The sequence below is a fragment of the Erwinia sp. AnSW2-5 genome (genome assembly GCF_045107195.1).
GTDB lineage: Bacteria > Pseudomonadota > Gammaproteobacteria > Enterobacterales > Enterobacteriaceae > Erwinia.
Map to the genome: position 1 here is coordinate 1 of NZ_JBJGXA010000024.1, position 54,933 is coordinate 54,933.

A 54,933-nucleotide genomic window follows, 5' to 3' on the forward strand; every position below is an offset into this window, starting at 1 on the left:
GAATCCCTGAATCCCTGAATCCCTGAATCCCTGAATCCCTGAATCCCTGAATCCCTGAATCCTGTGATAGGTGCACGTGATCATACTGGTACGAAGGGGGGAACGGAATTCACCTATCAAAGGGAAAAGAAAAAAGTGGCGGGGGAGGGCGAAGCAGAGGAGAGATAAACCAGCCAGCACTGCACCCTGTCAGCTGACGGGAAGCAATGTCCGACTGGTTCAGTCAGCGGATTATTCGCACAGCTCGTTCCAGTAACTGAAGCGGACATGCCGTTTCAGTGTGAAAAAAAAGGCCGACTGCATGCTGTCCTCCTGGGTTAACGGTGGGCACTGTCCCGACGTGGGCGAACCGCCACATCGGTAATCTGCGTATCCTCAGTGGCATTCACCACCAGTCGAACTGCGGCGGCGACGGATTCTGGGGTGCTGTAGGCGAGCGGGTCGATGGCCGCGACGTCTCCTGCGCGTTCGCGACTGAGGCGATTCATCGGGGTATCGGTTGGGCCAGGAGAGACGGTGGACACCCGCACGCCGTGTTCACTTTCTTCCGTGCGCAGCGCATGGGCCAGCGCATTCAGGGCAAATTTACTGGCGGAATAGACCGCATGCCCGGCAAGCGCCAACGTGCCTGAACCGGAATTGATAAAGATAACCTGGCCCTGCTGCTGGCGCAGGGCAGGCAATGCCAGGCGGGTCAGTTCAGCGGGTGCAAACAGATTAATGGCGAACTGCTTCTGCCAGAGTGCAGGGGTGGCCTGTTCAACGGTGAGCCGTTCGGAAATCGCGGCCGAATGCACCAGAACATCCAGCGCGGGCAAACGAGAAACAAATTTTTGTACTGCATCATTATCCAGCAGATCCAGACTGACTGCTTCCACATGTTCATACTGTTCCAGCTCGGCCAGCGCAGGGGCCGAACGGCCAACGGCATAGACCAGATGGCTCTCCGCCAGTTCCCGGACAATCGCCAGTCCGATACCGCTGGTGCCGCCGGTGACGACAGCAACAGGACGCTGAAGGGGTTGATTCACAGGATTCTCCTCTTGATGGAATCCTCCGACGTTACCACCCACGCAAAAGACAGACGAACGACATATTCTGCTTAGTATTACCAGCGGGCGGCATTACTGCTCACGGGACTGAATGCGGAAAAGCCGCCAGCAGGGCATCAATCGCGTGTCGCAGCCGTTGTGGCATCGCCGGCGTTTTCAGCCATACGGCATAGATCGGCAGGCTGGTGCCACGGCTCTCCGGCAGGATCTCAAGCAGCTGCCCTCCGCGAATATCGTCATTCACCAGCCAGTGCGGCAACTGGGCAATACCCTGGCCTGCTTTACAGGCGGCATAAACGGCACTCATGGTACTGAGGCGCAATCGATCGTCAGGCAGCCAGTGCAGCAGTTCATCTTGCTGATTTTTCAGTAACCACGGCTGAGAACGTCCCTGCTCCAGTAGCGCCAGGTGCGGATAAGCGCGGAGGTTGTCCAGGTGACTTATCAACGGAGCCTGTCCCACCAGGGCTGGAGAGGCGCACAGCAGCAACGGCTGTGAACCCAGATGACGCGCCGTCAGGTCGGCATGCTGCCCCGGATTACCAATACGGATCGCCAGATCCACGCCGTCGGCAGCGAGGTCAATGCGTTGGGTGGAGAACTGCATATCGAGTGCCAGTGAACTCCAGCGCTGTGTCAGCGGCAGCAACACCGGTAGCACCCATTTCTCACCAAACAGGGGAGGGGCACTCACCCGCAGCCGCCCGGTCGGTTCACGGGCATGTTGTGCCACGCGGTTTTCTGCCGCATCCAGACTGCTCAGAATGTGCAGACAGTCCTCATAGAAACGCTGACCTTCGCTGGTGAGGGAGAGTGAACGCGTGGTGCGCTGAAACAGTTTGACCTGCAAACGGGATTCCAGCCGGGCGACGGCCTTACCAACGGTAGAACGTGACTGGCCAAGCTGTTCAGCCGCCAGACTGAAACCGCCCGCCCTCGCTGCCTGTACGAAGGCTCGGATACTGTTAAGTCTGTCGCTGTTGATCATACGCACACCATACTGGCGATAATAATTCGCCAGTATGGCGAAAAAATCGCGTAAATGAAGATATTAAATCGTGTCACGCTAAGGGCATTCTGATTTGAGGCATCTTCTGCTATGGCAAACCCGTCACAGTTGTTCCGCTTACAGGCCGGTATCTGCCTGGCCAGTTTTCTCGGGTGTATTGATTTCACCATCGTCAACACCGCACTGCCTGCGCTGCAGCGGCAGTTTTCTGTGGGCGTCGATGCGGTCCAGTGGGCGATGACCCTGTTTGTCATGGCGCTCTGTTGCTGCATGGTTCTCACCGCACGCCTTGCAGAGCATTTCGGGCAGCGGCAGGTACTGTATGCCGGCATGATCGGGTTTGGCCTGGCGTCGCTGGGTGCCGGGCTGTCACCCGATCTGGCAATACTCAATCTCTTTCGTCTGTTGCAGGGGGCAGGCTGTGCCGTGCTGTATACCGCGACAGCCGCGATCCTGGTGGAGGTGATGCCGGTATCGCAGCGGGGCAGGGCGCTGGGGCTGCTGTTTGCGGCCAACGGAGTGGGCCTCGCGCTAGGGCCGGTCGCGGGAGGAGTGTTGGTCTCTCAGTTTGGCTGGCGTTCCATTTTTCTGCTGAATGTGCCCTTTATTCTGCTCAGCTTTGCGCTTTGCGTGGGCAATATTCCGGGTCATTCCGCACGTCGTCACCTGCGTCTGGATTATCCCGGCTGGTTGCTGATGGTGAGTGGACTAGTGCCGTTGTTGCTCTGGGCAAGTTATGTCGCGCGCTGGGGCTGGCTGAGTCTGCCATCACTGATTACGCTGGGCATCGCCATCCTGTTACTGGCCGCCTTTGTGCGGGTAGAACAGCGCACGCAACAGCCGCTGATCGATTTCAACGTGCTGCGGGAGAAGGCATTCCGCCGGGCTTGTGGATTATCCGTATTGCTGGCGATGTTTTACTGTGTGGCATTTATGCTGATGCCGTTCAGGCTGATTGAGCTTTATGCGTTAAGCGACGCGCAGCTTGGTCTGATGCTGTTGCCGGTTACGCTGGTGATGGCGCTGGTGTCTCCGCTGGCAGGCAGGCTGGGCGATCGCCTTGGCCCCTGGCCGGTTATGGCAACCGGATTCACGCTGCTGGCGGCATCGGCACTGTTGCAGAGCACTTTCAGCAGCACGCTGTCGGTGTATTGGGTGATAGCGGCTTTTGTTCTGATGGGCATGGGATGGGGCGCGATCCTCGGGCCTTCTGTTGCCGCTGCGCTGGGTGCATTACCGCTGTCACAGCACGGACAGGGGATAGGGATTTCATGGACGCTGCATAACCTGGGCGGGGCGGTGGGTCTGGCGGTGGCGACGCGTCTTTATCAGGCGGGCGGGGCGGTTCTGGGCTATCAATGGGTCATGTGGTTGCTGGCAGTGCTGTCTGGAGTGGGGATGGTCACGGCGGCGATCTCAATACGCCGCGCCAGCCCTGTATCCGCTGGCGCGGGGGAGAGTTAACCCGTGACGGTTTTTGCCGCAAAACGCTTACGCAGTTTTTGCAGCTTGGGTGGGATAACCGCCAGGCAGTAACGATTCTCCTGGCCTTCTCCTGCCCAGTAATCCTGGTGATAGTCTTCGGCCGGATACCAGGTGGCATCGGCTTCGATGGTCGTTACGACCGGGTCGGTGTGCTCGGCCTGAGCACGTGCAATGGCCGCTTTGGCTTCTTCTGTCTGGCTGGCGCTGTTAGGAAAAATCGCCGAACGGTACTGGGTGCCGATATCATTGCCCTGACGGTTCAGCTGGGTCGGATCGTGCGTGGCGAAGCTGATGTCCAGCAGATCGCCGTAGCTCACTTTTTCCGGGTCAAAAGCAATGCGGATGGCTTCCGCATGTCCGGTATCGCCGTTGCAGACCTGTTTATAGGTCGGGTTTTCGGTATGACCGCCGATGTAACCGCTCTCCAGTGACTCCACGCCGTTAATCTGTTTAAACACCGCTTCGGTACACCAGAAGCAGCCTCCGGCGAGGGTTGCGTATTCTGTCGCCATCTGTCACTCCTTCAGGAATATTCCTGCTGTTGGGCCGTTGATATAAGGATCACCTTAGCGTGTTACCCCGCAAGGTCAATGCGTTTTTCGATCAGGCCGCGCAGTCGCTGATATCGCGATCAACCCTGCTCATCCTGCAAGGGTAAAAACAGGATGTTATGAAAAAGATACCGTTCATAACATTTTTCTTTAGTTTATTTTGGAATGTCCTATAACCGTTGGTTATTGGCTGGCGGCGTTCTAAGCGAAGAAAATAACACTAACTTATAACGTATTGATTTATGTCAATACCTTATTAAAAAAGGTGTCTTTTGAACATGTCGCTTACCCCGCTGCTGGCGCAGACCATTTTCAGCCTCCATCCTGGCGAACCTGAACGTCGCAATGCCCGTGACGGGGTAACGGATTATTTCGCCTGTCTGTTTCCTGTACTGCATGGCAGCGTTATCGACGGCGGGCTGGATGCGATATTCCGCGTTTATCCGGCGGAGCATTCCGTCGAGAATCTTGCCTTACAGCTCGGCTATATGAGCCACTCGCTGGATTTCGATGATTATCATGCGAACTTTCGCGGCCATCCCACCACGGTCGTGCTCTCCACGCTGCTGGCACTGAGTAAAGAGAGAGGATCGGTCAGCGCAGAGGGGTTTATCGATGCCTATATTGTCGGTGTGGAGCTGGCTGGCCGCCTGGGAAAAGCCATCGGCACGCGACACTATTCCGCAGGATTCCACAGCACCGCCACCCTGGGCACGATTGCCGCTGCGGGAGCGGCCTGTCGTCTGCTGGCGCTCAGTCAGGCAGAAACGCAGGTTGCCCTCGGTCTGGCGGCAACGCAGGCATCGGGGCTGCGCAGCCAGTTCGGTTCAGCCGCCAAACCCCTGCATGCCGGGCTGGCCGCACGCAGTGCCGTTAACAGTGTACTGCTGGCGCAGGCCGGATTTCGTGCGCAGAGCAACGGTGTGCTGGAAAGCTTCCTGCAGGCGCTGGGCTTTGGTGTGGAACAGCCCGCTGCATTGCTCAGCGGCTGGGGCCAGCCGTGGCGCATCGTGGAACCGGGCCTGGAGTTTAAACGCTATCCGACCTGCGGCGGTACTCACAGCGCAGCAGAGGCGGCGTTTGTCCTGCGCGAACAGCGGCTTGCTGCCGGGCATGACGTCAGTACGGACGACATCGAACGAATTGAGGTCAGCTTCCCGCCAGGCGCGGATACGGCACCCAATATAATTGCACCGAAAAACGGCGTGGAGGCGCGCTTCAGTCTTGAGTACGTCATTGCCGATGCCTTGATTAACGGCAGCGTAGCGCTGGAAAACTACAGCGAAGCCCCGGTAAAACCTGCCATTGCGGCGTTAGCTGCGCGGGTGACCCGCCAGCCCGACCTGACGGCTCCGGCCGATGAGCTGGACCCGGATCGGCGTTTTCATCGCGTCACGCTGTGGCTGCGCGATGGCAGTACCCTGAGCCACTGCGTCACCCGTCGCGCCACTGCCGCCGCTTATACCGATGTGCAGGCCAAATTACATCACAGTCTTGCCGCACTGCCTGCGCCGCAGGCGCAGAGCATCCTTCACGATGCCCGCCTGCCGGATGCTGCCGCATTACACCGTCTTATTTTTCTGATTAGCCAATAACGAAAAGGATCTCCCATGTCTGTGCAAAAAACGTCGTCACGTCAGTTGCGCCTTGGTCTGTTTGTTCAGGCGCTGGGCCACCATGTAGGCGGCTGGCGTGCGGAAGGGGCCAAAGGGTCACCCACTGACGTTGACTGGTTTACCTGGATTGCCAAAAAGGGTGAAGAGGGTAAGTTTGATATGTTCTTCGTCGGCGATGCGCTGGCCACCAGCGTTCACCGCCTGCCGTCCACCATGTCCCGTCTGGAACCGCTGACGCTGCTCTCCGCGCTGGCCGTGCAGACGCAGCACATTGGCCTGGCCGCGACGGCGTCCACCACCTTCGACCAGCCGTTCCATCTGGCGCGCGCGCTCTCCTCGGTGGATCACATCAGCCAGGGTCGCGGCGCGTGGAACGTGGTGACCTCGTTCTCTGTTGATGCCGCGCGCAACTTCAGCCGCGCAGATCTGCCCTCCCATGCGGAACGTTATGACATGGCGCGCGAATTCCTCGATGTCACCTTCAAGCTGTGGAACGGCTGGGAAGAGGGGGCCATCGTGCGTGAAAAAGAGAGCGGCCGTTACTCTGACGAAGCGAAAATCCATGCCGCCAACCACAACGGAAAATACTTCCAGGTGCAGGGACCGCTGAATATTGCCCGTTCGCCGCAGGGACGCCCGGTGATCATTGAGGCCGGTTCTTCTCCGGCAGGCCAGAAGCTGGCAGCGGAAACCGCCGAAGTGGTGTTCACTGCCGCCGCCTCGCTGGAAGAGGGCCAGGCTTTTTACCGCAGCCAGAAACAGTTCGTGCGTGAAGCCGGACGCCATCCTGACCATCTGCTGATCCTGCCGGGCGTAATGCCGATTGTTGGCCGTACCCGCGCAGAAGCGCAGGAAACCTGGAACCAGCTGAATGAGCTGGTGGACATTGATAACGGTATTGAGCAGCTGTCGGCACGCTTTGGTGTGGATATGACCGCTTACCCGCTGGACGGTCCGGTACCGGAAATTGGCGGCACGGAAGGTGGCCAGAGCCGCGTGAAGCTGCTGACCGAGCTGGCCGCACGCGAAAACCTGACTCTGCGCCAGCTGGCGGCCGTGGCAGCAGGCTCCCGCGGTCACCGTGTGATTGTCGGAACGGCGCAGGATATCGCCGATGATTTCCAGCTGTGGCTGGAGCAGGAAGGGGCCGATGGCTTCAACATTATGCCTGCCGTGCTGCCAAACCAGCTGGAACTGTTTGTTGAGCTGGTGGTGCCAGAGTTACAGCGCCGTGGCCTGTTCCGTACCGAATACCAGTACCGCACCCTGCGTGAAAACCTGGGGCTGCCGCCGTTTGATGAAAATTTTGCCGCCGTCCCCGCGCTGGCGACTGAGAAGGAATAACTGATGAAACTCTCTGCTCTGACTGCTGCTCTGCTGGCTCTGGTGCCACTCACTTCTGCACTGGCAGCTGACCAGGACGTGGCGTTTAGCGCCAGCGTCAAACCGAAGGCTGACGCAACGTTACATGCCCAACTGCCGGAAGATATCCTGAAAAAAGGCTATATCGTGGCGGGCACCAACCCGAACACGCCGCCAACCACCTTCTATCAGGCGGATAACAAAACCCTCGCGGGACGTGAAATTGATATCGTCAGTGCGGTGGCCGATCGTCTGGGGATCGCCGTGCACTGGCGTGATACCGGTGGATTCGACAATATCATTCCGGGTCTGAAATCCGGCCGTTACGATCTGGCCGCCTCGAATATTGATGCCAACAAAAAGCGCCTGCAGCAGGTGGATTTTGTCGGTTATTACAATGCATCGAAGCTGGCGCTGATCTCGCGTAAAGATGCTGAACTGGGGCCATTTAACACCTTCGCTGAACTGTGCGGTAAAACCGTTGGCGCAGGGGCGGGCACTTCTCAGATCACCCGCCTGCAAACCGCCAGCGATGCCTGCATCGCCGATAAAAAACCGGCCATCACTATTCCTGTCTTCCCGGATCGTCCGGCAGGTGTTCAGGCTGTGATGAGTGGCCGTGTACCGATGTTCTTCGGGCCGTATGAAGGCCTGCGCTATCAGGCCAGCCAGGTGAAAGCCCTGGCGCTGGCGGGTGAGATCACCATCGAAGACACCATTGTATCGATGGCGCTGCCGAAAGGCTCACCGCTTGAGAAACCGATTCAGGCGGCGCTGAACTCGCTGATCAACGATGGCACCTATCAGCAGATCCTCGATAAGTGGGAAATCGGCTTTGGTGCGGTGAAAACCGCCGGTCTGAATGAAGAGATCGCGAAATGAGTCAGCGGCCTGACGACCCCGGCGCCGGGCTGCGTATTGTCGGGCATCGTCACTACGGGCGCTGGTTCAGCGCCCTGATCGTGCTGCTGCTGGTGGCGCTGATGGGATCGTCGGTGGTCAGCAACCCGCGTTTTGAATGGGACGTGGTGGCGCAGAACCTGACGGAAGCCTCTATCCTCAATGGCGTGATGATGACCCTCAAGCTGACGGTGATCTCCGTGCTGTTCGGGTTTGCCGGCGGCACGCTGCTGGCGCTGATGCGTCTGTCGGCCAACCCGGTGCTGGTGGGTGTCAGCTGGGCGTATACCTGGTTTTTCCGCGCGGTACCGATGCTGGTGCAGCTGTTTCTCTGGTACAACATTGCCGCGCTGTATCCGAAGCTGACGCTCTCCCTGCCGTATCTGGGCACGCTGTGGAGCGCCAGCACCAACGAAGTCATCAGCCCGTTCAGTGCGGCGGTGATTGCGCTGGTGATGCACCAGTCTGCTTATGCCGCTGAAATCATCCGCGCCGGGATCCAGAGTGTGAATCCGGGCCAGCTGGAAGCCGCTAAAGCGCTGGGCTACCGTCCTGGCCAGATTTTTCGCCAGACCGTGCTGCCGCAGGCGATGCGCACCATTTTGCCGCCGGCCGGTAATGAGGTGATCGGTCAGTTGAAAACCACCGCTGTCGTATCGGTGATTGCGCTGCAGGATGTGCTCTATTCGGCACAGATTATCTATCAGCGCACCTATGAAGTGATCCCGTTGCTGCTGGTGGCGACCGCCTGGTATCTGCTGATGACCTCGGTGCTGTCGGTGGGGCAGCATTATGTCGAAGTGTGGTTCAGCCGGGGGAATGCGCCGGTGAAAAAACGCTGGTTCCGCAAAGCCGTTGAACAACAGGAGGCGCAGTCATGAGTGAACCGATCCGCCTGCGCGGCATTCACAAACAGTTCTCCGGCAAAACGGTGCTGCGGGATATCAATATGGATATTGCCGCCGGATCGGTGACGGTGATCCTCGGGCCGTCCGGCTCGGGTAAATCCACGCTGCTGCGCTGCATTAACCATCTTGAGAAGCTGGATGCCGGCACCATTCACGTCGGCGAGTCGCTGGTGGGCTACCGTCGCAGGGGGCAGCATCTGGTGGAATTACCGGAAAAGCGCGTGGCCGTGCAGCGCCAGCGCATTGGGATGGTGTTCCAGCAGTTCAACCTGTTTCCACACCGCACCGTGCTGCAAAATATCAGCGATGCCCCGTTGCGTATCCGCCGCGAGAAACGGTCTGTGGTGGAAGCGCGTGCGCTGAAACTGCTGGAGCAGGTCGGGCTGGCGCACCGCGCTCAGGCCTGGCCACGCGAGTTATCTGGTGGTCAGCAGCAGCGTGTGGCGATTGCCCGCGCGCTGGCGATGGAGCCGGAAGTGATGCTGTTTGATGAACCCACCTCAGCACTGGACCCGGAGCTGGTGGGCGAAGTGCTGCAGGTGATGAAACAGCTGGCCCATTCCGGTATCACGATGGTGGTGGTGACCCACGAAATCGGCTTTGCCCGCGAGGTGGCCGACAATATCGTGTTTATGGATAACGGCCAGGTGGTGGAAAGCGGTAATGCCTGCACGTTGCTGGACAACCCGCAGCATCCGCGCCTGCGCGAGTTTCTGGCCAGCGTGCTTTAATGTCATTCTGCCTCCTCCCGGAGGCAGAGGTTTTTCCTGTGCCACCTAGCTTAACAACCCCGCCGCGACATTCACGGACAACCCCAGAATCGCCAGATTAAACACAAACGAGATCACCGACTGAAGCAGGGCAATCTGGCGCATGTCGGTGGTGCCTGTTGCCACATCGGCGGTTTGCGAAGCGACGGCCACGGTGAAAGAGAAATAGAGAAAATCCCAGTATCCCGGTTCGTCGGGCTTTTCCGGGAAGATCATCGGCGTGACGTCCGGCGTGCGATGCAGATAGTGGTGATGGGCGTAATGCATCGCAAAGGCGGTGGGAAGCAGCGCCCAGGAGAGGATCAGCGTGCTTGCCGTCAGCAGCAGATGGAGAATGCGCGGTGTTCCACTGAGATCTTTCAGCGACGTCAGTTCCATCAGAATAGCCAGAATGCTGATCAGACAGGCGAACGTCACCAGACTCAGCACCAGCGTGGCACTTTCATCCTGGGTTCTGGCGATATGGGGAATATCTTTCGCCGCAGTGCGCAGCATGCGATACCACAGAAAAAACAGATACAGCAGGGCCAGCACGTTCCAGCCGATCAGCAACCGTTGCAGGATGCCCAGTGACGTCGGCAGGGCGAAGAAACACAGCAGTCCGGCGACAATGGATATCAGCAACCGGAGGCGGACATGGAGGTAATGACGCAGGGAAAGACGCATGGTTTCAGCTGTTTTTCACAAGAGAAGGGTAACCTTAACTGTAACTGATAACGTCCTTGCGAGCCGTTCTTATCCGAACAAGAATCAGGTCCTGAACAGCGAGGCTTTCGACCAGACCGGCTTCCGTGACAACGAGGAAGGCAGAGGAACAGGAACCCTGGTCGGTTTTATCTGAGGAGATCCGGATAATCATCGGCTGGGGATTAACACGTCTCTCAACGTAATAGCCCTCATATTCCATTTGGTTATAAACAATGTCTTTTCAGTCGTTTCCAATAATTCCCGGTCTGATTAATATCGTTTGGCAATTAGTGCTACCAATAATGTACGCATAATAATCAGTTTAATTAATCAGCGTTTTTCGCTGGTACGACGGCAGAAAACAGGCATCAGATGATAGTTTTGCGCAACGTTTCAAAAATATTTAACGCCAAATCAGGCCCGGTGACCGCCGTTGATGATGTCAGCCTGCAGGTTGAGCAGGGGCAAATTTACGGCATTATCGGCTACAGCGGGGCAGGAAAAAGTACCCTGATCCGTCTGCTGAATGGACTGGAAAAACCGACTTCCGGCAGCGTGATCATCGCCGGACAGGATATCGCGCAGGCCAGTGGTGAAGCCCTGCGCCAGGCACGCCTGAAAATCAGCATGGTGTTCCAGCACTTCAATCTGCTGTGGTCGCGCACCGTCAGTGAAAATATCGCCTTCTCCCTGCAAATTGCCGGCGCGCCAAAAGCGGTGATCCAGCGCCGGGTGCAGGAACTGATCGCGCTGGTGGGCCTGACCGGTAAAGAGCAGGTCTATCCTGCGCAGCTCAGCGGCGGGCAGAAACAGCGTGTCGGGATCGCACGTGCGCTGGCGAACAGCCCGGATGTGCTGCTGTGCGATGAAGCCACTTCGGCGCTCGATCCGCAAACCACCGACTCCATTCTCGATCTGCTGCTGGATATCAATCGTCAGCTGAAACTGACCATCGTGCTGATCACCCATGAGATGCATGTGGTGCGTAAAATCTGTCACCACGTGGCGGTGATGGAAGACGGTAAAATCGTTGAAGAGGGCGAAGTCCTGTCAGTGTTTACTCACCCGCAGCAGCCGATTACCCGCATGTTTGTTAAGCAGACATCGGAGTACAGCAGCGCAGACACCCCGTTTAATCCTGAGCTGATTAATGCCGATGAGGGCGCGGTGGTCAGGCTGACGTTTGTCGGTAAAAGCACCCAGCAGCCGATAGTCGGTGAGCTGACGCTGAAGTACGCCTTACCCTTCAATATCCTGCATGGAAAAATGACCCAGACCACCAACGGCACCTTTGGCGAGCTCTGGTTGCAGGTGCCTGCGACGCCTGCCCAGCTGTCGAACATTCTCGACGATTTACATGCTTATGCCATTACTACCGAGGTCGTCACCCATGTTTGAGAACCTGTTCCCACATTTGAAACTGGATCAGCTCTGGGCCGCCACCGGTGAGACGCTGTATATGACCGCGCTGTCCGGCGTGGCGACGTTTGTGTTCGGTATTGTGCTCGGACTGGCGCTGTTCCTGACCGCACGCGGCGGACTGTTCCAGAACCGCGCGATTTATTCGGTGATCTCGGTGCTGGTCAACGTGTTTCGCTCGATTCCGTTCATCATTTTAATCGTGTTGTTGATCCCGTTTACCAAAACGCTGATCGGCACCATTCTCGGCGCGGATGCCGCGCTGCCTGCCCTGATCGTCGGTGCGGCCCCCTTCTATGCACGCCTGGTGGAAATTGGCCTGCGTGAGGTCGACAAAGGCGTGATTGAAGCGTCGCGTTCGATGGGCGCGCGCCTCAGTACCCTGATTTTCCGCGTGCTGCTGCCGGAATCCTCTCCGGCACTGGTGTCAGGTATCACGGTGACCCTGATTGCATTAGTCAGCTACAGCGCGATGGCGGGTGTGATTGGCGCGGGCGGCCTCGGTAATCTGGCGTATCTGGAAGGTTTTCAACGTAACCACGGCGATGTGACGCTGGTGGCGACGGCAATGATTCTGGTGATTGTCTTTATCATCCAGTTCTTAGGTGATGTGCTCACGGCACGGCTCGACAAACGTTAACTCTTTAGGAAAAACAAAATGAAAAAAACACTGACGCTGCTGGCTGCGGCCACCCTGGGCGCACTGAGTCTGAGTGCATGGGCCGATACGCTGACCGTTGGCGCCTCCAACGTGCCGCACGCTGAGATCCTTGAGCAGGCGAAACCGATTCTGGCGAAGCAGGGCATTGATCTGGAAATCAAACCCTTCCAGGACTACATCCTGCCGAACACCGCGCTGGCCAGCCGTGACATCGATGCTAACTATTTCCAGCATATTCCTTACCTGAACAGCGTGCTGAAAGATCACGCCGGGGATAAAACTTACGATTTTGTCAGCGCTGGCGCTATCCATATCGAGCCGATTGGCATCTACTCGAAGAAATACAAATCGCTGAAAGATCTGCCGCAGAACGGCAAAGTGATCATGCGTGATGCCGTCGCTGAAGAAGGCCGTATTCTGTCTATCTTCGAGAAAGCCGGTGTGATCAAACTGAAAGCGGGCGTCAGTAAAATTGATGCACGTATCAGCGATATCGTGGAAAACCCGAAACACCTGAAATTCCTCGCCAATGTTGAAGGTGCGCTGCTGCCGCAGATGTACAACAATGACGAAGGCGATGCGGTGGTGATCAACGCCAACTATGCGATTGATGCGGGTCTTGACCCGGTAAAAGGCCCGATTGCCGTAGAAAGCGGTGAGAATAACCCGTACGCGAACATCATTACCGTGCACCGTGGTGATGAGAACAAGCCGGATGTGAAAGCGCTGGTGACCGTGCTGCATTCAAAAGCGATTCAGGACTGGATCCGTACCAAATACAAAGGCGCGGTGATCCCGGTTAACAACTAATTAGCATTTTACTATTAATGGAGGGGTCAGTTTATATTGATCTCTCTTTTTTTTATTTTTTTAAATTAATGCCCGGATAGTTTAAAATTGGTTATCTCTCCATTTATATTGATTTTATACGCCTCACCATTAAATTTTTCCCCTAAAAAACTGCCTATTGTGGTTAATGCCTCAGCAATCCGCGTTCGATGTGTGCTGGGATTAAAGTCATATGTATCCTGAAACCCTCTAATATTCCCAATAAAGGACCACTCTCCTGATTCTAGTCGAGTGAACGTCCCCTCCATTCTCAATGTTATATTTCCCAGGTAAAGTCCTGATGAAATATTATCAAGACCTGTATCGTAAGCGAATTTGTAATCGAATTTATAATTCCCTGGTGCACTCATTGACATTATTTCATTGCTGAATCCAGTTATTTTATCAGGAGGCAGGGTTAATCCTATATTTCCAATATCAATGTCCATCTCACGCCCATTCCCCCAAAGAAAATTTGCTAAAGCTGACACTATGCTATAAGGCCCTCCCTTTAATGTGTTATTCATGTCGCTAATCTGGAAATTCTTCCAGCCAGCTGTTTGGTCCATATATGCTATTGCGGATGACGAGCCGGGGTAGCCCTGATCAAAAAACACCATTTCCCGGCACCACGCCAGAAGACCTTTAAGATCACCCTTTTTAGCCAGTTCCTCCCCATGCAAAGGATCAAATGCTTTACCGTTGGATATCTGCATTATGGCCATGGCCTCGGCCTGACTGGGAGGAACAGATGTAGCCCCACCCGCATTAAACCCCCCATAGCTCCCAGTTCCTCCTGCAGATACTGCTGGTGCTGTGACCACCATTGTTCCTTCACTCATGATATATCTCCTTATTACTAGATTAATAATTCAGGAATCATTCTGTGCTGATGATATAGAAAAAATATATAAATTTAGGGAGAAAAATGGGATTATTAATTTAATTTATTGGGTTTCTAACGTTATCAAATGAAAATAAATGTTTTTTAACGTAAAATAAAATTATCAAAGAAGGTTGTTTATGAGTAAGATTTTTTTTCGATCTGTATCAGCTGTTCTCATTGCTATGATTATAGTAACGGCTGGCATCGCCTTACTAGCCTATTTACGAACAGGAGCATATTTATACAGTGATAAAAACGTGGAGGAATGTGTGGCTTACACACCGGAACAGGCAAAAATGCGTGTACTTCAGTATATACTTCGTGATGATAATGGTTGGAAAGATTGGCAATCAGCCCTCGTGTCGGCTAATAATGCGGGTGTTAACTTTGTGGATTGTGATATCAATAATCAAGGAAGATTTTGGCTTGTGCCTTTCTATGAAAACCGGAAGCCAGAAACACTTAATTTCGGCATGCTAGATTGTGGAACGTTAGTTGTTGAGTTCGCTTCTGAAAAACAATCCTCCAGTGATTATTAAACTGCATTATTTTGCCTTCTTGTAATTAAGGTGAGGTTTTCCCAGCTTTTTTAGTGAGGTTAATACTTTAAACGCAGGATGATAGTAAATTGAAGGATCTTTTTTCTTCTCCAATTATCGTATAACCTTATGTTTTTTAAGCATTCGTTTACTCATTTCTGCAACGCTACACTGCCTGGATGTCATTTTTTACCCGGGGCGACGATGATATCGGTTAGCGGATTAAATAAAAAATTCCAGCATTATCATGCACTTAATGATATTCATTTCACTGTTGAACGGGGTGAGGTGATCTCAATCATCGGCCCTTCCGGTTCCGGAAAATCTACTCTGTTACGCAGCCTTAATCTGCTGGTGAAACCCGACAGCGGTCAGCTGACGATGGGCGATATGTCCGTTGATGTCCGTCGGCTCAGCCGCAGTGATACCCGCCGTTTTCGCCGTCAGAGCGCGATGGTGTTCCAGCATTACAATCTGTTCCGCAATAAAACGGCGTTAGAGAACATCACTGAAGTGCTGATCTACGGGCGCGGCTTTTCGCGTGCGGATGCCACAGAGCGCGGCATGGCGCTGCTGACCAGCGTGGGGCTGGCGCACAAAGCGGCGGCGTATCCGGCCACGCTGTCCGGCGGCCAGCAGCAGCGGGTGGGCATCGCCCGTGCGCTGAGTCTTGAACCTGAGGTGCTGTTGCTGGATGAACCGACCTCATCGCTCGACCCGGAATTACGCCGCGATATTCTTAACCTGATTGCTGCGCTGGCGGAACGGGATTTCACCATGCTGATTGTCACCCACGAGATGCATTTCGCCCGCGATATTTCCAGCCGCCTGTTCTTTATGGAGCAGGGCCGGATTATCGAGCAGGGTCCCCCCGCCGTACTGTTCGATATCGCTGGTGACGGCCGTGCGCGGCACTTTCTTCATGATGTTGCCTGATCGCAACAGGGAGGTTATTGATGCATTTTGATGTGGCTTACATGCTGGGCATTATCCCCCAGATCCTTCAGTACCTGCCGGTGACGCTGACCATTTCACTGTTCTCCATTGTGCTCGCCACCGTTTTAGGGTTGGGCGTGGCCTTACTGTTGCGTGCAGCGCGTCCGCTGGCGGCCTGTGCCCATCTGTATATCTCTTTCTTTCGCGGCACGCCGGTGCTGGTGCAGCTGCTGATGATCTACTTTGGTTTGCCGCAGGTGTTTCCGCTGATGAACAACCTCGATGCCATTCACGCGGTGATCCTGGGGCTAAGCCTCAACAGCGCGGCCTATCTGGCCGAAGTGTTTCGTGCGGCGATTGATTCCGTGGACGAAGGGCAGTGGGAGGCCTCGCTAGCCTCCGGCCTGGGCAGCTTTCAGGCGGCGCGGCGTATTGTGCTGCCCCAGGCGTGCCGCAATGCGATCCCCGGCGCGGGCAATATCTGGATTGGTCTGATTAAAAACTCCTCGCTGGCGTTCACGCTGGGCGTTAGCGAACTGCTGGCGGGCGGCAAGCTGATCGCCACCGAGTCACTGAAATTTTTTGAAGCCTATTTCGCCGTGGGCCTGGTGTACTGGGCGCTGACCATTGTGCTGAGCGAACTGCAGCGACAGCTGGAACGCTATATCGGCAAACCTTATAACGTCTGACCAATCGGGAAAACAGAACAATGAAATGGAAAAAAGTAGCGCTGATGGCCTGCGCCCTGTCGCTGCTGAGCGGTTGCGACAAGCCGTCTGACTCCGCAAACGAACAGCCGGTTTTACGCGTGGGCGCTACGCCGGACGGTTACCCGCACTACTTTGTGCAGGACGGTAAGATTCAGGGATTTAGCGCGGAGATTTTGCAGGCGGTGGCCGATAAAATTCACTACAAAGTGGAGTGGGTAACCTCTGACTGGGTCGGTGTGCTGGGATCGCTGGAAACCGGTAAGGTCGATACGGTCGGTAACTTTGCCGATACCCCGGAACGGCGGAAAAAGTATGATTTCAGCGTGCCCTATTACTACTCTGCGGCCGCACTGGCGGTGAGTGAAAACAACACCACCATCCACGGCCTGGGTGATATGACAGGCAAAACCGTGGCGGCGGAGCTTGGTTCCAATTATGCGAAGGTGCTGAAGGAGTTTGACCCGCAGAACCAGATTAAGCTGGTGACCTTTGAAGGGATGGATGTGATTGTCAGCAGCGTGGCGCAGGGCAAAGTGGATGCGTTTGTCTCCGGTCAGGTGATCCTGCTGGGGCAGATTAAGCGCAAACATTTGCCGCTGAAGGTGGTGGGTGAAACCTTTGGTGAGAAGCAGGTGGCGCTGCCGTTCCGTAAAGATGAGCGGGGCAGCGCGCTGAAGGCGAAAGTGGACCAGGCGCTGGGCGAGCTGCGCGCAGATGGCACGCTGAAGAAAATTTCTGAGAAGTGGTTCGACAGCGATCTCAGCGTCAGCCATCAGCCGGCAAAAGGATAACTGCATGTCTCTGCATCTTGCCCTGTTTCTGGACGCTTCTCCGGGTGCCAGGTGCGTCAGATGCATTCTTCAACGACGTGGTGCCGTTGTTGTGACAGGAAAGAGGCGTATTCCGCGAGGAGTATCCGTTGGATACGCTGCGCGGGCATTTGGGGCTGGAACGCCCGCCGCGCTGAGGACATCAGGCAAAGCGGAAGGGAGAACCCTTCCGTTTTCAGCCGCGTGGTTGACTTAACACCGGCCACTGCAACATCAGCGTATCAATCAATTGATCCAGCTCTGCGTGCGTCGCCCCTTCACGTGCGCGTACTGACATGCCCTGCAATAGGCAGCAGAGATACGCCGCCAGCGCACTGACGCTGGTGCGCGGGTCAAGCTCTCCGGCGGCCTGGCGTGCCTGCAAAAACGCCAGCAGATGCTGTTCCTGATTGTTATGTCGGTCGCGCAGCATCTCAGCCACTTCCGACGAATCCGCTGACAGGGTGCTGGAGGTACAGATAAAGAAGCAGCCTCCGGGTTTTTTACCATCAGTGAAACAGGCGGCCGTTGAACGGAAATAGTTTTCTATGCCGCTGGCGACGCAGCTTTCCGGGCAGGCCAGCGCGGCTTCACTCTGGCGGGCAAACTTCTCCGTGTAGCGATCGACGGCGGCGCGGAACATCCCTTCTTTATTGGTAAATTCCGCATACAGCGTTGGCGCTTTCGCGCCCGTGGCTTCGACTAAATCCGCCAGTGATGTTCCTTCGTAGCCATGACGCCAGAACAGTTCCAGCGCTTTATCCAGCGCGGCTTCCCGGTCAAATGTTTTTGGCCGTCCCCGGCTTTTTCGGATGCCTGCGTCCTGCTCAGTATTCATCATTCCTCACTTACGCAATCCCGCTCGGTCATTAAATTATCAATCAGTATAAAAACATTGAACCCGGCTGTCGAGCGGCGTTTTCATGTGCTGTGACCTTGCGTGAAGAAGAAAAAAACATAACTTTATTCGAAATAAATTCAATGTGTTAGTTATTAAATTATCGATCGTTAATAAAACAATGTTGACGGAGATCACAAACAGGCATAAAATTTACCTATCGATCGTTAATTAATAACGACGGCAACATCAAACCACCGAATTCAACTGAGAGTAAAATTATGAAAACCATCAAAATGACCCTGGCTGCTATCGCACTGACTTCTGTTTCTTTCGCCGGTTTTGCCGCTGATCTTGTTAATGCAGAACCTGTTCAGCAGCAGCAGGTGGGTGTAATTTCTGCCAGCGGTGCGTCTAACCTGTCTTCACTGGAATCCCAGCTGTCTGCGAAAGCTGACCAGGCGGGCGCTAAATCATTCCGAATCACCTCTGCTGTCGGCGACAATAAACTGAACGGCACCGCAGTGATTTACCAGTAATAGCGATGACAATGAATGAGCATCAAGGGGATAGTATGAAACGCAGCAAATCCGCCCTTGTTGCCGTCATCCTGAGCACGATGTCTGGTGCCAGCCTGGCAGCACTTCCTGAAGGGCATGTGAGTACGGTTCAACCTGCGGTGGCGACCACCTATGTCACCGGTAGCACCACGCTGGTATCACTGGACGTCCAGCTCTCGGGAACGCCTGCCGCCACTGCGGCCAGACCGTTAGCACTAGCCCGGGTAACGGGCGCGAACAGTCTGTATGGCACCACCATCAGCTATCACTAAACAGATTTTCTGAAAACCGCCGCTTATCCCGGCGGTTTTTTTATGCGTGAAACACATCGGCGCGCTACTATCGACAGGGAAGCCAGCCATGTTAATCAGGAGCAGGAATGACCATTCTCGGATGGGTGAGTGAAAAGGATCGCCATCACTCTCTGTGCCATACGTCGTATCTACCCGCGACTCACTTCTACGAAAAACACCAGTCCGCCCCGATTTATGCCGCTCCGCACGCGATTATTACTGCGGTCGCAGACTATGATATGCGTAACGATCGGGTCGCTAATGCACTGATGACGGTGCGCGAACTGCCGGGGAAGGCGCTGCGCCTGGGCAGGCCTCCGGCAAACCCGCAGCCTGAATTTGGCCTGCACACGTTTACCCTGTTGCAACGTCAGGATCATCAGATCTCGTTTGGCCTGGCGGGGCGTTTCTGGCAGCCGGATATGGGGATTATTTCGCTGCAGGATGCGGCTGACTTCGAACGGCTTCAGGGGCAGGGTGTTGCCCGGCTGGTGCTGCATTTTCATCTGCTGCCGGAGGGCGAGGCCTGGCGGTTATGTACTGAAACCTTTATCGGCTGCCCGGATACCCGTACCCGCCTCAAACTGCTGCCTTACTGGTTGCTGATCCGCGCGGCCAGTGGCCTGATACGTCGCCGGACGCTGGCGGCAATCCGACGGCAGGTTTCAGCGCCTGTTATGCGCGGGCGCTGAAGACTCTCAGATAAAGCGGGAAAGGCTATAGCAGCGTTCTGCCTCCTGAGTGATGCTGGTCATGTGCATTGCACCGTGGATCATGCCGTCGAGCCAGTGGAGGTTCACGTTCACGCCCTCCGCGATAAGACGCCGTGCAAAGGCCTCGCCTTCATCCCTTAGCGGATCGTACTCACACAGCAACAGTGTTGTTGCGGGTAAGCCGCGTGCCGAAGACATGTGCAGCGGGGAAAACAGCGATGTTTCCGGCAGCGGCTGCTGGCCAAGATACTGCTGCCAGCAGAACGCCATCACCTCTTTTGTCAGCCCGTAACCCTGACCATATGTCTGATAAGACGGTTGCGACAGGTTGGGATCCAGCGCCGGGTAGAGTAACAGCTGATGGTAAACGGCGGGTCCTCCCCGGTCCCGTGCCATCAGGCATACCGCTGCCGCCAGATTTCCCCCGGCACTATCACCCCCCACGGCAATCCGCGTGCTGTCCAGATCCCAGTCTGCGGCATGGTCGCTGATCCAGCACAGTGCCTGCCAGAAATCGTTTAACGGTACTGGCCAGGGGGATTCAGGTGCCAGCCGGTAATCAACGGAAAACACCACACACCCGGTGTTTTCTGCCAGCAGGCGACAGGGTCGATCCCATGCCGTGAGGCTGCCCAGGCACCATCCTCCCCCGTGAGCCCAGATCAACGCAGGGCGTTTTGTGTGCTGTTCCAGCGCGTAGGGCACATAGACCCGAACCGCGATAGCGTGACCATCGGCTGCGGGCACGGTGAAGCTGTGCTGATAGTGGCCATCGCGGGCTTCCCCCTGCTGCGCGATCAGACTGAGATCGGTCTGGTGGCGAAGTGCCGCCAGCGACAGCGGCTCCGCTGGCGTCTGCCCGGTAAGCCAGCCAGCAATATCTTTATTCAGCGGCATCGGTCATTCCTTGTAAAAATGGCAGAGCCAGACGACAGAATGCTTCAGGGCACTCTTCGGTAATAAAGTGACCGCAATTCTCCACCAGGGCGTGTTGCAGGTGCGGTGCGACGGGCTGCATCGTCAGATACGGCGCATCGCGGGTGGCATGTTCTGCGCCAATGGCCAGCACGGGCATCGGTAGCGGTGTCAGTGCGCGGCGCTGATTCTGGCGGATGGTTTCAGGTATGGCGCGATAATAACTGAAACCGGCCTGGAGCCGCCCGGGTTCGCTGTAGGCCTGGATATAGACCTCGGCCGCCACCCGGTGACGTTGCCATGACCATTTATCAAAGATAAAGCTGAGATAGGCGCGTTCGCGGCCCGTGGTCAGCGCCTCCGGCAGGTCGGCCAGCTGGTTAAACATAAAGTGCCAGAGGAAGATATTGTCCTGCGGATCGACAAAAATGGGCGGTGCGGGGGCCAGTCCGGGGATCACCGCTTCGGTCAGAATCAGGCGTTCAACCGCCTCGGGAAAATCGGCCGCCAGCGCGTAGCCTACCCACATACCGATATCGTGGCCGATGACCTGATAACGGGAGTAATCCAGCTGTGTCATCAGCTGGTGGGCCACTGCGGCGATATTCCCGGTGTCGTAACCCTCGGTGGGCGCTTCAGATTCTCCGGTGCCTGGCGGATCGATCGCCACGGCGGTGAAGCCGGACTGTGCCAGCGTTGTCATGACATCACGCCAGGTAAACCAGGTTTGCGGCCATCCCGGCAGCAGCAGCACGGCCGGGCCTTTCCCTTCGGTAACACAGTGCAGTTTTCGTCCTGCAATCCGCAGATAGTGGTGTTTCTTTTCCATGATCAGTTGATCCCTAACAGTGTGTTTATCTGCGCCTGGCTGACGCTGGCAGCGGCAAAATCATCAAACACGGTATCGGCCACGTTGATAATATGGCGTCGGATAAATTCGGCTCCTTCCCGTGCGCCATCCTGTTTGTTCTTCAGGCAGCACTCCCACTCCAGCGTGGCCCAGCCGGGAAAATCGTACTGCGCCAGTTTTGAGAAGATAGCCGGGAAGTTCACCTGCCCGTCACCGGTCGAGCGAAAACGTCCGGCGCGATCGGACCAGGACTGGTAACCCCCGTACATTCCCTGGCGTCCTGTCGGGACAAACTCGGCATCCTTAACGTGAAACATGCGGATAAAAGGATGATAGATATCGATAAAATCCAGGTATTTCAGTTGCTGAAGAACAAAGTGGCTGGGATCGAACAGGATTTTGCAGCGCGGGTGGTTCCCGGTGCGCTGTAAAAACATCTCGAAGCTGATGCCGTCATGCAGATCTTCTCCTGGATGGATCTCAAAGCACAGATTCACGCCCAGCTCTTCGGCTGCATCCAGCACGGGCTGCCAGCGGCGTGCCAGTTCATCAAAGGCACTTTCCACCAGCCCCGCCGGACGCTGGGGAAAAGGAAAGATATAGGGCCAGGCCAGCGAGCCGGAAAAAGTGCCGACATCCTCTAAACCCAGGCGTGATGCCGCTTTAAGCGTGGCCAGCAGCTGTGTTTCTGCCCAGGCCTGACGGGCCGATGGATCGCCGCGCAGTGCAGGTGGAGCGAAGCCGTCGCACAGCGCGTCATAGGCGGGATGCACGGCCATCAGCTGGCCGAAAATATGGCTGGTCAGTTCACTGATTGCCAGGCCGCGCTCCGCCAGGCGTCCGCGCAGATCGTCGCAGTAGGTCTGGCTTTGTGCTGCCGTATTGACGTCGAACAGACGGCTGTCCCATGCGGGGATTTGTAACGCCTTAAAACCGTTGTCCTGTGCCCAGGCCGCGACAGTGTCGAGGGTATTAAAGGGATAAATATCGTCGCTGAACTGGGCCAGATGCAGGCTGGGTCCTTTGAGCGTTTTCATGGCGTTTTCCTATTGGTTGTCGATCAACAAACAATAGGGCCGCAGCTGTTTTCTGGCAACACAGGATCGCTGTGGCAGCACAAAGAGTTCATCTTCCTGCGTGCGGGGTGATGGATTGACAGTGGGCTTTTGCACAATATGCAGGATAATAGGCACGGATTATCGTGACTTATCGGGAAACATTATGGCGGGCAGACCAAGAGAATTTGACCGGCAGACGGCACTGGTTCAGGCCCGGGATCTGTTCTGGCGACATGGCTATGAAGGCACCTCCATGTCTGACCTGGTGGCGGCGCTGGGGATCGCTTCGGCGCGTATTTATAAGGCGTTCGGCTCTAAAGAGCAGTTGTTTCGTGAAGCTATCGGCCATTACGAACAGCAGGAAGGGGGATTTGCTGAACGCGCCCTGCGGCACCCTGATATCCTGGTGGCCATCAGAGAGATGCTGGAACAGGCTGTCCGTTTATACGCCCGCCCCGAGGCGCCGCTCGGCTGTATGGTGGTCTCGGCGACGGGCGGTTTAAGTGATGATCATTCGCTGCTGAGTGAGTGGCTGGCGCAGCAACGCACATGCCGTACCCGGGGGATTGTTGAACGGGTGCAGCGGGCGGCGGATGCCGAGCAGCTGTTAGCGGGAACGGATACGGAATGCCTGGGAAACTATTACGCCACGCTGTTACATGGGCTGTCTGTTCAGGCCCGTGATGGCGTCAGTCGTGAAGCGCTCTTTTCGGTGGTCAGTTGTTCACTGCTGCTGTTGCAAAGTGCGCTGCGCGTGCCCGGATAACTGACGAGATCACGGACGGCACATCGCTTCCCCGCGCTGGCGCCCGTGATCTCGCTATTCTGCGGTGATATAGCGTTGCCGGGTGTTATCAAAGTGGTAATCGACGGTGATATCGGCCTTCTCGCTGTAGCAGTTAAGCCACACCATTTTCCCCGTGTTATCACTCTCTATATTCTGATAAATCGCCGTCATAAAGAAGCCGAACTGGCACTGGTGCAGCTGCGGATTGATCGTCTGGTCGGTATTGCCGGTTTTTTTATTGACGACACTGATACTGTCGATAGCAATGCCGTCAGGGCTGGCCTGATAGTGGCCGATAAAGCTGTGGGTTGGGGTTTGCCCCCAGAAAGGAATATCAACGCGCTGGCCTGTGATCTTGCCCTCTGCGGTATTGTCCAGCGACGCAGTGTGTTTCAGCGCGACGGCGTAGCGCTTTTCCCCCTGTTGCCAGTGGCCAGTCAGGTCGTCGCCCTGGCGCGTCAGGCGAAACGGGCAGGTCTGCGTATCAAATCCCTTCTTTGTCCCCTGAACCAGCGCGCGGTCGTAGTCGTCAGCGCCATGAACTTCGCAGAGTTCGAGCGTGTCAGCGGTGCGTTTACCGTATAACGGGATCGGGGCGCGATACTTATCGTAATAGTAGCTGCCCTTGATATTGAGCCCGCTGCCATAGCTGTCGTACTCCTGCAATGACAGATGTACCGGCCAGGCACCGAGCGAACCTTCGTAGTTATCCACCACATACCATCCGGCGTGGGCGCTGCCGGTGAGCAAAAGTGCGGCGATCGCCAGACCTGTTTTCATCTTCATGGTGATATTTTTTTCCCTGTATTTTTAGAAGGTAGCATCAGGTTCGTCGGTGGTACTGGTCTGTAGAAGCTGCGTCATGGCCTGTAAATTAGTGGATTGTGTGCCTTTGCGCCAGACCAGCCAGATGGCAATTTTGCCGCGCCCGTCGCTGAGCGGGTACGAACGTACGCTGTCCCTGCCGGGCATACTGTCCAGCATGCTGGCGGGGATCAGCGCCAGGCCTGCCCCGGCGCTGACGCAGGCGAGAATACCGTGATAAGACTCCATCTCAAAAATCTTACCGGGTGCGGCATTTTCCCGCGAAAACCAGTTTTCAAAATGCCGCCGGTAGGAGCAGTTGGCGCGGAATGCGTAGATGGTTGAACCGGATATGCTGGCAGCACAGGGCACTGGCGGATGATTCAGCGCTGCAATCAGCACCAGCTCTTCGGCAAATACGGCTACGCCCTCCAGTTGCGGATGCTTCGGCGGCCCGTCAACAAACGCGGCGCTGTACTGCCCGGCCAGCACACCATCGATCATATCCCCGGACGGCCCGGTGGTCAGATCCAGCTCAACCTGCGGCCAGCGTTGATGGTAGCGGGCAATCAGCGGCGGCAGCCTGACGGCAGCAAAACTTTCAATAGAACCCAGGGTAAAAATCCCTCCCGGTAGCTGGCCGGAAACACGTTGCTTCGCCTCCTCGGTCAGTGCCAAAATACGCCGGGAATAGTCGAGGAACGTTTTGCCGCTGTCGGTAATATGCAGACGCAGTTTTTCGCGTCGGAACAGGGTACAGCCGAGTTCTTCTTCCAGCTGCTTCAGTCGTGTGGAGATATTGGACGGCACCCGGTGTAACTTTTCGGCCGCCGCCGTGACGCTGCCTTCCTCCGCGATGGCACGGAAGATTTCCAGCTGAGCTAATTCCATATCATTCTCTTTTTGAGACAGTAATTTTCTCTATTATTCATTTTAAAAGAATCTATCGCAAGCCTATGATGACGGTATATCGCGTCGTATGGGTGAATTCGCGGCGCCACATTCTCTGTTTTCTGATAAGGCGGTCATCATGACAAATGTCTCTTCTGCAGTAGCCATTTCACGTAATCCGGCCACGGGTGAAATCATTGCCCGTTATCCTTTCGCCAGCAGCGCAGAGGTCAGCGGGGCGCTGGCGTCGACCTGGTCGGCATTTCAGCAGTGGCGCCACAGTGCAATGAGCGATCGCGTGGCGCTGTTGCAGAATATCGCGGGCGGGCTGCGCCAGCAGGCCCAGGCACTGGCCGATATGATGACCGGTGAAATGGGTAAACCTGTCGATCAGGGGCTGGCTGAAGTGGAAAAAAGTGCCAGGCTGTGCGAATGGTACGCTGAGCATGGCCCGGCGTTCCTCAAGCGTGAACCGACGCTGGTGGAGGGCAACAAAGCCTTCGTTGATTATCTGCCACTTGGCCCGGTGCTGTCCGTGATGCCGTGGAATTTTCCGGTGTGGCAGGTGTTGCGCGGTGCTGTGCCAATCATGCTGGCGGGCAACAGCTATCTGCTGAAACCGGCACCGAACGTGATGGGTTGTGCGCTGTTATTGCAGGATATTCTGGAAAATGCCGGTGTGCCGCAGGACCTGTTTGCGGTGGTGAATGCCGACAATGACGGTGTGGCGCAGGCGATCGCGGATAAGCGTATTGCCGCCGTGACGGTAACGGGCAGCGTGCGCGCCGGTGCCGCCATCGCTGCGCTTTCCGGGGCCGCGATTAAGAAATGCGTGCTCGAACTGGGCGGCTCCGATGCCTTTATTGTACTGGCCGATGCGGACATTGATGCGGCAGTGAAGGGCGCTATCGCCGGGCGCTTTATGAACAGCGGGCAGATCTGTATTGCAGCAAAACGCATTATTGTGGAAGCGGCGGTGTTTGAGCAGTTTAGTGAGAAATTCGTCAGCGCCGTCAAAGCGATGAAAATTGGCGATCCGCGTGAGTCCGGGACCTGGATTGGTCCGATGGCACGCTTCGATCTGCGTGACGAACTGGATGCGCAGGTGCAGGCAACGCTGAAAGAGGGCGCTACGCTGCTGCTGGGTGGTCACGCGCTGCCAGGCGAAGGGAACTGGTATGCGCCCACGGTACTCAGTGAGGTCAAACCTGGCATGACCAGCTTTACCCAGGAACTGTTCGGCCCGGTGGCCTCGCTGATTGTGGCGGACGATGCCGCGCACGCCGTTGCGATGGCTAATGATTCGGAGTTCGGCCTGGGTGGCAGCCTGTGGAGCCGCGATCTGGCCAAAGCGCAGCAGCTGGCGTCACAGATTGAAACCGGGGGGATGTTTATTAACTCCCCGAGCTTCTCCGATCCGCGCGTGCCGATTGGTGGCGTGAAGAAAAGCGGCTTTGGCCGTGAGCTGTCACACTTCGGCCTGCGCGAGTTCACCAACACTCAGACGGTCTGGATCGAGTCCTGATTGCCTGTGGCCGCCGGGTAGTGGCTGCTGAGCCAGTGCTCAAGACCTTCCGGTGCCAGAGGGCGTGAGTAATAAAAACCCTGGATCTCATCACAGCCTAAACGCTGCAATGAGGCCAGGGTTTGCTGATCTTCCACGCCTTCGGCCAGCACCACATAATGCAGCTCTTTCAGCATGGTGATGACATGACGGGCGATAACTTCGCTCGCCGGGTCGTGAGAAAGCTGCTGGATCAGCGACCGATCCAGCTTAATCACATCCACCGGAATACGGCACAGCGTATTGATATTGCTGTAACCGGAACCAAAGTCATCCAGCGCAATACGAAAACCCCGTAGCTTGAGTTTATCTAACCCACGCCGCGCATCAGGATTCCCCAGCACCTGCTCAGTCTCAAGACATTCAATGCACAGATCGTCGGGATTGAGCCCGGCATTGAGTATTTTCTCTTCCAGTTTATCGGCAAAGTCTTCACGTGAAAAATCACTGACGCACAGATTCACCGAAGCCGGCAGATTCAGCCCGGTACTGCGCCACTGACGCAGCTGCGCAAGGGTATGGTCGATCACCCAATCCGTCAGTTCTTCCATCAGACTGGTTTGGGCCACCAGCGGGATAAATTCATCCGGCGGGATATTGCCGAACAGCGGATGGTCCCAGCGCAGGAGGGCTTCCAGCCCGACCGGTTTACCGTGCTGTAGTGAGATTTGCGGCTGATACACCAGATACAGCCCTTTGTTGCTGCGCAGCGCCGCCGCCAGGTCATGTAACAGCCGGAAGTTTTGGCTGTTGCGGCCATCGCTGTCGGCGTTGTAAGCCATGTAGCTCTGCTTCAGCGTGATGGCTTCATGCAGGGCGCTGACCGCACGGCGCAGTACTTCGGAGACCTGTGACTCGGCCGGAACAAAGCTGACTTCACCCAGGTGCGGTCTGGCATCAATCGTAATATTGTCAAATATCTGGGCGCGTATGCCGCCGAGCCGGTGGCTGAGTTCCCGGCCACGGTTATCGTGATCCTTACCACTTAACAGCGCGAAACGCCCGACTGCCACGGTATACAATACATCATCCGCTTCCAGCCGCAGCCGTGTGCGCAGGATGGCGGTCAGCTCCCTGAGCAACGTTTCCACTGCATTCATTCCTACCGATCGCGCAATCTCGTAGGCGCGCGGCATATCAATGCAGTCGATTAACGTCAGGTTATGCGGTTCATGATTGCCCGCCTGCTGCAACAGTTCGATATCTTTCAGCAGACGCTGTCGGTTAGGTAACTGTGTCACCACATCCCGATAGCCGGTGATATACCAGGCATCCAGATAGCCCACAACCAGACCGGCTAACAGCTCAAGCAGGGCGGTTTTATCGTCTGAAAAATGATGCGGCGTGACGTCGGTAACGCACAGCGTACCGATCAGAATACCATCGCGATTGCGCAGTGGCGCGCCCGCGTAAAAACGGATAAATGGCTCCCCAATCGTCAATGGATGCTGGCTGAAACGCGCATCGAGGTGCGTGTCAATGCACACCAGAACGTTATCGAGTGCCAGGGTGTGACGGCAGAAAGCATTCTGAAATGAGGTTCTTTTCAAGTCGAAATTGCAGGCGGCCTTGATGTACTGATTTTCATCATCCAGCACGGAGACAAAACTGCCGGGGACACCCAACAGTTCGCTGGCCAGCTGGGCAAACTTTTTCAAAATCTCATCGCGGGTGGCATCCTCGGATTTCAGCATGTCGAGGGCCGCCAGGCGTTTAGCATCATCGCTACAAAAAGTCCCGCTCATATTCAGATTCACTTTCCAGATTTATCGGCCGTGAAGCGGGGCCAGGCTAGGATCGGTATCGGCGGCTTTAAGCCAAACTTTATTGATTGCATGACGAAATCGTTTAATCAATAAAAAAGTGTGAGATAGTCGAAAAATATCAGCGAGATAGCGGTGTATTATTTTATCAGGAGGCGACCATCATGAATGATTTCCCGGATATTTCTATCGGTATGCTGCTGTTCCCCAGATTAACCTCGCTGGATCTGACCGGCCCTTATGAGGTTTTTGCCTGCGCGCCCGGCGCGAAGGTCCACCTTATCTGGAAGACTCTGGACCCTGTGATTTCCGATCGCGGGCTGGGGATGCTACCGACACAGACCTTCGACAGCTGTCCGCCGCTGGATGTGATTTGCATACCTGGCGGACCGGGGCAAATAGACCTGATGGACGATGACAGTACGCTCGCGTTTATCAGGCAGCAAAGCCAGCAGGCCAGGCTGGTGACTTCTGTCTGTACGGGTTCCCTGATCCTCGGTGCAGCGGGTCTGCTTCAGGGATATAAGGCCACATCTCATTGGTCATCCATAGACCAGCTTGCCCTGCTGGGCGCGGAACCTGTCAGTGAGCGGGTGGTTCGGGATGGTAATCGTATCACCGGAGCGGGCGTCACTTCGGGCATCGATTTTGCGTTACATGTCGTGGCTGAAATTTACGGTGTTGAAACCGCTAAAAATATTCAGCTGGGGCTGGAATATGATCCTGAGCCGCCATTTACTACCGGATCTCTGCATTCCGCACCGCAAGAGCAGGTCAGAATGATGAAAGAACGGCTTGCTCCCTTTATTGAAAAGAGACGATGGGCAACGCTGAAAGCAGCGGGCAGGTTGAAAGGGTAACTTATTGATTCAGGTCTGCATCATGCAGAGCCTGATCTCGACGCTCGGTGACCAGCCGGGCCAGTTCCTGATCGTCCAGCGCATCAAGCATGCGCTCACAGAGTTCAGCAGGAATGCAGTAAAATGCAGGCTGGTTTCTGTGCAATATGGCAACCGGATAACCTTTGCCGGAACCCACTGTTCCCATTGGATTCTTCTTCAATTCGCTAATGCGGGCACTGGTGTCACTTAGAATGATGTTTGGCATTTTACGCTCCGGGAATCTGTTAACAGGTTTTATAGTCGGGGCGATTTGACCCGTTAACAAGTCTTTGTCCGTGTATTGCGGTGTCTGGCAGAGGAGGGTTTTATTCGCGAACGGATCAGTTTTTCATGACGAATTTAATGTTAAATTCACTCTTTTATCATTAATATATTCTTTAATAATATTTTAATTTATTTGGTTTTTTATAAAGTTTCAAATAATCCTTTATCTAATAGTCCTGCTCCTCTAGGACATGCATTTATTTTATCTAAATCTCACTAGAAACAGGACTGGTATGTGATCGTAAAATCCTCTTACCTAATAAGGTTGTATTGTAAAGTGAGATCGTTACAGGTCACATTTCAAGAGAGCGAGAGATCTCTTAAGTTGTTAAAAATGTCATTTTGTGATTTTATTCATTCAGATAAATTTTTACTTTAATTGGTTTGATATTCTGATATTTGTCAAATTTACGGAGTGATAAACCTTATTTATTACCCTGTAAGTATTTATAATATCTTTCACAAGGTTGATCATTTCCCAAAAAAATGGAATTTATAAAATGGATGAACATAATATAGCGCAGTTAACCTCTGTCCATTTCTATGCCGTTTCCGGGGCAATCAGCGCCCGTGGAGGGCAGGCTGCTGGCACCACAGATTTTATTGTAGATGGTCATCGTATCGTACAGGAAGGGGACTCCGTATCTTATCCTGACGGTAAAGAGGCGACGGTGTTAAAGGACCGTTCTACAGGCATTGAATTAGGTGACAAATGTTTAACTGCGGCCTGTACAGGGACAATGCTGAGTAATGGCGATGAACTGATCCGCGCGGGGCAAAAGCGCATGGCGCTATTCTTATACTCAAATAACAGAGTTTCCTGCGGTTACATTGATAGCGAAGAGGAATATCAGGCGCTGCTGGAAAAAGGATTGATCCATGAGTGACATGGTTTCTAAACGCTGTATCTGGACCGGGGACACCACAACGCACGGAGGTGTTTTAACAGAGGGACATCCCAGCTGCACTTACAATAATACCAATAAGGCAGTGCTTGTCGGGCACCGGTTCTGGTGTCCAAAGTGCCTGTGCTGGTCTGTTTTCCAGGAAGGGTGCCAGCGGTTTACCGTGTTCGGCTCTTATCGTGTACTGGAGGGCCACAGGGCGTCATGTGGCGCGACGGCGATTCATCAGCTGGGAATTCAGGACTGGTGTGATGACGGACCTTCTATTAGCTCCAGAATTCGTACAGAGTCGATAGCACTGCAAGCACTGGCACTGAGTAACCAGGACTCTGCTGGCGGTTACTCACACGGTTTCTATATTAATAATCCTGCGCCCGACCCTCTGGGTTTTATTGTCTTTAAAAAAGGATGCCTCCTGCATGCCGGCAGTTCACCGGCATCGGGCTTTTACCGGCCTCCGGTAAAGGTGCTCACTTCAGATTCTGAGAAAGTCTTTCTTGCGGTCAGGGCACCGGGGCCATTGTTAAAATAAGGGAATATATGTCACTTGAAAGACTGGGTTCACATGTCCGTTCCGGGGGGGGTGATCAGGACACTTATTTTGTCGTTGATGAACAAAAAACCAGAGATAATGCCGTTCAGTCAACGTCCTCCGCTGAAGTGAAGCAAATGGCTATCACGGAAATCCCGGGGGGCCATGAAAAAAATGGGCTGGAAACGTTCCGCTAAACTGATGCAGAGATGGTTTGCCTCTCCCGCGTGGCAGATACCCGCAGGGTGGAAGAACGGCACTGCATTCCCTGACGGACAATACATACCTGACCAGCATTGTGATGACTCGATTATTAAAATGTCCTGGCTGATGGAATATTCTCACGCCAGGAATGCGGTAGCCGATCTTCTCAGAGAAAGAGCGTTTTCTGAGGCAGGGCTGGCGCAAATTTCCCGTCGTTTACGCAGGCTGGGATGGGATGGCGAAGGGAGCTACAGCTACGGCAGAAAAAACATTATTGGCCAACCGTCTATGAGCGCAAGGGAGCTGGAACAGTCATATCAGAACAACTATATAACCGTTTCAGGTAATGCAACCACACATGTCCTGTTTGATACGATGGATGACGTATACGGGTCATTAGGCACTTATGTATTAAAGGTTGCAGTAACTGGCAATGCCTTTAAAGGACTTGATGGCCGCCGATACGTTACTGCCGAGTATGCGGGAGTGTACGTGAAAGATGTTTATGATTTTACCAATGACGGCAGTTGGGACCAGCCTTTAGGCATGTGGACGCCAGATGGTATTTTAATACGCTCTGGATCTGCTATGGCGTTGGTGGGGGGGATGAACGTCTATAAATCTGGTAAGGCCATCAAAGTTGCATTCGTCAGAAACAGTGACTTTTTGAAGTTCAGAGAATTAACCGGTCAGGGAGGGGATTTTGTCATATTTTCAGATGTGTATTGGATAAGACAGTCAGGTTATTATCCAATACCCTGGAATTGATTATCACTGAACTTATGATAATGAGGGGGAAAAGAAGTTAGATATATAGGTGTAATGCATCGTGGACAGAATGATGAAGCTCAAAAGTGCAGCAAATGTCCCTTTTTTCTTATCGTGAGTAATCCATGTTGCGGTAGCATAAATTAATGCTGCCCCAACGGTGCCAATCAGCGCGGAACCCCCGGTGAAAAGGGAACCTGTTCCTGATAGCGTTCCGTTTTGTGGGTAAAGGAATAATTGAGATATAACGGTTGCTGGTGCTGTGCATAAAAAGAATGCAGTTATATATAAAAAACCATACCTTTTTTTCCTAAAGACAAGTATTGCTGCTTCGCCTGCTACGATTGAGGCAGCACATGCCAGGAAATATATAGTTAGAGTCGGGGTTATCGAGTATTCATCCATGTCAGTAGTCCTTTACCATGAAATATTTATTTGTAATTTATGGTCGGGGTAATAAGGCTGTATGAAAATAGTTACCTGTCCCTCAAAAGTTGATTTTATCAGTAAATATTGTGTTGTCACTGAATCGGTGACGTAACCTGGTATGCAATTTAACATAATTAACGTTATGCGAAGTTAAGTGATTGATTTTATGGTTAAAAATTTATCCAAGCATCCATCAAACTGATGTGTATCTGTAACATTGTTACCGGAGAAAAGCGATTTTTCCCCATCTGTCTATCTATTACATACTGAACACGGCTTCCAGCTTATCGATCTGTGCCTGCCACTCGACCGGGTTGTTTTTCCGGAAATTGCCAAGATTGAAGAGCTTCCATTTAACGGAAGGGAAATCCTGGAAGTTGTGGAGTGACCAGTCAGGCTCAAGGCGATTAAAGCTCAGAAGAAAGGCTTTATCCGTGGGCGTCAGGCACTGGCGAATCGTCCTGATAAGCACATCTCTCGTTTGTTCGTAATCTGCATAGCTGAACGCAAGATCACTCATTCCCATGAACTGGTTGTCATAGGCGCTACGCTGATCCAGCAAATGGGGATCCAGCATTTCATACGTTGGGCGCGTACTGCTGACCAATCCATAAATCAGCCCGCGTTTTATTTCATCCGTGAAACCTTCTTCTTCAAGCATCAGCTTTACGTCAAATAAATCTCGCGGGTGCTGGCGGTCCAGCGCTGCACATAACTTACCGCCGTAAAGCTGGGATTTCGATACCACCGGAATAGAGCAGAAAGCATCAAACTCTTCCTGCGCCAGTTCACACAGTGGCATTTTCACCGGTTCGGCGATCAGTCCCCTGCCAACCATATTGACCTCAAGTTTGATGAGCACACCATTTTCCGTCGCCTGCAGCTTGCATACATCTGTCCGGTGCTGGACCTGAATGCTACCCCTAAGCGCTTGAATGTTGTGCTGAACGCGCTGCAATGCCTGATTGATGCCGATTATGCTTTCAGCACGTTCAGCAATCGGTATATAAGTGAGATCGATATCTACGGATAATCTTGGCATTTCGCGGTAGAAAAGATTGATGGCAGTGCCGCCATGCATGGCAAAGCACGGTTCTTTTGCAACTTCGGGAAGCACATCCAGTAGCAGCTGGACCTGTTTTTTGTATTTATCCTTCATGATGCTGACTCCAGTTCCTTTGGAATGGTTATCTGATATCTGGCGTTAAAACTTCCGCCTGAAACGATGACTCTCTTACCACTTCCAAGATCGATTCTTTCAATTTTAAGAAAATTAAACCAGTCGTGGCCTGCCTTTTCTGCCATATACAGGAAGAGCCGCTTCACTTTTATCGATGTGCAGTTTTCGAGCAGCTTCTGTACGGTGACGGGGCGCAGATTATTTAACCCCTCCATCAGTTCGTAGACTTCCAGCAGCGGTTGGTGATCGGGAGCAAGATAGAGGCACTCCATGAGGGCACGCGCCGGGCTGGACACTTTCACGTTGAACGACTTATGGTCTAGTTCAACGAGGCCGAGGTCTGGCGGGAGAAAACCTGATGATTTGTAATCAATTTTCATGCCCCAGTGATAACTGTCATACCATCTGGGCAGCTTCTCCCTCTGGGAACCAAACAACAGCGCGCGCTGTTCGTTTAAGCCCAGATAATGTGCCCTGCCCTGGAGGGAAAGTGCCGTTTTGGCTCCGGGATGGATTGTCATTCCCAGCTGTGACTGTAGTGCATAGATGCCGCCCAGATAGTCAACCTGGTCACCCTCGCGTATCAGAGCGCCTGTTCCTATTGACCGGAACCACTGGCTTTTACGGTATTGTTTCTGCAACTCCGCGCTGTAACCCTGCTCACTCAGCCACGCAGATGTGAGCACCACTCCGGCAGGAATGGTACTCAATAGAAGGTTTAATTTTGATGGTTTATCGGTATTCATAATACCGTTATAGACATTTTTTTAAACTAATACAAACCGGGGATTTAAAACAGCTTTTGCCATACCACAAGTATCACCCCAAACAATACTCCCTTAAGTCACACAATAATGGAGTTATGTGGCTTTCCTCTTCTGCCTGATAACTCTATAATAATGGGTGTTAACCTCACTTTATGGATTTAAAACCCGTTATGATGGATTTAACTCTCAGTAAGCCCGATGAAATCGTTAAGCTGCTGTGCGAGCGACTGCGTAAAGAGCGTCTTCTGCAACAGATGACCCAGGCCGACGTGGCCGCCAGGGCGGGGATCGGTGTGAACACCGTGTCCAACCTGGAGTCCGGGCGCAATGTGGGGTTTGAAAACCTGGTGAGAGTGGCGATGGTGCTCGGCCGTGGCAAAGAGCTGGAGGCGCTGTTTGCCCCCCGGATCGACAGCCTGGACGATCTGCGGCGTTTTGAGCAAACCACCACCCGTCAGCGGGTAAAAAAGAGCGCGCATCATGGTGAATAAAGTTGATGTCTGGTACGAAGGATGGGGCGACCGCTGGCTCTGGGGATCGCTGGTATCCTCTACGGCGCTCACCGGGCGGCCGGTGATCCTGTTTGAGTACAGCGAAGAGGCGATTCGTCGTGGGCTGGAGCTTGCCTCCTTCACGCTGCCGCTCAAAGGTCCCCGCTTACGCAGAGACTTCCCGGTTCATCAGTTGGGTCTTCCCGGCCCCGTTTATGACGCGCTCCCTGATGGCTGGGGCATGCTGTTGATGGATCGACTGTTCCGCCAGCGCGGGCTGAATGCGGCACGGATTGGGCCGTTAGAGCGCCTGACCTGGATCGGCAATAATGCAATGGGAGCGATGTCATTTGAACCGTCCCAGGCTGAAGCCGCAGGCCAGGGGGAAGAGATTGCCCTGGCGCAGCTCTCCGCAGAGGTTCAGGAGGTGCTGGAGGGCGAAGGCGGTGAGTTTTTGCAAAGGCTGTTGCAGATGGGCGGTTCCCCGCAGGGCGCGAGGCCGAAAGCGTTGCTGTATCGCGATCCGAACAGCGGTCACTTCAGCACCGCCAGCGCTCCGGGCCTGGAGGCCTGGCTCATCAAGTTCCCAGCCCGACAGGAGCACCCGGAAGTCTGTGCCATTGAAGCGGTCTATGCGCAGTGTCTGCGCGAGTGCGATATCAGTACGCCAGACACCGCGTATTTTGCCCTTCCCAACGGACAGGCCGCCTTTGCCTCGCGGCGATTTGACCGGCAAAACGGCTTGCGTGTGCCGATGCAGAGTCTTGCGGCTTACACCGGGGCCAGTTACCAGGTGGCGGGCGCGCTGGACTACACTAATTTTCTGCGTGCCACCCAGCTGTGTACGAATGACATCAGGCAGAAAGTGCTGGCGTTTGAACGGGTGGTGTTCAACGTGGTGTTCAACAATCGCGACGATCATCCGAAGAATTTTGCGTATTGCATGTCGGCCAGTGGCGAGTGGCAACTGGCCCCGGCGTATGATGTGACCTGGTGCGAAGGGCCAGGCGGCTATCATCAAATGGATGTGATGGGGGAGGCGCTGGATATTGGTCGCGAACATTTGCTCGCACTGGGTGAACAGGAAGCGGAGCTGACCGCGTCGCAGGTGGATGCCATGCTGGAGAAGCATTGCACCGTGGCATCCGGTTTTGCCAGACTGGCGGAGGTGCTGTTCCCTGGGAAAATCACTGCTGAGACGCTGCGCACCCTTCAGGGGCGTATCAATGACAATATTGCACGCATGCAGAAATAGCGGTCCTGCAAAAATATTTTCGCCCGACCGCAACCTTTGCCTGCGGTTAGGCGAAACTCTGGTTAAGGTTATCAGGCGCTGTCGCCTGTCCCCAAACTGGAGAGATCATCATGCGTATGAAAAACACCCTGAGCACCCTGGCTGTTGCCGCCGTTCTTGGCCTGGCGCTGCCTGTTACATCCGCCTTTGCCGCCCTGCCGGTTGGTGAAAAAGCCCCTGACTTCGAGCTTAAGGCCGCGCTGGCCGGGAAACCGACCACCTTCTCACTCCAGCAGGCACTGAAAAAAGGCCCGGTAGTGTTGTACTTCTTCCCCGCCGCCTTTAGTGCCGGTTGTACGCTGGAAGCCCACGACTTCGCTGAAGCCACCGACGAATTTAACCAGCAGGGCGCGACGGTGATTGGCGTGACCGCCGGGAATGTGGATCAGATTGCCAAATTCTCCCAGCTGGAGTGCCGCGACAAATTTACCGTTGCTGCCGATCCGGGCGCTAAAGTCGCCGGAGAGTATCAGAGCACCATGCAGATGAAAGGCCAGACGTTGTCTGACCGCACCTCCTATGTGATCGCGCCGGACGGCAAGATCCTGCTGAGCTATACCGATAAAAACCCGGATGCACATATCCAGAAAGCGATGGATGCTGTGAAAAAATACCGTCAGGCCAACCCGGCATAACCTCACTCACTGAAGCAGGTAAATTATGCTGACTGCCATCGCAGCCGCCTTTCTGGGCGGCATGATCCTGAATCTGATGCCGTGTGTGTTTCCGGTGATTTCACTGAAAGCGCTGAGCCTGATCCGTCATCACGACAAACCCGCTCAGGCCCGCGCGGAAGGGCTGGCGTTCCTTGGCGGGGTGGTGGTCACCATGCTGCTGCTGGCGGGCGCATTACTGCTGGCCCGCGCAGGGGGATCGGCCGTTGGCTGGGGTTTTCAGCTTCAGTCACCGCTGGTGATTGCCCTGCTGATTCTGGTAATGCTGGCGTCGGCACTGAATCTGTTTGGGCTGTTTGAAGTCGGACTTTCGGTGCAGCGCGTGGGAGAAGTGGGCAGCGGACGCGGCGGATTAACCGGCTCCGCGCTCACCGGGGCGCTGGCGATTATCGTGGCCACGCCTTGCAGCGCCCCGTTTATGGCCAGTGCCGTTGGCTACGCGCTGACGCAGCCGCCGCTGGTCAGTCTGGCCATCTTTACCGCGCTGGCGCTTGGGTTTGCCGCGCCGTTTACTCTGGTCTCTTTCTTCCCGCTTTTGGCGCGTATATTGCCTGCGCCGGGTGCCTGGATGGTTACGCTGAAACATGCGCTGGCGTTCCCGATGTTAGGGGCTGTCGCCTGGCTGATCTGGGTGCTGGAGCGGCAGGCTGGCTCGGCGGCGCTGGCCCTGATCCTCGCCTGCTGCATCGTACTGAGTTTTGCCGCCTGGCTGTATGGCATCGCGCAGAAACGCCGTATGATGGGGCGGCGTCACTGGCCGCAACACCTTGCCACGGCGCTGTTTGTGCTGCTGATGGTGCCACCGCTGGCCAGTCTGACCTCCTTCTCTTCACCGACGGACGCGGCCGCTGAGGGTGCGGATGCTGCCGCTGCGGTGGCCTGGTCACCGCAGAACGTTGATGCCATCAAAGGCCAGGGCAAACCGATTCTGGTGAATTTTACCGCCTCGTGGTGCATCACCTGCCAGGTGAACGATCGCACGTCGCTCTCAACGCAGGCGGTTAAAGCGGCGATGGCGCGAACCAACACCATTTATATGGTCGCGGATTCGACAAAGTACAATCCTGATGTGGAACAGGCGCTGAGTGATTTTGGTCGTGGTGGTCTGCCGCTCTATGTGGTCTACCCTGCCGATGGCGGAAAGCCCGTGGTGCTGCCGCAGGTACTGACGCCGCGTATCGTGATCAACGCCCTTGACCATGCAACCGAAACCGGGAAAAAAACGTGATGCAATGTGCGTGTGAATGCCCGCGCAATGTCTTGTGAGACTCCGCTGAATATCAGGGACGTGAATGGCTGAAACGGATACCCGCGCGCAGGCGTGGCCGCACCTGATGGCCTGTGCGCAGGCGGGAGACAAGAGCGCCTATAACCAGCTGCTGAAAGCGATGGTGCCTGCCATCCGGGCTTTTGCTCGCCAAAAAATCCGCGATGAAGCGCTGGTGGAAGATGTGGTGCAGGAGTCGTTGCTGGCGATCCATCGCGTGCGCCAGACCTACGATCCGCAGCGGCCGATCCTGCCCTGGGTGGCGGCGATTACCTCGGCGCGGGCCATTGATGCGTTGCGCCAGCGCGGCCGTCGACCGGAAGTTCAGGATGACGATGCCCTGCTTAACCAGGCCGCTGAAAGCGACGGCGCTGAACACAGAGAACGGGCCGTTCAGGAGGAATTAGCCGGATATCTGTGCAGCCTGCCTGCACGCCAGCGCGAGATGGTGGAGAGCGTGCATCTGCGCGAGCAGAGCCTGGCGCAAACCGCCGCCGCCAGCCATCTCTCTGTGTCGGCCGTGAAATCACTGTTGCATCGCGCGATGCTCAACCTGCGTAAATATGGACGGGGGAATGATGAAAAATCATGACCAACTGATCGACCAACTCAGCCAGTCGGCCCGGCCGGTGAAACGCACCTGGCCCGTGGGCTGGCGTGTGGTGGCCTGGGTTGTCAGCGTGCTGCCCTGCGGCATGCTAAGCAGCTGGGCATGGCACAGCCGCTTTACCGACTGGTCCCAACAGGGCGCCGGATTGGCGATGATTACCCTGCTGCTGGCGTTTGGCATTGGGGCCGGTGCAATGGCCGGCGCGTTTACCTTGAGTATTGCGGGCCGCAAGCCCCTCGGGCTGAGGTGGGCTGCGCTGCTGGCGGTGGTGTGGCTGGCGATCAACCTGCTGAATACCGCCTCTGTTGCCCCGCCAGCAGGCGTCGGGCGCTTTGGCGAAGGCATGCACTGCTATTTGTTTATGCTCTCGGCCAGCCTGCCGATGATGGCGATCTCGATTGCCTGCCTGCACCGCACCCGCTCGCTTTATCCGGGGCAAAGCCTGGCGCTGGCAGGGGCAGGCATTGCGTTTATGTCATCGATGCTGCTGTCGCTGTGCCACGACGTTCACCTGCACAACCTCGATTTTGCGATGCACCTGGCGGCAGGCGTCACGATTGTGATGTTGACGGTATTGACCGGGCGGCGCTGGATAGCGCTGAGCCGCTAGGTATCGCGTTTACCGTTCGCGCAATCAGCCGGGCCAGCTCAGGAAGGCATGAACCACAGTTGGTGCCACATTTCAGCGCGCTACCCAGTGCGGCTGGGGTACAGCATCCTCCGGCAATGGCGCTCAGGATCTGATTTTCGCCGATGCCAAAGCAGCTGCATACCGTTTTTCCGCGTGCATCCCCTGTCAGCTGTCTTCCTGCCAGTAACGCAAAGCGCCCGGCAGCATCCGTGGGAGGCTGGCTGAATGCGGCAACCACTGCGGCGGTATCGATCGCCGGTCTCTCTGTGGCACTCCAGAACCCCAGCGCCAGCCTGCCTTGTTGCCAGCCGAGCAGGTGAAAGTAATCGCCCTCAGCCTGAGCGGTTTGCAGTAGCAGCTCATGTAAGAAACCCTGCTGATGCAGCCAGCTCTGTGCATCACCCTGCCCGGCCAGCAGCCAGCGCGTAACCCCGTTTTCCGCAATGCGTGACCACCAGATCCCGGCGTCAGGCTGCCAGTCAAAGGGCAGGCAGAGCACGGCCTGCCAGTCACTTTGCCAGCGGCGCACGCGCACTGCCGTCTGCTTACTTTCCGGTTGCCCCGAATGCGGGCAGACATTGCCTGCGATCAGCGCATCCACGTTACCGTGGCTGGAGAACTGCCGGTTCCAGTGCATCGGCACAAAGATGGAGCCTGGCTGCTGATCTTCGCTGAGGCACGCACGGCACACCATCCAGCCATTTTCTGACTGAACGCGTACCAGGTCACCTTCACGCAGATGATACCGGGCCGCATCCTGCGGATGCAGTTCACAGAAGGGTTCGCTAACGTGCTGCATCAGCCGCGGTACGTTGCCGGTGCGCGTCATGGTGTGCCACTGATCGCGGATGCGGCCGGTATTCAGCAGCAGCGGCCAGCGCTCATTTTGCTGCGCCACGGGCAGTGTGGGAACCACCGGGAGCAGGCGGGCTTTGCCATCCGGGTGGAAGAAACGGCGGTCGCTGAACAGGCGTGTACAGCCTCCGGGATGGGCTGCATTGACCGGCCACTGCACCGGTTTCAGCGTATCCCACTGCGCGTTAGTGAGTTCCGCCAGTGCGCTGATATCAAAAGCCCGGGTCCCCGGGTTTTCAAAGCCGGAGAGTGCCGCGTGTTCACGGAAGATTTCTGCCGGATGCTGCCAGTTGAACGCCTCAGCAAACCCCATACGCTGTGCGACCTGGGCTATGATCCACCAGTCCGGGCGTGACTCGCCAGCCGGTGCAACAAAACCGCGCTGACGTGAAATACGGCGTTCCGAGTTGGTTACCGTTCCGTTCTTTTCCCCCCATCCCTGGGCGGGTAACAGAATGTCGGCCAGGGCGGTGGTGTCCGTTTGTGCGCAGACGTCGGACACGATCACCAGCGGGCAGCGTTTCAGCGCCTGCGTGACCGTCAGACCATCCGGCAGCGAGACCGCCGGGTTGGTGCCCATAATCCACACGGCTTTGACGTCCCCACGGCCGATGGCGCGGAACAGGTCGACCGCCATCAGACCGGGTTTATCGGCGACTCCGGGGCTGTGCCAGAAGCGGGCCACCCGGTCCACCTCCTGGGCGCTGAACCCCATATGTGCCGCCAGCTGGTTGGCCAGCCCGCCCACTTCGCGGCCACCCATGGCGTTTGGCTGCCCGGTCAGTGAAAACGGGCCGCTGCCTGCCCGGCCGATTTTGCCGCTGGCGAGGTGGGCGTTAATAATGGCGTTACATTTGTCACTGCCGCTGGCCGACTGGTTGATGCCCATGCAGTAGAGCGTCAGTGCGTTGCTGGCGTGCAGGAACAGCTGGAAGAAGGCTTCCACCTCTGCCTGCGGTAGCTGGCAGAAGTCCGCCACCGCGGCGCTGCTCCATGCGGATACGGACGCGGATGTCTCATCCAGTCCGTTCACCACCGCCCGCATCTCGTTATCGATCCCGTTATGCTGCACCAGCCAGTGCAGCAAACCGTTGAACAGCGCGGCATCGCTGCCCGGCTTCAGCGCGAGGTGCAGATCGGCAATGTCGCAGGTGGCGGTGCGGCGCGGGTCGATCACCACCACACGCAGGCGGGGATTCTCTTTCCTGGCCTGCACCAGGCGCTGGAACGCCACCGGGTGCGCCCAGGCGGTGTTGGAACCCGCCAGGATCACCAGGTCGGTATGGTTCAGGTCGTCATAGCAGCAGGGCACGGCATCTGCCCCCAGCGCCCGTTTGTAGCCAACTACCGCCGAAGCCATGCAGAGCCGGGAGTTGGTATCAATATTGGCCACGCCGAGAAAGCCTTTCATCAGCTTGTTGGCCACATAGTAATCTTCGGTCAGAAGCTGCCCAGAGGCGTAAAAGGCCACCGCCTGCGGGCCGTGATCTCGGATCACCGTCTGTAGCCGGGTTGCCACCGTATCCAGTGCGCGCTCCCAGCTCACCTGTTCACCGTTAACCTGCGGATGCAGCAGGCGGCCCTGATGGCCGAGCGTTTCGCCCAGTGCGGCACCCTTGACGCAGAGGCGGCCCAGATTAGCCGGGTGCTGTTTGTCGCCGCTGACCTGCACCCCGCCACTGTTATCGCGGGTAATGGTCACCCCACAGCCGACACCACAGTAGGGACAGGTGGTGTTCATGAGGCCACCGCCTGCGCCTGCACCGTCTCCTCACTGGCTACCCACACCCGGCCCTGTTCGATTTTCACCGGCCAGCAACGCACCGCCAGCCCGCTCCCGTCCAGTGCCTGACCGTCACGCAGGCGGAAGCGCTGTTTATACAGCGGAGAAATGACCATCGGTTCGCCACCGGCATCGCCCAGCATGCCGCGAGACAACACGCTGGCGCGCGTGCCGGGTTCATTATCATCCAGCACGAAGACCCGATCGTTCAGGCGGAACAGAGCAATACGCTGTGTTCCGATGCGCGCGCCAATCCCGGCCTGTGGCGGGATCTCATCCAGTTGACAGATATCGGTCCAGGGATGAGCGGTAGCATCCTGCACTATCGTCACAGGTGCATCGGACGGCCGTATCTGCCCGCGTTCCTGCTGCCACTGTACTGTTTCATCGGGCAGGCTGCTGTTGAGCGTTGAGCGGAACAGGGCCAGACGATCCGGGCTTTCCAGCGTGGTGCGCCATTCGCACTGGTAGCTGTCTACCACGCGCGCCATCTCCTGCTCCAGCTCCTCAGCGATGCCCAGCGAGTCCTCAATGATGACCTGGCGCAGGTAATCCAGCCCGCCTTCAAGATTGTCCATCCAGACGCTGGTTCTCTGCAGTCGATCGCCGGTGCGGATGTAAAACATCAGCAGGCGGTCGACGTAGCGGATCAGCGTGGCGTCATCAAGATCGCTGGCAAACTGGTCGGCGTGGCGCGGTTTCATGCCGCCGTTACCGCAGACATAGAGATTCCAGCCCTTCTCGGTGGCGATCACGCCGATATCTTTGCTCTGTGCCTCCGCGCACTCACGGGTACAGCCGGAAACCGCCATTTTGATTTTGTGCGGCGCACGCAGCCCCTTGTAGCGATTTTCCAGCGCAATAGCGAAGCGGGTGGAGTCCTGAACGCCGTAGCGGCACCAGGTGGAACCGACACAGGATTTCACCGTGCGCAGTGATTTTCCGTAGGCGTGCCCGGTTTCAAATCCTGCGGCCAGCAACGTCTCCCAGATGTCCGGTAATTGTTCGAGGCGGGCGCCGAACAGGTCGATGCGCTGCCCGCCGGTAATTTTGCTGTAGAGGTTATAGCGTTCGGCGACTTCACCAATGGCAATCAGGCCGCGTGCGGTAATTTCACCCGCCGGGACCCGTGGCACCACGGAGTAGGTGCCGTCTTTCTGGATATTGGCAAAGTAGCGATCGTTAGTGTCCTGCAACGGCAGGTGCTGAGGTTTAAGCAGGTACTCATTCCATACCGATGCCAGCAGCGATCCCACCAGCGGTTTACATATTTCACAGCCCAGCCCGTGGCCATGCTTCAATAGCAACGCATCGAAACTCTTGATCTCCCCGACGCGGATCAGGTGGTGCAGCTCCTGGCGTGAGTGGGCAAAGTGTTCGCAGATATCCTTTTTCACCTCCACGCCCTGGCTGGCCAGCTGATATTCCATCACCTGTTTCACCAGCGCGGTGCAACCGCCGCAGCCGGTAGCCGCTTTGGTACAGCTTTTTAATGAGGCCATATCGCCACAGCCGCCGGACACTGCCGCACAGATAGCGCCTTTACTGACGTTATGACAGGAGCAGACCTGAGCACTGTCCGGCAGCGCGGCCACGCCGAGCGCTTTGATCGCCCCGCCTTCCCGCTGCGGCAGGATCAGATGTTCCGGGGCGGCAGGCAGCGGCATACTGTTCAGCATCATTTGCAGCAGCGTGCTGTAGTCGCTGCTGTCACCCACCAGGATCCCGCCCAGCAGCTGTTTGCCGTCGGCAGAGACGACAATTTTTTTAAAGATTTCCTGTGGTTCATTGTTCCAGTAGTAGCTTTTGCTGCCAGGCGTGCGGCCGTGGGCATCGCCAAATGATGCCACCTCCACGCCGAGCAGTTTCAGTTTGGTGCTCATGTCTGCGCCGGTAAATGCCGCTTCTTCCCCGGCCAGCACCGCCGCTGCCACGCGTGCCATCTGATAGCCCGGTGCCACCAGCCCAAAAATCTGTCCGTTCCACAGCGCGCACTCGCCAATCGCCAGAATATCGCCATCGGAAGTGATGCAGCCGCTATTGATATCAATACCGCCACGGGGACCAAGGGTCAGCCCGGCCGCGGCGGCCAGCTGGTCGCGCGGGCGTATACCGGCAGAAAACAGCACTAAATCCGTGTCGATCTGGCTGCCGTCAGCGAACTGAAGCTGTAAGCGACCATCCGGCTGGCGGACGATCTCCTGGGTGGATTTACCGGTCAGCACCTGTACCCCCAGCGCATCGATTTTGTGCCGCAGCATGGCCGCACCGCCATCATCCAGCTGTACGGCCATCAGGCGTGGGGCAAACTCCACCACGGCCGTTTCAAGACCGAGCTGGGTTAACGCGTTGGCCGCTTCCAGGCCCAGCAGGCCACCGCCAATCACCACGCCGTGTCGCGCGTTCTGCGCTTTTGCGGCGATACCATCAAGGTCATCCAGCGTGCGGTAGACAAAGCAGCTGTCGCTGTCACCACCGGGAATAGGCGGCACAAAAGGCCAGGAGCCGGTGGCCAGAACCAGTTTGTCCCATGCCATCTCGTGACCGCTGGCATCACGCACACAGCGGCGCTGGCGGTCAATCTCCGTGACCGCGCAGTGGGTACGCAGTTCGATGCCATGCTCGTCAAAAAAGTTTTCACTGACCATCGACAGCTCGGCGTGACCCTTACCGGCAAAATATTCCGACAGATGTACACGGTCGTAGGCCATATGGCGCTCTTCACCGTACACCACAATATGGAACTGCTGATGCAGCTGCCGGGCAACCAGCTGCTCAAGGAAATGGTGGCCCACCATGCCGTGGCCAATAACAACAAGGGTCGGTTTGCTCATCTGATTTTGTCCTGCAGCCTGTGGCTGCGTTGCGTGTTCCGGGTTAAGCAGCAGGTGCGTACTTTGTGGTGTCGCTTTCTGCAGGCGGGCTAGCAGGGTGGCGCTGTCGCCGGTTTCCCCGTAAAGCAGGATACCCACCAGCTGTTGCTGTCGAAAAAACAGGCGCCGGTAGTGACCGGCAATCGGATCAAAGGCGCTGGCGCTGTGCCGGTCCTGTCGCGAGGAGATATCCCCGGCGCTGAACACCTCAATGCCGCTGACTTTCAGGCGGGTGCCGTTGTCTTCACTGACATAGTCCGCGACGGGCATGCCCGCCAGCCGCTGTGCCAGCACCTGGGCCTGGGCGAAACAGGGGGCCACCAGACCAAACGTCTCGCCCTCCATTTCACAACACTCGCCCAGCGCACTGATGCCTGCCAGGGCGGTGCGGCACTGACGATCCACCACCACACCGCGCTGGCAGGGGATCCCGGCTTCACGTGCCAGCGCGGTATCTGGTGCCACGCCGATAGCGATAAGCACGCAGGTAGCGGGAAGCCGGGTGCCGTCACGCAGCGTGACTGTCGTCCGGTCGATACGGCTTAGCGCCGTGTTGAGGCGGCAGTCGATACCGCGCTGCACCAGCGTGGCGGCCAGCAGCCCACCGGCTTCAGGATCAAGCTGCCGATCCATCAGCCAGCTGTTGCGATGGATCAGCGTGACCGCACGGCCGCGCAGGCGCAGGGCTGCGGCAGCTTCAATACCCAGCAGCCCCCCGCCCAGCACCACCACGGGACCAGTGCTGTTCAGCATCTGTTCGACATCTGCCAGGGTGCGGAACCCCTGAACATGCGGCCGCCGGATACCGGGGATCTCAGGGAGAACCGGCAGCGAGCCGGTGGCCAGCACCAGCTGATCCCACTTCAGGGTCCGCTGTCCGGTGGTCAGCGTTTGTCGGTGCGTGTCCAGCGATGTGACGGCTTCTCCGCTGTGCAGGGTGATGTTGTGCTGGCGGTACCAGTCGGGCGTATGCAGCAGCGTTTCCGCGAAGGCTTTTTCACCGCCCAGTACCGGGGAAAGCATGATGCGGTTGTAGTTGCCCAGCGGTTCACGGCCAATCACCGTGATGCGGTAACGGTCAGGCGCCAGCTGGCACAGGGTTTCCACCATGCGCATGCCTGCCATCCCGTTGCCGATCACCACCAGATGTTCCGCCATGATGTTCCCCTTATGCCGCTGACTGTTTTTCGTAGAGGAAATGCAGCACGCGCTGACGCAGCTGGTGATACTGAGGATCATCCGCCAGCGCCACCCGCGAACGGGGACGGGGCAATGTCACATCCATGATCTCACCAATTTTTGCCGCCGGGCCGTTCGTCATCATCATTACGCGGTCCGAGAGCAGCACCGCTTCGTCGACGTCATGGGTGATCAGTACGATAGTGGTGTTCAGTTTTTGCTGAATACTCATCACGGCGTCCTGCAGGCGGGCGCGGGTCAGCGCATCCAGCGCACCAAAGGGTTCATCCATCAGCAGCACTTTGGGCTTCATGGCCAGCGCGCGGGCAATACCGACGCGCTGTTTCATGCCACCAGAAAGTTCGCCCGGCCGTTTATCGCGGGCATGCCCCATCTGCACCAGTCCAAGATTTTCGAGGATCCATTCGTGACGCTCTGCCCGGCTCATGCTGCCTTTGAAGACCTGATTTACCGCCAGCGCCACGTTGTCGTAAGCGGTCAGCCACGGCAGCAGGGAGTGGTTCTGAAACACCACCGCCCTCTCCGGTCCCGGCCCGGCGATCTCGCGGTTATCACACAGCAGGCCGCCTTCGCTGGGCAGCGTCAGTCCGGCGATCAGATTCAGCAGCGTCGATTTCCCGCAGCCGGAGTGCCCGATCAGGCTCAGCGTTTCCCCTTTGCGGATGCTGAAGCTGACGTTATCCAGCGCGAGAAAATCGCCCTGGGCGGTGTTAAAGCGCTGGCTGACCTGCTGTACTTCAATAATGTTCGACATTATTTGTTCTCCTGCTGGCTGTCCTGCCAGGAAAAGCGGCGTGCGAGCAGCATCAGCGCCTGTTCCAGCAGCAGGCCGACCACACCGATAATCGCAATGGCGATAAGAATGTTTTCCACGTTGAGGTTGTTCCACTCGTTCCAGATCCAGAATCCGATGCCCAGGCCCCCGGTGAGCATTTCGGCGGCGACGATCACCAGCCAGGCAATGCCAATCGAAAGACGGACGCCGGTCAGTACCGCGGGCAGCACCGCCGGGAACAGGATTTTGCGCATAATGGTGAATTCAGAGAGGTTGAGTACCCGCGCAACGTTGAGGTAGTCCCGGGGGATCCTCTGCACGCCTTCTGCCGTATTGATCACCATTGGCCAGATGGAACAGATGAAAATGGTCCAGCTGGAAGCCGGTTCCGCACGCTGGAACAGCAGCAGACCAATGGGCAGCCAGGCCAGCGGGCTGACGGGGCGCAGCAGGGCAATAATCGGGCTGAACATGCGGCCTAAAAACAGAAAACGCCCCAGCAGAAAGCCCGCCGGGATGCCGACCAGTGCCGCCAGGCCAAAACCGATAGCGACACGTTGCAGTGAAGCCAGCACGTTCCAGCCAATACCCTGATCGTTTGGCCCGGCGTTGTAGAAGGGATCGGCGAACAGTGTGACCGCCGCCTGCCAGGTGGAGACCGGTCCGGGAAAACCGGTGCTGTAGAGTGCAGCAATCTGCCACACGCCGAGCAGCAGGATCATCCCGCATACGCCAGGAATGATGCGCTGTAACAGCGGGCGCAGCGTGAATCGTCGCCGCGCTTTAGGTGTCGGGTTGTTATTCAGCGGGATGATTTGTGCATTCAGCGTGGCCGGTTCGTTTACCAGCGGAATGACGGTTGCCTGATTTTTCATGACTGACCTCCGGCCTTAAGGGCGAAACTGGCGGCATACGCTGCCGGGTTGCTGCCGTCCCAGACTTTGCCGTCGATCAGGGTGCTGCTGCGCATCCCGTTCTCCGGCAGTGAAATGTTGCCCACGGCGCTGGCGGCCTGTGCATAGATATCAGTGCGGTTAACCTGTTTTGCCACGGCCAGATAATCGGGTTCCTGTTTCAGCAGACCCCAGCGTTTTTGCTGCGTGAGGAACCACATGCCGTCAGACAGCCAGGGGTAGCTGACCTGGCCATCGTTGAAGAAGCGCATCGGGTGCGCATCCTGCCAGCGTTTTCCCAGTCCGTTGTCGTAATGGCCCAGCATGCGGCCCTCGATGGTTTCAGGTTTGGTGTTGAGGTAGGCCCGGCTGGCGATCACCTGCGCGGTTTCCCGGCGGTTGTCGTCGGAGGCATCGATCCAGCGTGCGGCCTCCAGCACGGCGGCGGTCAGTGCCCGCGCGCTGTTCGGGTTCTCTTTCACCCATGCGGCACGGGTGCCGAGGATTTTTTCCGGGTGATCGGGCCAGATGTTCTGGGTGGTTTCGGCGGTAAAACCGATGTTGTCGCTGATGGCACGCTGGTTCCACGGCTCGCCTACACAGTAGCCGCTCATGTTGCCAATTTTCATGTTCATCACCATCTGTGGCGGCGGCACCACGACGGTACGGACATCGGCAAAAGGATCGATGCCAGCATTGGCCAGCCAGTAATAAAGCCACATGGCATGAGTGCTGGTGGGAAAGGTGTGAGCAAAGGTGTAACTGCCTGCGGGTTGCGCCGCGACGGCCTTTTTCAACCCCTCCGCTGTCGTGACACCGGCCTCTTTCAACTGATTTGACAGAGTGATCGCCTGGCCGTTTTGATTCAGCGTCATCAGGTTCGCCATATCATGCTGTGGCCCGGCGACACCCAGTTGCAGGCCGTAGATCATGCCGTACAGCACATGGGCTGCATCCAGCTCCCCTGAGGTGAGTTTGTCGCGCACGGCGGCCCAGCTCGCTTCTTTGGTCGGTGTCAGGGTGATGCCATATTTTTTATCGAAGCCCTTTACCGCCGCCATGACCACTGGCGCACAGTCCGTCAAGGGAATGAATCCCACCCGAATGTTGGTTTTTTCCGGGGCATCCGAGCCGGCAGCCCAGACGCTGTTCATCAGCCCGGGAACAAGGTAGCTGCCACCCAAAAGGGCGCTACCCGTAAGAAATCGACGTCTGGACAGCGGAAAACTCGGTTTGCTCATCGTCTGGCTTCCTGAAAAAAAAGCATAAAAAAAGGCGTCCTACCGACATGCCTGAGCATGCGGTTGGACGCCTTTATCCAAAGCATTCTTACACCGCCATTGGTGCAAAAATACGTGATTATGTTTTTTTAATGATGCAAGCGATGTGCCAGGTCAGGAAATGACGGAGAAACTGCGGGATGTCAGGCGGTTGCCGCGCTGATTATCCCGTTGCGTCGTCACCGCGAATGACCCGTGCCCCACGGTGAAGCACAGAATGCCCACTGTTTGTGCAACTATTACTGTGCGCGTGGTGTAAAAGCGGCGGCCACGGAGAGCAGTGCAATGGCAACGTCGGCAATACGTCTGTTCTGATCCATCGCCATTTTGCGCAGGGTCTGCCAGGCCTGCTCTTCGTTATAGTCGTGATGACGCATCAGCAGCACCTTGGCCTGGTCAATCTGTTTACGCTCATTCAGCGTGGCGCGCATCGCTGCCAGCTCGGTGTCCTGGGCCTGTAACCTCTCGGACTGGGCCTGTACCAGCTCCAGTACTGAACGCCCCAGCTGCGGTGTCAGTCCCCCGGTGTCCAGCTGCTGTGCCTCTTGCTGCAACCCGTCGCGGCCTGCCACATAGACGCTGTACGCTGGCTGATTATCCAGCCCGCTGAACGCCTGATGGATATCCTCTTCCTGCTCTTCGCGGCGGGTTTCAGCGCGACGAATGCTGTCGTGACAGCAGCGGGTCAGATGATGGGCAAGGCCATCTTCAATGACTTTCAGACTGTCGATACGACGGGTCATCAGCTGATACCAGCGCAGGGCCATCTCTGTCCCCCCGGCTTCCGGCGTGGTGCGCGTGCAGGCAATGCGCCGCAGCCGCTCGACATCACTGTCACAGATGGCGATGCTGCGCCAGCGTTGCAGGTTTTCCACATCGGCAAACTGGCTGAAACTGGCAAAGCAGCGCTCCTGTGCGCCGATCAGCGCCACCATTCTCTCGTTCTGCTCCGCGCTGAATTCACCCGCAGCGTAACCGGCAGATCCGGTGGCTCTCTCCTGCCCGGCCAGCTCCTTCCCCTGCATAAAACTGAACATCGCAATCAGGGCGCGGGAAATATCAGGATCGGAGGCGGTGTCGATCATTTCAAAAGCGAGGTTCAACTGCTGCCGGATAATATGATTGAACTGTGCCATCGCCTGGGCGTGACTGAGTGTGAACTGACTGACGGCATCCCGCAGCGCCGGAAGTTCGCTCAGCGCGTAGATCGCCGCGGCAATCCGGCTGAATAACCGGCTGCTGCCCTGTGATGTGTTCTCCGGGGAAGGGATCGCGGGCAGTTTCGTCATCATGCTGGCGATGATCTGGCTGACCTGGCGTGCTCGCTGGGGAAGTTCGTCGCCAAACATCCTTCCCTGAGAACAGATCCAGATATTGCTGGCACCGCGTTCGCGCTGCAGCTCATGGATAAGCTGGCTGATGATAGCGGTCAGGTGGCCGGTGTGGAGCAGATTACGCAGATTAGCAATTTCACACTGTCGCGATGCTGTCAGGTACATAAGCGGTGAAGGAGCGGTGGCACGCATTGGAAGCTCTCCAGTGATGAAATTGGATAAGCATAATAAGCATAATGTGTGCCATGTATGAAATGTGTTGCCGCATCAGCGGGCGATCAGATGACTATTTCTTTCCCTGCCAGTTGCCCCAGGGATTGTCCGACGGGGTTTCCGGCACGTCATCCAGTGAGGCAATGTACAACTCTTCGACTTCTTTGCGAGCCCACGGGGTGCGGCGCAGGAATTTCAGGCTGGATTTAATGCTCGGATCGCTTTTGAAGCAGTTGATATTGACGCGCTTCGCCAGCTCTTCCCAGCCATAACGCGCGTGCAGAGCAGTTAACAGGGCTTCCAGCGTCAGGCCATGCAAAGGATCTTTTGGGATGTGAGAGGTCATCGTGGTGTCCGGCGAGTCTGAGAAATTGCGCACACGATACTGAGCGTCAGCCACAGATGCAATAATTAACCGGGTACCTGCCGTCCCTGGCAGGGTGTTATCCGTTGAACCAGGCGGGAACCGGGTCGCGCCATCTGGCCCAACTCTGCGGACCGGCGGCCATCTCACTGTCCGTCAGCAGGGCATTATTCAGCTGCTGGCGCAGCCCGGCTTCATCCATCTCCATGCCGATAAACACCAGCTCCTGTCGGGCATCTCCGATACCTTCCTGCCAGTGGTGCATAATTTCCAGCAGGGACTCCTCATCCTGCGGCCAGCGTTCGCGCGGCACGCTGACCCACCAGCTGCCCGCCATTCCCTGGCGTGCCACGCCCCCTGCCTGCGACCAGTTGCCGGCATAGCCAGGCCGTGATGCCAGCCAGAAATAGCCTTTCGAACGCACGACGCCGGGCAATGCCCCGGAAAATAATGCCCAGAAACGCTCGGGGTGAAACGGGCGGCGGGCGCGCCAGACAAAGTTGCTGATACCGTACTCTTCGGTTTCCGGGACATGCGTACCGCGCAGCTCCTGCATCCAGCCCGGAGCCTGTGCCGCCTCGTCAAAGTCAAACAGGCCGGTACTCAGCACCCGGTCCAGCGGGACTTCACCAAAGCGGGCAGACTCAATACGTGCGCGCGGGTTGAGGTTGCGCAGGATGGCAAACAACCGTGTGCGCTGATCGTGGTCGATAAGATCGATTTTGTTCAGTATCAGCACGTCGCAGAATTCAATCTGCTCGATCAGCAGATCGACCACCGAGCGTTCATCGCCCTCACCCAGCGACTCACCGCGTGAACGGATGCTGTCGCGGGATTCATAGTCGCGCAGGAAATTGTAGCCATCGACAACGGTGACCATGGTATCCAGGCGCGCCACGGCAGACAGGCTTTCCCCGGTTTCATCTTCGAACGTAAAGGTTTCCGCGACCGGCAGCGGCTCTGAAATGCCGGTCGATTCGATCACCAACTGGTCGAAGCGCCCTTCGCGTGCCAGACGGTTCACTTCCAGCAGCAGATCTTCGCGCAGCGTGCAGCAGATGCAGCCGTTGCTCATCTCCACCAGTTTCTCGTCGGTGCGCGACAGTTCAGCACCGCCGTCGCGCACCAGCGCCGCATCAATATTCACTTCCGACATATCGTTGACGATCACCGCCACGCGGCGTCCTTCGCGGTTATTCAGGATATGGTTAAGCAGCGTCGTTTTCCCTGCCCCGAGAAAACCCGACAAAACGGTCACGGGCAGGCGGGTATCGTTCCCGGGTAAAGCGTATTTTTCTGACATGATGACATCCTCTCAGGCATTGACAGCGTGTTTCCGGCGGGCAGTCACAGTGCTGCCCGCACAAACAATATTGTTATGTTATAACATAACAATTAAGGCTGTCATCCCTTACCTTCGCAGGGTGTCTTTTATTTTTTTAGCGGTTTGCCACCATCATCGCCAGCTGAGTCATGCCGCGCTGTTGCAGGTTCCTCGCTGCTTTTGCCGCGCGGATCCCGCTGGCACACACCAGCACGATGCGGCAGTTTACAGGCGGCTGCCAGTCGTTGATCGCTTCAGGCAGCACCCGGTGAGCGTTAATCGCCACACTCTCGGGGGCCTCCTCCCGGCTGCGCAGTTCAACAATACAGTCTTCGCTGTTCAGCATAGCGCGATCGATAAACGGTACCACGGGCTGATCGGGTTCATCGGCTCCGTCAAAGCGGAACGGGCGGAAATGCCAGGTGGTGAAATCGCAGTTGATCAGACAACCCAGCGGCGAAGGCGTTAATCCGAGCAGAATACTGAGTGCCATCTGCGCCTGCATGGCACCCAGCGCGGCCACCGCCGGGCCCATCACGCCTGCGGTATTACAGTTCGCCGCGCTGCCCGGCAGCTGCGGAAACACTGCACGATAGCTCGGGGCGGTGCCGCAGAAGCCACCAACGTAGCCCCTGCGCCCGAGGACCGAGGCGCTGACCAGCGGGATCTGGCGCGGCAGACAGGCGTCGGAAAGCAGATAAGTGACGGCAAAATTATCAGCGGCATCGATCGCCAGATCGATGTCGTCCAGTGCTTCGTCCATCATGCTGGCACTCAGCGCCTGCGGTCGTGCATCGACGACACAATCCGGGTTACGTGCATTAAGGGCCAGCTGCGCGCAATCGACTTTGTGCTCCCCGCAGTCCTGCATACGGTACAGCGTCTGGCGGTGCAGGTTGTGCTCTTCCACCCGGTCGCCGTCATATATTCTGATGTAGCCTACCCCGGCCCCGGCCAGCAGCGGCAGCAGGGTGGCACCCAACCCGCCCGCGCCGATCACCAGCACGCGGGCCTTCAGCAGGGCAGATTGCCCTGCCTCGCCGATTTCCGGCAGCATGGATTGTCGTTGATAGCGGTCCATCCGTTATGGCTCCTGTGTGTGAAACTGCGCCATGCCAAAAATCGGCGTGGAGGCGCTGGCCATATCGCGGCGTTCGACCAGGCCTGCATGACAGGCGTCGTGACCGGCGCGGATAGCGGCAGCAAACGCCCCGGCCATACGGACCGGATCCTGCGCTTTGGCCACGGCTGTATTCAGCAGAATGCCGTCAAACCCCATCTCCATTGCCTGTGCGGCCTGGCTGGGCGCGCCGATCCCGGCATCGATAATCAGCGGAATGTCTTTAAACCAGGCGCGCATTGAACGCAGCCCTTCGATATTGCGCAGCCCCTGGCCGGAACCAATCGGTGCGCCCCAGGGCATCAGCAGTTCACAGCCTGCTTCGATCAGCTTCTCGCCGAGGATCAGGTCTTCCGTGGTGTAGGGAAACACCTGGAATCCCTCCGCGCAGAGAATGCGGGCCGCTTCCACCAGGGCAAAGGGATCGGGTTGCAGCGTATCCGCGTGACCAATCACCTCCAGCTTTATCCAGCGGGTGTTAAACACTTCACGCGCCATATGCGCCGTGGTCACGGCTTCTTTAACGCTGTGGCAGCCTGCGGTATTGGGCAGGACCCGCCTGTTCAGCCCCGTCAGCAGGTCACGGAAGGCGGCGCCCTGCCGCCCTTCACGGCGCAGGCTGACGGTGATGATTTCGCTGCCCGAGGCCTCAATGGCCTGTTGCAGGATCGCCGGAGAGGGATACCCTGCGGTGCCGAGCAGAAAACGTGACTGCGGAATAAAATCGTAAAACATACGTTATCCTCCCTGCATCGGTGATAACACCTCAAGCTCACAGCCTGCGGTCAGTGGCTGTGTTTCATAGCGTGAGCGCGGCACGAATTCGCCGTTAAGGGCGCTGGCCACGCAGCCTGCATCCATCTGCTGTTCATGCAGCAGCTCCGCCAGCGTGCGGGCGGTGGTGTCGATCGGGAGGCCGTTAAGCTGGATTTTCATATCAGGTTTTCCTGCTGCAGTTGCAGCATCAGTTTTTCTGCCATGACGGGGGCAAGAAGAAAGCCGTGGCGATACATGCCATTAAGGGACCAGACGCCGTTCTGGTAGCGAATGGCGGGGAGATTATTGTGATAAGCCGGGCGTAGCCCGGTGCCGCTTTCCAGTATTCGCGCCTCGGCCAGCGCCGGGTGGATAGCCCAGGCGGCACTCAACAGTTCCATCATCGCGCGTGCGCTGATCGGGCTGTTGTCGTCGCTTTCCACCATTGTCGCGCCCAGCATCAAGCGCCCTCCGGCGCGGGGCACCAGATAGCAGGGGAAACGGGGATGCAGCAGACGGATGGGGCGGGAGAACGGCACCTCTTCGCAGTGCAGGATCAGCATCTCACCGCGTACGGCACGCAGTTCAGGCAGATCAGGGGCCGCGTGGATCCCCCGACAGTCAATGACCGTTCCGCCGGGTTGGCCCGAGTGGAAAGGAACACCGCTGCGTTGCAGAGTCATACGCAGCTGGTGCAATGCACTGCGCGGGTCAAGGTGTGCCTCACCGGGAAAGAACAGCCCGCGGGCAAAGCGGCCTTCCAGCGCCGGTTCGAGTGTTGCCGGTTCCACCCACTGATGCGCCCGCGTCATACGCGCAAAGCGGCTGAGTTCGGGAGTATCGCGTGCGGGGGCCACCACCAGGGTACCGTGATGTTCCACTCCCTGGATGCGCGCCGACCACCAGGGTGCGGAACGCTGACCCAGCTCGACCACCTCTTCGGGGGCACTTTCACCTTCGCACCAGGGGGCGAGCATGCCGCCAGCCCAGTGCGATGCCGCACCGTGCTGTTCTGAGGTGATCACTTCAACGGATTGACCCCGTTCAGCGAGTAATGTGGCGACACACAGCCCGGCGACGC

Annotated in this window: 57 protein-coding genes (1 of these 57 only partly in view); 29 read left to right on the forward strand and 28 right to left on the reverse strand. The window is 56.6% G+C overall.

Annotated elements, in window-relative coordinates:
* Window positions 1–317: 317 nt before the first annotated feature.
* Together ACFL9S_RS16045 and ACFL9S_RS16050 are read right to left on the reverse strand one after the other, a co-directional pair.
* Window positions 318–1,031, reverse strand: a complete 714-nt coding sequence (locus ACFL9S_RS16045) for an SDR family oxidoreductase (RefSeq protein ID WP_405262889.1) — start codon at window positions 1,029–1,031, stop codon at window positions 318–320.
* A gap of 100 nt (window positions 1,032–1,131) precedes the next feature.
* Complete coding sequence (locus ACFL9S_RS16050; RefSeq protein WP_405262890.1) at window positions 1,132–2,040, reverse strand: LysR family transcriptional regulator; 909 nt, start codon at window positions 2,038–2,040, stop codon at window positions 1,132–1,134.
* 111 nt (window positions 2,041–2,151) lie between these two features.
* Here ACFL9S_RS16050 and ACFL9S_RS16055 point away from each other — a divergent pair, with 111 nt between their 5' ends.
* Entirely contained in the window at window positions 2,152–3,525 is a 1,374-nt protein-coding gene (locus ACFL9S_RS16055) for a DHA2 family efflux MFS transporter permease subunit (protein ID WP_405262891.1), read from the forward strand.
* Here the strand turns inward: ACFL9S_RS16055 and msrA are convergent.
* Window positions 3,522–4,058 (reverse strand): peptide-methionine (S)-S-oxide reductase MsrA, encoded by a 537-nt coding sequence (gene msrA / locus ACFL9S_RS16060; protein WP_405262892.1) that lies wholly within the window; start codon window positions 4,056–4,058, stop codon window positions 3,522–3,524. The two genes, ACFL9S_RS16055 and msrA, sit on opposite strands and share 4 nt — an antisense overlap.
* 317 nt (window positions 4,059–4,375) lie before the next feature.
* Between msrA and ACFL9S_RS16065 the strand changes: the two genes are divergently transcribed.
* The 5 genes from ACFL9S_RS16065 to ACFL9S_RS16085 are packed head-to-tail and all read left to right on the forward strand — an operon-like array spanning window position 4,376 to window position 9,614.
* Complete coding sequence (locus ACFL9S_RS16065; RefSeq protein ID WP_405262893.1) at window positions 4,376–5,692, forward strand: MmgE/PrpD family protein; 1,317 nt, start codon at window positions 4,376–4,378, stop codon at window positions 5,690–5,692.
* Between the two features lie 15 nt (window positions 5,693–5,707).
* A complete protein-coding gene (locus tag ACFL9S_RS16070) occupies window positions 5,708–7,057 on the forward strand; it encodes an LLM class flavin-dependent oxidoreductase (protein ID WP_405262894.1) in 1,350 nt (449 codons plus the stop codon).
* A 3-nt stretch (window positions 7,058–7,060) separates the two neighbouring features.
* Entirely contained in the window at window positions 7,061–7,957 is an 897-nt protein-coding gene (locus ACFL9S_RS16075; protein WP_405262895.1) for an ABC transporter substrate-binding protein, read from the forward strand.
* Window positions 7,954–8,856 (forward strand): amino acid ABC transporter permease, encoded by a 903-nt coding sequence (locus ACFL9S_RS16080; protein ID WP_405262896.1) that lies wholly within the window; start codon window positions 7,954–7,956, stop codon window positions 8,854–8,856. The genes ACFL9S_RS16075 and ACFL9S_RS16080 overlap by 4 nt, the downstream gene beginning before the upstream one ends.
* Window positions 8,853–9,614, forward strand: coding sequence for an amino acid ABC transporter ATP-binding protein (locus tag ACFL9S_RS16085; protein WP_405262897.1), 762 nt, complete (start codon window positions 8,853–8,855; stop codon window positions 9,612–9,614). Before ACFL9S_RS16080 ends, ACFL9S_RS16085 begins: the two co-directional genes overlap by 4 nt.
* 45 nt (window positions 9,615–9,659) lie before the next feature.
* Here ACFL9S_RS16085 and ACFL9S_RS16090 read toward each other — a convergent pair whose 3' ends face one another.
* Window positions 9,660–10,319: a DUF1345 domain-containing protein gene (locus ACFL9S_RS16090; protein ID WP_405262899.1), complete on the reverse strand. Its 660-nt coding sequence runs from the start codon at window positions 10,317–10,319 to the stop codon at window positions 9,660–9,662.
* Between ACFL9S_RS16090 and ACFL9S_RS16095 the strand changes: the two genes are divergently transcribed.
* The 4 genes from ACFL9S_RS16095 to ACFL9S_RS16110 all read left to right on the forward strand — a co-directional run bounded on the left by ACFL9S_RS16095 (window position 10,318) and on the right by ACFL9S_RS16110 (window position 13,230).
* Window positions 10,318–10,494: a hypothetical protein gene (locus ACFL9S_RS16095; RefSeq protein WP_405262900.1), complete on the forward strand. Its 177-nt coding sequence runs from the start codon at window positions 10,318–10,320 to the stop codon at window positions 10,492–10,494. The genes ACFL9S_RS16090 and ACFL9S_RS16095 overlap by 2 nt on opposite strands.
* Before the next feature lie 218 nt (window positions 10,495–10,712).
* Complete coding sequence (locus ACFL9S_RS16100) at window positions 10,713–11,738, forward strand: methionine ABC transporter ATP-binding protein (protein WP_405262901.1); 1,026 nt, start codon at window positions 10,713–10,715, stop codon at window positions 11,736–11,738.
* Window positions 11,731–12,399: a methionine ABC transporter permease gene (locus ACFL9S_RS16105; protein WP_133846739.1), complete on the forward strand. Its 669-nt coding sequence runs from the start codon at window positions 11,731–11,733 to the stop codon at window positions 12,397–12,399. The genes ACFL9S_RS16100 and ACFL9S_RS16105 overlap by 8 nt, the downstream gene beginning before the upstream one ends.
* Window positions 12,400–12,417: 18 nt before the next feature.
* Window positions 12,418–13,230, forward strand: coding sequence for a MetQ/NlpA family ABC transporter substrate-binding protein (locus ACFL9S_RS16110; RefSeq protein WP_405262902.1), 813 nt, complete (start codon window positions 12,418–12,420; stop codon window positions 13,228–13,230).
* 65 nt (window positions 13,231–13,295) lie between these two features.
* Here ACFL9S_RS16110 and ACFL9S_RS16115 read toward each other — a convergent pair whose 3' ends face one another.
* Complete coding sequence (locus tag ACFL9S_RS16115) at window positions 13,296–14,090, reverse strand: lipid II-degrading bacteriocin (protein ID WP_405262903.1); 795 nt, start codon at window positions 14,088–14,090, stop codon at window positions 13,296–13,298.
* A gap of 181 nt (window positions 14,091–14,271) precedes the next feature.
* Between ACFL9S_RS16115 and ACFL9S_RS16120 the strand changes: the two genes are divergently transcribed.
* The 4 genes from ACFL9S_RS16120 to ACFL9S_RS16135 all read left to right on the forward strand — a co-directional run bounded on the left by ACFL9S_RS16120 (window position 14,272) and on the right by ACFL9S_RS16135 (window position 17,110).
* Window positions 14,272–14,673 carry a hypothetical protein gene (locus ACFL9S_RS16120; RefSeq protein ID WP_405262904.1) on the forward strand — a complete coding sequence of 134 codons (402 nt, stop codon included), beginning with the start codon at window positions 14,272–14,274 and terminating at the stop codon, window positions 14,671–14,673.
* Window positions 14,674–14,877: 204 nt separating this feature from the next.
* The gene (locus tag ACFL9S_RS16125; protein ID WP_405262905.1) at window positions 14,878–15,609 is read left to right on the forward strand and encodes an amino acid ABC transporter ATP-binding protein; all 732 of its coding nucleotides are present in this window, start codon (window positions 14,878–14,880) and stop codon (window positions 15,607–15,609) included.
* A 20-nt stretch (window positions 15,610–15,629) separates the two neighbouring features.
* The gene (locus ACFL9S_RS16130) at window positions 15,630–16,298 is read left to right on the forward strand and encodes an amino acid ABC transporter permease (RefSeq protein ID WP_405262907.1); all 669 of its coding nucleotides are present in this window, start codon (window positions 15,630–15,632) and stop codon (window positions 16,296–16,298) included.
* 20 nt (window positions 16,299–16,318) lie between these two features.
* Window positions 16,319–17,110, forward strand: a complete 792-nt coding sequence (locus ACFL9S_RS16135) for an amino acid ABC transporter substrate-binding protein (RefSeq protein WP_405262908.1) — start codon at window positions 16,319–16,321, stop codon at window positions 17,108–17,110.
* 214 nt (window positions 17,111–17,324) lie between these two features.
* On the opposite strand, the gene ACFL9S_RS16140 is transcribed toward ACFL9S_RS16135, so the two are convergent.
* Window positions 17,325–17,966, reverse strand: coding sequence for a TetR/AcrR family transcriptional regulator (locus tag ACFL9S_RS16140; RefSeq protein WP_405262969.1), 642 nt, complete (start codon window positions 17,964–17,966; stop codon window positions 17,325–17,327).
* A 281-nt stretch (window positions 17,967–18,247) separates the two neighbouring features.
* Here ACFL9S_RS16140 and ACFL9S_RS16145 point away from each other — a divergent pair, with 281 nt between their 5' ends.
* The 3 genes from ACFL9S_RS16145 (at window position 18,248) to ACFL9S_RS16155 (ending at window position 19,511) form a co-directional block, all read left to right on the forward strand.
* The gene (locus ACFL9S_RS16145; RefSeq protein ID WP_405262909.1) at window positions 18,248–18,505 is read left to right on the forward strand and encodes a YdgH/BhsA/McbA-like domain containing protein; all 258 of its coding nucleotides are present in this window, start codon (window positions 18,248–18,250) and stop codon (window positions 18,503–18,505) included.
* Window positions 18,506–18,540: 35 nt separating this feature from the next.
* Entirely contained in the window at window positions 18,541–18,798 is a 258-nt protein-coding gene (locus ACFL9S_RS16150; protein WP_405262910.1) for a hypothetical protein, read from the forward strand.
* Between the two features lie 107 nt (window positions 18,799–18,905).
* Window positions 18,906–19,511 carry a hypothetical protein gene (locus tag ACFL9S_RS16155; RefSeq protein WP_405262911.1) on the forward strand — a complete coding sequence of 202 codons (606 nt, stop codon included), beginning with the start codon at window positions 18,906–18,908 and terminating at the stop codon, window positions 19,509–19,511.
* Between the two features lie 6 nt (window positions 19,512–19,517).
* Here the strand turns inward: ACFL9S_RS16155 and ACFL9S_RS16160 are convergent, their stop codons facing one another.
* From ACFL9S_RS16160 to ACFL9S_RS16170, 3 genes are read right to left on the reverse strand one after another with little or no spacing between them, the layout of a single operon-like run.
* Window positions 19,518–20,429: an alpha/beta hydrolase gene (locus ACFL9S_RS16160; RefSeq protein WP_405262912.1), complete on the reverse strand. Its 912-nt coding sequence runs from the start codon at window positions 20,427–20,429 to the stop codon at window positions 19,518–19,520.
* Entirely contained in the window at window positions 20,416–21,276 is an 861-nt protein-coding gene (locus tag ACFL9S_RS16165; protein ID WP_405262913.1) for an alpha/beta fold hydrolase, read from the reverse strand. The genes ACFL9S_RS16160 and ACFL9S_RS16165 overlap by 14 nt, the downstream gene beginning before the upstream one ends.
* Window positions 21,277–21,278: 2 nt before the next feature.
* Window positions 21,279–22,334: a sugar phosphate isomerase/epimerase family protein gene (locus ACFL9S_RS16170; RefSeq protein WP_405262914.1), complete on the reverse strand. Its 1,056-nt coding sequence runs from the start codon at window positions 22,332–22,334 to the stop codon at window positions 21,279–21,281.
* Window positions 22,335–22,518: 184 nt separating this feature from the next.
* Here ACFL9S_RS16170 and ACFL9S_RS16175 point away from each other — a divergent pair, with 184 nt between their 5' ends.
* Complete coding sequence (locus tag ACFL9S_RS16175; protein ID WP_405262915.1) at window positions 22,519–23,121, forward strand: TetR/AcrR family transcriptional regulator; 603 nt, start codon at window positions 22,519–22,521, stop codon at window positions 23,119–23,121.
* Window positions 23,122–23,175: 54 nt separating this feature from the next.
* On the opposite strand, the gene ACFL9S_RS16180 is transcribed toward ACFL9S_RS16175, so the two are convergent.
* The gene (locus ACFL9S_RS16180; RefSeq protein ID WP_405262916.1) at window positions 23,176–23,928 is read right to left on the reverse strand and encodes a hypothetical protein; all 753 of its coding nucleotides are present in this window, start codon (window positions 23,926–23,928) and stop codon (window positions 23,176–23,178) included.
* A 24-nt stretch (window positions 23,929–23,952) separates the two neighbouring features.
* Window positions 23,953–24,837 (reverse strand): putrescine utilization regulator PtrR, encoded by an 885-nt coding sequence (gene ptrR, locus ACFL9S_RS16185; RefSeq protein ID WP_405262917.1) that lies wholly within the window; start codon window positions 24,835–24,837, stop codon window positions 23,953–23,955.
* Between the two features lie 139 nt (window positions 24,838–24,976).
* Here ptrR and ACFL9S_RS16190 point away from each other — a divergent pair, with 139 nt between their 5' ends.
* Window positions 24,977–26,362: an NAD-dependent succinate-semialdehyde dehydrogenase gene (locus tag ACFL9S_RS16190; RefSeq protein ID WP_405262918.1), complete on the forward strand. Its 1,386-nt coding sequence runs from the start codon at window positions 24,977–24,979 to the stop codon at window positions 26,360–26,362.
* Here the strand turns inward: ACFL9S_RS16190 and ACFL9S_RS16195 are convergent.
* Complete coding sequence (locus ACFL9S_RS16195) at window positions 26,338–28,146, reverse strand: EAL domain-containing protein (RefSeq protein ID WP_405262919.1); 1,809 nt, start codon at window positions 28,144–28,146, stop codon at window positions 26,338–26,340. The two genes, ACFL9S_RS16190 and ACFL9S_RS16195, sit on opposite strands and share 25 nt — an antisense overlap.
* Before the next feature lie 182 nt (window positions 28,147–28,328).
* On the opposite strand from ACFL9S_RS16195, the gene ACFL9S_RS16200 reads away from it, so the two are divergent.
* Entirely contained in the window at window positions 28,329–29,024 is a 696-nt protein-coding gene (locus tag ACFL9S_RS16200; RefSeq protein ID WP_405262920.1) for a DJ-1/PfpI family protein, read from the forward strand.
* A gap of 1 nt (window position 29,025) precedes the next feature.
* Here the strand turns inward: ACFL9S_RS16200 and ACFL9S_RS16205 are convergent, their stop codons facing one another.
* Window positions 29,026–29,271, reverse strand: a complete 246-nt coding sequence (locus ACFL9S_RS16205; RefSeq protein WP_405262921.1) for a type II toxin-antitoxin system Phd/YefM family antitoxin — start codon at window positions 29,269–29,271, stop codon at window positions 29,026–29,028.
* A gap of 559 nt (window positions 29,272–29,830) precedes the next feature.
* Between ACFL9S_RS16205 and ACFL9S_RS16210 the strand changes: the two genes are divergently transcribed.
* The 3 genes from ACFL9S_RS16210 (at window position 29,831) to ACFL9S_RS16220 (ending at window position 31,739) form a co-directional block, all read left to right on the forward strand.
* Window positions 29,831–30,217, forward strand: a complete 387-nt coding sequence (locus tag ACFL9S_RS16210; RefSeq protein WP_405262922.1) for a hypothetical protein — start codon at window positions 29,831–29,833, stop codon at window positions 30,215–30,217.
* 1 nt (window position 30,218) lies between these two features.
* On the forward strand, window positions 30,219–30,767 hold the full coding sequence (locus ACFL9S_RS16215) for a PAAR domain-containing protein (RefSeq protein WP_405262970.1): 549 nt from the start codon (window positions 30,219–30,221) through the stop codon (window positions 30,765–30,767).
* A gap of 165 nt (window positions 30,768–30,932) precedes the next feature.
* Window positions 30,933–31,739 carry a DUF6402 family protein gene (locus ACFL9S_RS16220; protein ID WP_405262923.1) on the forward strand — a complete coding sequence of 269 codons (807 nt, stop codon included), beginning with the start codon at window positions 30,933–30,935 and terminating at the stop codon, window positions 31,737–31,739.
* A 12-nt stretch (window positions 31,740–31,751) separates the two neighbouring features.
* On the opposite strand, the gene ACFL9S_RS16225 is transcribed toward ACFL9S_RS16220, so the two are convergent.
* From ACFL9S_RS16225 to ACFL9S_RS16235, 3 genes are all read right to left on the reverse strand, one after another.
* Entirely contained in the window at window positions 31,752–32,144 is a 393-nt protein-coding gene (locus tag ACFL9S_RS16225; RefSeq protein ID WP_405262924.1) for a hypothetical protein, read from the reverse strand.
* A gap of 283 nt (window positions 32,145–32,427) precedes the next feature.
* On the reverse strand, window positions 32,428–33,327 hold the full coding sequence (locus ACFL9S_RS16230; RefSeq protein ID WP_405262925.1) for a nucleotidyl transferase AbiEii/AbiGii toxin family protein: 900 nt from the start codon (window positions 33,325–33,327) through the stop codon (window positions 32,428–32,430).
* A complete protein-coding gene (locus tag ACFL9S_RS16235) occupies window positions 33,324–34,094 on the reverse strand; it encodes a type IV toxin-antitoxin system AbiEi family antitoxin (RefSeq protein ID WP_405262926.1) in 771 nt (256 codons plus the stop codon). The genes ACFL9S_RS16230 and ACFL9S_RS16235 overlap by 4 nt, the downstream gene beginning before the upstream one ends.
* A 194-nt stretch (window positions 34,095–34,288) precedes the next feature.
* Between ACFL9S_RS16235 and ACFL9S_RS16240 the strand changes: the two genes are divergently transcribed.
* The 6 genes from ACFL9S_RS16240 to ACFL9S_RS16265 all read left to right on the forward strand — a co-directional run bounded on the left by ACFL9S_RS16240 (window position 34,289) and on the right by ACFL9S_RS16265 (window position 39,061).
* Entirely contained in the window at window positions 34,289–34,606 is a 318-nt protein-coding gene (locus ACFL9S_RS16240) for a helix-turn-helix domain-containing protein (RefSeq protein WP_405262971.1), read from the forward strand.
* Window positions 34,596–35,861, forward strand: coding sequence for a type II toxin-antitoxin system HipA family toxin (locus tag ACFL9S_RS16245; RefSeq protein ID WP_405262927.1), 1,266 nt, complete (start codon window positions 34,596–34,598; stop codon window positions 35,859–35,861). The genes ACFL9S_RS16240 and ACFL9S_RS16245 overlap by 11 nt, the downstream gene beginning before the upstream one ends.
* Window positions 35,862–35,971: 110 nt before the next feature.
* Complete coding sequence (locus tag ACFL9S_RS16250) at window positions 35,972–36,535, forward strand: peroxiredoxin (protein WP_405262928.1); 564 nt, start codon at window positions 35,972–35,974, stop codon at window positions 36,533–36,535.
* 25 nt (window positions 36,536–36,560) lie between these two features.
* Complete coding sequence (locus ACFL9S_RS16255; RefSeq protein WP_405262929.1) at window positions 36,561–37,802, forward strand: protein-disulfide reductase DsbD family protein; 1,242 nt, start codon at window positions 36,561–36,563, stop codon at window positions 37,800–37,802.
* Between the two features lie 64 nt (window positions 37,803–37,866).
* Entirely contained in the window at window positions 37,867–38,433 is a 567-nt protein-coding gene (locus ACFL9S_RS16260; protein WP_405262930.1) for a sigma-70 family RNA polymerase sigma factor, read from the forward strand.
* Entirely contained in the window at window positions 38,420–39,061 is a 642-nt protein-coding gene (locus tag ACFL9S_RS16265; protein ID WP_405262972.1) for a DUF1109 domain-containing protein, read from the forward strand. The genes ACFL9S_RS16260 and ACFL9S_RS16265 overlap by 14 nt, the downstream gene beginning before the upstream one ends.
* Here ACFL9S_RS16265 and ACFL9S_RS16270 read toward each other — a convergent pair.
* The 12 genes from ACFL9S_RS16270 to ACFL9S_RS16325 all read right to left on the reverse strand — a co-directional run.
* Entirely contained in the window at window positions 39,003–41,678 is a 2,676-nt protein-coding gene (locus ACFL9S_RS16270; RefSeq protein WP_405262931.1) for a molybdopterin-dependent oxidoreductase, read from the reverse strand. The two genes, ACFL9S_RS16265 and ACFL9S_RS16270, sit on opposite strands and share 59 nt — an antisense overlap.
* The gene (gene nirB / locus ACFL9S_RS16275; protein ID WP_405262932.1) at window positions 41,675–45,751 is read right to left on the reverse strand and encodes a nitrite reductase large subunit NirB; all 4,077 of its coding nucleotides are present in this window, start codon (window positions 45,749–45,751) and stop codon (window positions 41,675–41,677) included. The genes ACFL9S_RS16270 and nirB overlap by 4 nt, the downstream gene beginning before the upstream one ends.
* A 10-nt stretch (window positions 45,752–45,761) precedes the next feature.
* Entirely contained in the window at window positions 45,762–46,547 is a 786-nt protein-coding gene (locus ACFL9S_RS16280) for an ABC transporter ATP-binding protein (protein WP_405262933.1), read from the reverse strand.
* Window positions 46,547–47,443: a nitrate ABC transporter permease gene (gene ntrB / locus ACFL9S_RS16285; protein WP_405262934.1), complete on the reverse strand. Its 897-nt coding sequence runs from the start codon at window positions 47,441–47,443 to the stop codon at window positions 46,547–46,549. Before ntrB ends, ACFL9S_RS16280 begins: the two co-directional genes overlap by 1 nt.
* A complete protein-coding gene (locus tag ACFL9S_RS16290; protein WP_405262935.1) occupies window positions 47,440–48,702 on the reverse strand; it encodes a CmpA/NrtA family ABC transporter substrate-binding protein in 1,263 nt (420 codons plus the stop codon). Before ACFL9S_RS16290 ends, ntrB begins: the two co-directional genes overlap by 4 nt.
* 278 nt (window positions 48,703–48,980) lie before the next feature.
* Complete coding sequence (locus tag ACFL9S_RS16295; RefSeq protein WP_405262936.1) at window positions 48,981–50,267, reverse strand: nitrate- and nitrite sensing domain-containing protein; 1,287 nt, start codon at window positions 50,265–50,267, stop codon at window positions 48,981–48,983.
* Window positions 50,268–50,361: 94 nt separating this feature from the next.
* Window positions 50,362–50,634: a VF530 family DNA-binding protein gene (locus ACFL9S_RS16300; RefSeq protein WP_405262937.1), complete on the reverse strand. Its 273-nt coding sequence runs from the start codon at window positions 50,632–50,634 to the stop codon at window positions 50,362–50,364.
* A gap of 97 nt (window positions 50,635–50,731) precedes the next feature.
* Complete coding sequence (gene zigA, locus ACFL9S_RS16305) at window positions 50,732–51,955, reverse strand: zinc metallochaperone GTPase ZigA (RefSeq protein WP_405262938.1); 1,224 nt, start codon at window positions 51,953–51,955, stop codon at window positions 50,732–50,734.
* Window positions 51,956–52,091: 136 nt separating this feature from the next.
* Complete coding sequence (locus tag ACFL9S_RS16310; protein WP_405262939.1) at window positions 52,092–53,057, reverse strand: ThiF family adenylyltransferase; 966 nt, start codon at window positions 53,055–53,057, stop codon at window positions 52,092–52,094.
* A gap of 3 nt (window positions 53,058–53,060) precedes the next feature.
* Entirely contained in the window at window positions 53,061–53,831 is a 771-nt protein-coding gene (locus ACFL9S_RS16315; RefSeq protein WP_405262940.1) for a thiazole synthase, read from the reverse strand.
* A gap of 3 nt (window positions 53,832–53,834) precedes the next feature.
* Window positions 53,835–54,032, reverse strand: a complete 198-nt coding sequence (thiS, locus tag ACFL9S_RS16320) for a sulfur carrier protein ThiS (RefSeq protein WP_405262942.1) — start codon at window positions 54,030–54,032, stop codon at window positions 53,835–53,837.
* Window positions 54,029–54,933: the 3' portion of an FAD-dependent oxidoreductase gene (locus tag ACFL9S_RS16325; protein ID WP_405262943.1), read on the reverse strand. It continues 28 nt past the right edge of the window; 905 of the gene's 933 nt are visible here — the last part of the coding sequence; the start codon falls outside the window, past its right edge; the stop codon is at window positions 54,029–54,031. The genes thiS and ACFL9S_RS16325 overlap by 4 nt, the downstream gene beginning before the upstream one ends.

Coding starts and splice junctions, on each gene's coding strand:
- ACFL9S_RS16260 (WP_405262930.1), top strand. CDS start 37,867: ATGGCTGAAACGGATACCCGCGCGCAGGCGTGGCCGCACCTGATGGCC.
- ntrB (WP_405262934.1), bottom strand. CDS start 47,443: ATGAAAAATCAGGCAACCGTCATTCCGCTGGTAAACGAACCGGCCACG.
- ACFL9S_RS16300 (WP_405262937.1), bottom strand. CDS start 50,634: ATGACCTCTCACATCCCAAAAGATCCTTTGCATGGCCTGACGCTGGAA.
- ACFL9S_RS16245 (WP_405262927.1), top strand. CDS start 34,596: ATGGTGAATAAAGTTGATGTCTGGTACGAAGGATGGGGCGACCGCTGG.
- ACFL9S_RS16280 (WP_405262933.1), bottom strand. CDS start 46,547: ATGTCGAACATTATTGAAGTACAGCAGGTCAGCCAGCGCTTTAACACC.
- ACFL9S_RS16230 (WP_405262925.1), bottom strand. CDS start 33,327: ATGAAGGATAAATACAAAAAACAGGTCCAGCTGCTACTGGATGTGCTT.
- zigA (WP_405262938.1), bottom strand. CDS start 51,955: ATGTCAGAAAAATACGCTTTACCCGGGAACGATACCCGCCTGCCCGTG.
- ACFL9S_RS16160 (WP_405262912.1), bottom strand. CDS start 20,429: ATGCCGCTGAATAAAGATATTGCTGGCTGGCTTACCGGGCAGACGCCA.
- ACFL9S_RS16270 (WP_405262931.1), bottom strand. CDS start 41,678: ATGAACACCACCTGTCCCTACTGTGGTGTCGGCTGTGGGGTGACCATT.
- ACFL9S_RS16295 (WP_405262936.1), bottom strand. CDS start 50,267: ATGCGTGCCACCGCTCCTTCACCGCTTATGTACCTGACAGCATCGCGA.
- ACFL9S_RS16100 (WP_405262901.1), top strand. CDS start 10,713: ATGATAGTTTTGCGCAACGTTTCAAAAATATTTAACGCCAAATCAGGC.
- ACFL9S_RS16145 (WP_405262909.1), top strand. CDS start 18,248: ATGAAAACCATCAAAATGACCCTGGCTGCTATCGCACTGACTTCTGTT.
- ACFL9S_RS16265 (WP_405262972.1), top strand. CDS start 38,420: ATGAAAAATCATGACCAACTGATCGACCAACTCAGCCAGTCGGCCCGG.
- ACFL9S_RS16210 (WP_405262922.1), top strand. CDS start 29,831: ATGGATGAACATAATATAGCGCAGTTAACCTCTGTCCATTTCTATGCC.
- ACFL9S_RS16180 (WP_405262916.1), bottom strand. CDS start 23,928: ATGAAGATGAAAACAGGTCTGGCGATCGCCGCACTTTTGCTCACCGGC.
- nirB (WP_405262932.1), bottom strand. CDS start 45,751: ATGGCGGAACATCTGGTGGTGATCGGCAACGGGATGGCAGGCATGCGC.
- ACFL9S_RS16140 (WP_405262969.1), bottom strand. CDS start 17,966: ATGAATACTGAGCAGGACGCAGGCATCCGAAAAAGCCGGGGACGGCCA.
- ACFL9S_RS16255 (WP_405262929.1), top strand. CDS start 36,561: ATGCTGACTGCCATCGCAGCCGCCTTTCTGGGCGGCATGATCCTGAAT.
- ACFL9S_RS16115 (WP_405262903.1), bottom strand. CDS start 14,090: ATGAGTGAAGGAACAATGGTGGTCACAGCACCAGCAGTATCTGCAGGA.
- ACFL9S_RS16120 (WP_405262904.1), top strand. CDS start 14,272: ATGAGTAAGATTTTTTTTCGATCTGTATCAGCTGTTCTCATTGCTATG.
- ACFL9S_RS16190 (WP_405262918.1), top strand. CDS start 24,977: ATGACAAATGTCTCTTCTGCAGTAGCCATTTCACGTAATCCGGCCACG.
- ACFL9S_RS16105 (WP_133846739.1), top strand. CDS start 11,731: ATGTTTGAGAACCTGTTCCCACATTTGAAACTGGATCAGCTCTGGGCC.
- ACFL9S_RS16205 (WP_405262921.1), bottom strand. CDS start 29,271: ATGCCAAACATCATTCTAAGTGACACCAGTGCCCGCATTAGCGAATTG.
- ACFL9S_RS16055 (WP_405262891.1), top strand. CDS start 2,152: ATGGCAAACCCGTCACAGTTGTTCCGCTTACAGGCCGGTATCTGCCTG.
- ACFL9S_RS16050 (WP_405262890.1), bottom strand. CDS start 2,040: ATGATCAACAGCGACAGACTTAACAGTATCCGAGCCTTCGTACAGGCA.
- ACFL9S_RS16075 (WP_405262895.1), top strand. CDS start 7,061: ATGAAACTCTCTGCTCTGACTGCTGCTCTGCTGGCTCTGGTGCCACTC.
- ACFL9S_RS16175 (WP_405262915.1), top strand. CDS start 22,519: ATGGCGGGCAGACCAAGAGAATTTGACCGGCAGACGGCACTGGTTCAG.
- ACFL9S_RS16220 (WP_405262923.1), top strand. CDS start 30,933: ATGAAAAAAATGGGCTGGAAACGTTCCGCTAAACTGATGCAGAGATGG.
- ACFL9S_RS16215 (WP_405262970.1), top strand. CDS start 30,219: ATGGTTTCTAAACGCTGTATCTGGACCGGGGACACCACAACGCACGGA.
- ACFL9S_RS16065 (WP_405262893.1), top strand. CDS start 4,376: ATGTCGCTTACCCCGCTGCTGGCGCAGACCATTTTCAGCCTCCATCCT.
- ACFL9S_RS16195 (WP_405262919.1), bottom strand. CDS start 28,146: ATGAGCGGGACTTTTTGTAGCGATGATGCTAAACGCCTGGCGGCCCTC.
- ACFL9S_RS16090 (WP_405262899.1), bottom strand. CDS start 10,319: ATGCGTCTTTCCCTGCGTCATTACCTCCATGTCCGCCTCCGGTTGCTG.
- ACFL9S_RS16070 (WP_405262894.1), top strand. CDS start 5,708: ATGTCTGTGCAAAAAACGTCGTCACGTCAGTTGCGCCTTGGTCTGTTT.
- msrA (WP_405262892.1), bottom strand. CDS start 4,058: ATGGCGACAGAATACGCAACCCTCGCCGGAGGCTGCTTCTGGTGTACC.
- ACFL9S_RS16235 (WP_405262926.1), bottom strand. CDS start 34,094: ATGAATACCGATAAACCATCAAAATTAAACCTTCTATTGAGTACCATT.
- ACFL9S_RS16240 (WP_405262971.1), top strand. CDS start 34,289: ATGGATTTAACTCTCAGTAAGCCCGATGAAATCGTTAAGCTGCTGTGC.
- ACFL9S_RS16290 (WP_405262935.1), bottom strand. CDS start 48,702: ATGAGCAAACCGAGTTTTCCGCTGTCCAGACGTCGATTTCTTACGGGT.
- ACFL9S_RS16250 (WP_405262928.1), top strand. CDS start 35,972: ATGCGTATGAAAAACACCCTGAGCACCCTGGCTGTTGCCGCCGTTCTT.
- ACFL9S_RS16310 (WP_405262939.1), bottom strand. CDS start 53,057: ATGGACCGCTATCAACGACAATCCATGCTGCCGGAAATCGGCGAGGCA.
- ACFL9S_RS16155 (WP_405262911.1), top strand. CDS start 18,906: ATGACCATTCTCGGATGGGTGAGTGAAAAGGATCGCCATCACTCTCTG.
- ACFL9S_RS16110 (WP_405262902.1), top strand. CDS start 12,418: ATGAAAAAAACACTGACGCTGCTGGCTGCGGCCACCCTGGGCGCACTG.
- ACFL9S_RS16315 (WP_405262940.1), bottom strand. CDS start 53,831: ATGTTTTACGATTTTATTCCGCAGTCACGTTTTCTGCTCGGCACCGCA.
- ACFL9S_RS16225 (WP_405262924.1), bottom strand. CDS start 32,144: ATGGATGAATACTCGATAACCCCGACTCTAACTATATATTTCCTGGCA.
- ACFL9S_RS16200 (WP_405262920.1), top strand. CDS start 28,329: ATGAATGATTTCCCGGATATTTCTATCGGTATGCTGCTGTTCCCCAGA.
- thiS (WP_405262942.1), bottom strand. CDS start 54,032: ATGAAAATCCAGCTTAACGGCCTCCCGATCGACACCACCGCCCGCACG.
- ACFL9S_RS16095 (WP_405262900.1), top strand. CDS start 10,318: ATGGTTTCAGCTGTTTTTCACAAGAGAAGGGTAACCTTAACTGTAACT.
- ACFL9S_RS16080 (WP_405262896.1), top strand. CDS start 7,954: ATGAGTCAGCGGCCTGACGACCCCGGCGCCGGGCTGCGTATTGTCGGG.
- ACFL9S_RS16170 (WP_405262914.1), bottom strand. CDS start 22,334: ATGAAAACGCTCAAAGGACCCAGCCTGCATCTGGCCCAGTTCAGCGAC.
- ACFL9S_RS16150 (WP_405262910.1), top strand. CDS start 18,541: ATGAAACGCAGCAAATCCGCCCTTGTTGCCGTCATCCTGAGCACGATG.
- ptrR (WP_405262917.1), bottom strand. CDS start 24,837: ATGGAATTAGCTCAGCTGGAAATCTTCCGTGCCATCGCGGAGGAAGGC.
- ACFL9S_RS16085 (WP_405262897.1), top strand. CDS start 8,853: ATGAGTGAACCGATCCGCCTGCGCGGCATTCACAAACAGTTCTCCGGC.
- ACFL9S_RS16125 (WP_405262905.1), top strand. CDS start 14,878: ATGATATCGGTTAGCGGATTAAATAAAAAATTCCAGCATTATCATGCA.
- ACFL9S_RS16135 (WP_405262908.1), top strand. CDS start 16,319: ATGAAATGGAAAAAAGTAGCGCTGATGGCCTGCGCCCTGTCGCTGCTG.
- ACFL9S_RS16130 (WP_405262907.1), top strand. CDS start 15,630: ATGCATTTTGATGTGGCTTACATGCTGGGCATTATCCCCCAGATCCTT.
- ACFL9S_RS16165 (WP_405262913.1), bottom strand. CDS start 21,276: ATGGAAAAGAAACACCACTATCTGCGGATTGCAGGACGAAAACTGCAC.